The organism is Vibrio sp. THAF190c, assembly GCF_009363355.1.
GTDB lineage: Bacteria > Pseudomonadota > Gammaproteobacteria > Enterobacterales > Vibrionaceae > Vibrio > Vibrio fortis_A.
Window position 1 is genome coordinate 1,614,305 of the sequence record NZ_CP045339.1, and the last position, 57,671, is coordinate 1,671,975.

At 43.5% G+C, this 57,671-nt stretch carries 52 protein-coding genes (2 of these 52 running past the window's edge); 30 read left to right on the plus strand and 22 right to left on the minus strand.

The window, feature by feature from the left end:
• The 4 genes in view from FIV04_RS22170 to modC are tightly spaced (at most 32 nt apart) and all read left to right on the plus strand, a layout consistent with a single transcriptional unit that may run on beyond the window.
• A protein-coding gene (locus FIV04_RS22170; RefSeq protein ID WP_152470572.1) for a cobyric acid synthase crosses the window boundary here: on the plus strand, positions 1-5 show its final stretch. It extends 1,471 nt beyond the left edge of the window; 5 of the gene's 1,476 nt are visible here — the last part of the coding sequence; its start codon lies off the left edge, out of view; its stop codon occupies positions 3-5.
• Positions 6-37: 32 nt separating this feature from the next.
• The gene (modA, locus tag FIV04_RS22175; protein WP_152470573.1) at positions 38-793 is read left to right on the plus strand and encodes a molybdate ABC transporter substrate-binding protein; all 756 of its coding nucleotides are present in this window, start codon (positions 38-40) and stop codon (positions 791-793) included.
• Positions 793-1,491, plus strand: a complete 699-nt coding sequence (gene modB / locus FIV04_RS22180) for a molybdate ABC transporter permease subunit (protein ID WP_152470574.1) — start codon at positions 793-795, stop codon at positions 1,489-1,491. The genes modA and modB overlap by 1 nt, the downstream gene beginning before the upstream one ends.
• Positions 1,488-2,594 carry a molybdenum ABC transporter ATP-binding protein ModC gene (gene modC / locus FIV04_RS22185; protein WP_152470575.1) on the plus strand — a complete coding sequence of 369 codons (1,107 nt, stop codon included), beginning with the start codon at positions 1,488-1,490 and terminating at the stop codon, positions 2,592-2,594. The genes modB and modC overlap by 4 nt, the downstream gene beginning before the upstream one ends.
• Before the next feature lie 183 nt (positions 2,595-2,777).
• Here modC and FIV04_RS22190 read toward each other — a convergent pair whose 3' ends face one another.
• A complete protein-coding gene (locus tag FIV04_RS22190; RefSeq protein ID WP_150869563.1) occupies positions 2,778-3,215 on the minus strand; it encodes a DUF3069 domain-containing protein in 438 nt (145 codons plus the stop codon).
• Positions 3,216-3,346: 131 nt separating this feature from the next.
• On the opposite strand from FIV04_RS22190, the gene FIV04_RS22195 reads away from it, so the two are divergent.
• Both FIV04_RS22195 and FIV04_RS22200 read left to right on the plus strand, forming a co-directional pair.
• A complete protein-coding gene (locus FIV04_RS22195) occupies positions 3,347-4,318 on the plus strand; it encodes a diguanylate cyclase (protein WP_253895475.1) in 972 nt (323 codons plus the stop codon).
• A gap of 160 nt (positions 4,319-4,478) precedes the next feature.
• The gene (locus FIV04_RS22200) at positions 4,479-5,450 is read left to right on the plus strand and encodes a Solitary outer membrane autotransporter beta-barrel domain (protein WP_253895477.1); all 972 of its coding nucleotides are present in this window, start codon (positions 4,479-4,481) and stop codon (positions 5,448-5,450) included.
• 11 nt (positions 5,451-5,461) lie between these two features.
• Here the strand turns inward: FIV04_RS22200 and FIV04_RS22205 are convergent, their stop codons facing one another.
• Positions 5,462-6,706 carry a GGDEF domain-containing protein gene (locus tag FIV04_RS22205; protein WP_152470577.1) on the minus strand — a complete coding sequence of 415 codons (1,245 nt, stop codon included), beginning with the start codon at positions 6,704-6,706 and terminating at the stop codon, positions 5,462-5,464.
• A 232-nt stretch (positions 6,707-6,938) separates the two neighbouring features.
• Between FIV04_RS22205 and FIV04_RS22210 the strand changes: the two genes are divergently transcribed.
• From FIV04_RS22210 to FIV04_RS22250, 9 genes are all read left to right on the plus strand, one after another.
• Entirely contained in the window at positions 6,939-7,301 is a 363-nt protein-coding gene (locus FIV04_RS22210; protein ID WP_152470578.1) for a late competence development ComFB family protein, read from the plus strand.
• Positions 7,302-7,351: 50 nt separating this feature from the next.
• A complete protein-coding gene (locus FIV04_RS22215; protein WP_152470579.1) occupies positions 7,352-7,633 on the plus strand; it encodes an HlyU family transcriptional regulator in 282 nt (93 codons plus the stop codon).
• Between the two features lie 301 nt (positions 7,634-7,934).
• Positions 7,935-9,482, plus strand: a complete 1,548-nt coding sequence (gene pntA, locus FIV04_RS22220; protein ID WP_152470580.1) for a Re/Si-specific NAD(P)(+) transhydrogenase subunit alpha — start codon at positions 7,935-7,937, stop codon at positions 9,480-9,482.
• A gap of 12 nt (positions 9,483-9,494) precedes the next feature.
• Positions 9,495-10,874, plus strand: coding sequence for a Re/Si-specific NAD(P)(+) transhydrogenase subunit beta (gene pntB, locus FIV04_RS22225; protein ID WP_152470581.1), 1,380 nt, complete (start codon positions 9,495-9,497; stop codon positions 10,872-10,874).
• A gap of 182 nt (positions 10,875-11,056) precedes the next feature.
• On the plus strand, positions 11,057-12,505 hold the full coding sequence (gene vxrA, locus FIV04_RS22230; protein WP_253895558.1) for a sensor histidine kinase VxrA: 1,449 nt from the start codon (positions 11,057-11,059) through the stop codon (positions 12,503-12,505).
• Positions 12,480-13,139 carry a response regulator transcription factor VxrB gene (gene vxrB, locus FIV04_RS22235; protein WP_032552526.1) on the plus strand — a complete coding sequence of 220 codons (660 nt, stop codon included), beginning with the start codon at positions 12,480-12,482 and terminating at the stop codon, positions 13,137-13,139. The genes vxrA and vxrB overlap by 26 nt, the downstream gene beginning before the upstream one ends.
• 2 nt (positions 13,140-13,141) lie before the next feature.
• The gene (locus FIV04_RS22240) at positions 13,142-14,029 is read left to right on the plus strand and encodes a DUF2861 family protein (protein WP_152470583.1); all 888 of its coding nucleotides are present in this window, start codon (positions 13,142-13,144) and stop codon (positions 14,027-14,029) included.
• Between the two features lie 51 nt (positions 14,030-14,080).
• Positions 14,081-15,229 (plus strand): conjugal transfer protein TraF, encoded by a 1,149-nt coding sequence (locus FIV04_RS22245; protein WP_152470584.1) that lies wholly within the window; start codon positions 14,081-14,083, stop codon positions 15,227-15,229.
• A gap of 42 nt (positions 15,230-15,271) precedes the next feature.
• Positions 15,272-15,421, plus strand: coding sequence for a YoaH family protein (locus FIV04_RS22250; protein ID WP_152470585.1), 150 nt, complete (start codon positions 15,272-15,274; stop codon positions 15,419-15,421).
• 434 nt (positions 15,422-15,855) lie between these two features.
• Here the strand turns inward: FIV04_RS22250 and FIV04_RS22255 are convergent, their stop codons facing one another.
• The 4 genes from FIV04_RS22255 to FIV04_RS22270 form a co-directional block, all read right to left on the minus strand.
• Positions 15,856-17,121 carry a GGDEF domain-containing protein gene (locus tag FIV04_RS22255; protein ID WP_152470586.1) on the minus strand — a complete coding sequence of 422 codons (1,266 nt, stop codon included), beginning with the start codon at positions 17,119-17,121 and terminating at the stop codon, positions 15,856-15,858.
• A gap of 549 nt (positions 17,122-17,670) precedes the next feature.
• Positions 17,671-17,868, minus strand: coding sequence for a helix-turn-helix domain-containing protein (locus FIV04_RS22260; RefSeq protein WP_152470587.1), 198 nt, complete (start codon positions 17,866-17,868; stop codon positions 17,671-17,673).
• 290 nt (positions 17,869-18,158) lie between these two features.
• On the minus strand, positions 18,159-18,470 hold the full coding sequence (yciH, locus tag FIV04_RS22265) for a stress response translation initiation inhibitor YciH (RefSeq protein ID WP_032552543.1): 312 nt from the start codon (positions 18,468-18,470) through the stop codon (positions 18,159-18,161).
• A gap of 6 nt (positions 18,471-18,476) precedes the next feature.
• Complete coding sequence (locus FIV04_RS22270; protein ID WP_152470588.1) at positions 18,477-18,851, minus strand: DUF3319 domain-containing protein; 375 nt, start codon at positions 18,849-18,851, stop codon at positions 18,477-18,479.
• A 100-nt stretch (positions 18,852-18,951) separates the two neighbouring features.
• Here FIV04_RS22270 and FIV04_RS22275 point away from each other — a divergent pair, with 100 nt between their 5' ends.
• The gene (locus FIV04_RS22275) at positions 18,952-19,923 is read left to right on the plus strand and encodes a tyrosine-type recombinase/integrase (protein ID WP_152470589.1); all 972 of its coding nucleotides are present in this window, start codon (positions 18,952-18,954) and stop codon (positions 19,921-19,923) included.
• A 23-nt stretch (positions 19,924-19,946) separates the two neighbouring features.
• Here FIV04_RS22275 and FIV04_RS22280 read toward each other — a convergent pair whose 3' ends face one another.
• Complete coding sequence (locus FIV04_RS22280) at positions 19,947-20,942, minus strand: D-alanine--D-alanine ligase (protein ID WP_152470590.1); 996 nt, start codon at positions 20,940-20,942, stop codon at positions 19,947-19,949.
• Positions 20,943-21,116: 174 nt separating this feature from the next.
• Positions 21,117-21,686, minus strand: a complete 570-nt coding sequence (locus FIV04_RS22285) for an SPOR domain-containing protein (protein ID WP_150896404.1) — start codon at positions 21,684-21,686, stop codon at positions 21,117-21,119.
• Positions 21,687-21,902: 216 nt separating this feature from the next.
• Between FIV04_RS22285 and FIV04_RS22290 the strand changes: the two genes are divergently transcribed.
• Positions 21,903-24,587 carry a bifunctional acetate--CoA ligase family protein/GNAT family N-acetyltransferase gene (locus FIV04_RS22290; RefSeq protein ID WP_152470591.1) on the plus strand — a complete coding sequence of 895 codons (2,685 nt, stop codon included), beginning with the start codon at positions 21,903-21,905 and terminating at the stop codon, positions 24,585-24,587.
• Positions 24,588-24,625: 38 nt separating this feature from the next.
• On the opposite strand, the gene FIV04_RS22295 is transcribed toward FIV04_RS22290, so the two are convergent.
• Positions 24,626-25,513 (minus strand): LysR family transcriptional regulator, encoded by an 888-nt coding sequence (locus FIV04_RS22295; RefSeq protein WP_032552549.1) that lies wholly within the window; start codon positions 25,511-25,513, stop codon positions 24,626-24,628.
• Positions 25,514-25,750: 237 nt separating this feature from the next.
• Here FIV04_RS22295 and FIV04_RS22300 point away from each other — a divergent pair, with 237 nt between their 5' ends.
• Positions 25,751-27,883, plus strand: a complete 2,133-nt coding sequence (locus FIV04_RS22300; RefSeq protein WP_152470592.1) for a TonB-dependent hemoglobin/transferrin/lactoferrin family receptor — start codon at positions 25,751-25,753, stop codon at positions 27,881-27,883.
• Between the two features lie 336 nt (positions 27,884-28,219).
• Here the strand turns inward: FIV04_RS22300 and galE are convergent, their stop codons facing one another.
• Complete coding sequence (galE, locus tag FIV04_RS22305; protein ID WP_152470593.1) at positions 28,220-29,233, minus strand: UDP-glucose 4-epimerase GalE; 1,014 nt, start codon at positions 29,231-29,233, stop codon at positions 28,220-28,222.
• 287 nt (positions 29,234-29,520) lie between these two features.
• On the opposite strand from galE, the gene FIV04_RS22310 reads away from it, so the two are divergent.
• From FIV04_RS22310 to FIV04_RS22320, 3 genes are read left to right on the plus strand one after another with little or no spacing between them, the layout of a single operon-like run.
• Positions 29,521-30,264 (plus strand): 5-oxoprolinase subunit PxpA, encoded by a 744-nt coding sequence (locus FIV04_RS22310; RefSeq protein WP_152470594.1) that lies wholly within the window; start codon positions 29,521-29,523, stop codon positions 30,262-30,264.
• Positions 30,265-30,308: 44 nt separating this feature from the next.
• A complete protein-coding gene (locus FIV04_RS22315) occupies positions 30,309-31,082 on the plus strand; it encodes an allophanate hydrolase subunit 1 (protein ID WP_152470595.1) in 774 nt (257 codons plus the stop codon).
• Entirely contained in the window at positions 31,075-32,013 is a 939-nt protein-coding gene (locus tag FIV04_RS22320) for a biotin-dependent carboxyltransferase family protein (RefSeq protein ID WP_152470596.1), read from the plus strand. The genes FIV04_RS22315 and FIV04_RS22320 overlap by 8 nt, the downstream gene beginning before the upstream one ends.
• 115 nt (positions 32,014-32,128) lie before the next feature.
• On the opposite strand, the gene FIV04_RS22325 is transcribed toward FIV04_RS22320, so the two are convergent.
• The 3 genes from FIV04_RS22325 to FIV04_RS22335 all read right to left on the minus strand — a co-directional run bounded on the left by FIV04_RS22325 (position 32,129) and on the right by FIV04_RS22335 (position 37,324).
• Entirely contained in the window at positions 32,129-33,589 is a 1,461-nt protein-coding gene (locus FIV04_RS22325; protein WP_152470597.1) for an FAD-dependent oxidoreductase, read from the minus strand.
• A 623-nt stretch (positions 33,590-34,212) separates the two neighbouring features.
• Complete coding sequence (locus FIV04_RS22330; protein ID WP_152470598.1) at positions 34,213-36,648, minus strand: ABC transporter permease; 2,436 nt, start codon at positions 36,646-36,648, stop codon at positions 34,213-34,215.
• Position 36,649: 1 nt separating this feature from the next.
• Positions 36,650-37,324, minus strand: coding sequence for an ABC transporter ATP-binding protein (locus tag FIV04_RS22335; protein WP_152470599.1), 675 nt, complete (start codon positions 37,322-37,324; stop codon positions 36,650-36,652).
• Between FIV04_RS22335 and FIV04_RS22340 the strand changes: the two genes are divergently transcribed.
• From FIV04_RS22340 to FIV04_RS22355, 4 genes are all read left to right on the plus strand, one after another.
• On the plus strand, positions 37,323-37,928 hold the full coding sequence (locus FIV04_RS22340; RefSeq protein ID WP_152470600.1) for an arylesterase: 606 nt from the start codon (positions 37,323-37,325) through the stop codon (positions 37,926-37,928). The two genes, FIV04_RS22335 and FIV04_RS22340, sit on opposite strands and share 2 nt — an antisense overlap.
• A gap of 81 nt (positions 37,929-38,009) precedes the next feature.
• The gene (fabV, locus tag FIV04_RS22345; protein ID WP_152470601.1) at positions 38,010-39,209 is read left to right on the plus strand and encodes an enoyl-ACP reductase FabV; all 1,200 of its coding nucleotides are present in this window, start codon (positions 38,010-38,012) and stop codon (positions 39,207-39,209) included.
• Between the two features lie 188 nt (positions 39,210-39,397).
• Positions 39,398-41,305, plus strand: coding sequence for a GGDEF and EAL domain-containing protein (locus tag FIV04_RS22350; RefSeq protein ID WP_152470602.1), 1,908 nt, complete (start codon positions 39,398-39,400; stop codon positions 41,303-41,305).
• A 163-nt stretch (positions 41,306-41,468) separates the two neighbouring features.
• Complete coding sequence (locus FIV04_RS22355; RefSeq protein ID WP_152470603.1) at positions 41,469-43,124, plus strand: ABC-ATPase domain-containing protein; 1,656 nt, start codon at positions 41,469-41,471, stop codon at positions 43,122-43,124.
• A gap of 93 nt (positions 43,125-43,217) precedes the next feature.
• Here the strand turns inward: FIV04_RS22355 and FIV04_RS22360 are convergent, their stop codons facing one another.
• A complete protein-coding gene (locus tag FIV04_RS22360) occupies positions 43,218-43,838 on the minus strand; it encodes a DNA-J related domain-containing protein (protein ID WP_032552563.1) in 621 nt (206 codons plus the stop codon).
• 222 nt (positions 43,839-44,060) lie between these two features.
• Positions 44,061-44,900 carry an isopenicillin N synthase family oxygenase gene (locus FIV04_RS22365; protein ID WP_032552564.1) on the minus strand — a complete coding sequence of 280 codons (840 nt, stop codon included), beginning with the start codon at positions 44,898-44,900 and terminating at the stop codon, positions 44,061-44,063.
• Between the two features lie 202 nt (positions 44,901-45,102).
• Between FIV04_RS22365 and FIV04_RS22370 the strand changes: the two genes are divergently transcribed.
• A complete protein-coding gene (locus tag FIV04_RS22370) occupies positions 45,103-45,735 on the plus strand; it encodes a DUF2238 domain-containing protein (protein WP_152470604.1) in 633 nt (210 codons plus the stop codon).
• Between the two features lie 77 nt (positions 45,736-45,812).
• Here the strand turns inward: FIV04_RS22370 and FIV04_RS22375 are convergent, their stop codons facing one another.
• The 5 genes from FIV04_RS22375 to FIV04_RS22395 form a co-directional block, all read right to left on the minus strand.
• A complete protein-coding gene (locus FIV04_RS22375) occupies positions 45,813-46,064 on the minus strand; it encodes a hypothetical protein (protein ID WP_152470605.1) in 252 nt (83 codons plus the stop codon).
• A gap of 12 nt (positions 46,065-46,076) precedes the next feature.
• A complete protein-coding gene (locus FIV04_RS22380) occupies positions 46,077-46,970 on the minus strand; it encodes a DMT family transporter (protein ID WP_152470606.1) in 894 nt (297 codons plus the stop codon).
• A 9-nt stretch (positions 46,971-46,979) separates the two neighbouring features.
• Positions 46,980-48,671: an SgrR family transcriptional regulator gene (locus FIV04_RS22385; RefSeq protein ID WP_152470607.1), complete on the minus strand. Its 1,692-nt coding sequence runs from the start codon at positions 48,669-48,671 to the stop codon at positions 46,980-46,982.
• Between the two features lie 177 nt (positions 48,672-48,848).
• Positions 48,849-49,082, minus strand: a complete 234-nt coding sequence (locus tag FIV04_RS22390) for a DUF3389 domain-containing protein (RefSeq protein WP_150896422.1) — start codon at positions 49,080-49,082, stop codon at positions 48,849-48,851.
• Positions 49,083-49,106: 24 nt separating this feature from the next.
• Positions 49,107-49,532 carry a hotdog fold thioesterase gene (locus tag FIV04_RS22395; RefSeq protein ID WP_032552569.1) on the minus strand — a complete coding sequence of 142 codons (426 nt, stop codon included), beginning with the start codon at positions 49,530-49,532 and terminating at the stop codon, positions 49,107-49,109.
• Between the two features lie 120 nt (positions 49,533-49,652).
• On the opposite strand from FIV04_RS22395, the gene FIV04_RS22400 reads away from it, so the two are divergent.
• On the plus strand, positions 49,653-50,441 hold the full coding sequence (locus FIV04_RS22400; protein ID WP_152470608.1) for a M48 family metallopeptidase: 789 nt from the start codon (positions 49,653-49,655) through the stop codon (positions 50,439-50,441).
• Between the two features lie 86 nt (positions 50,442-50,527).
• On the opposite strand, the gene FIV04_RS22405 is transcribed toward FIV04_RS22400, so the two are convergent.
• Positions 50,528-51,610, minus strand: a complete 1,083-nt coding sequence (locus FIV04_RS22405) for a site-2 protease family protein (protein WP_152470609.1) — start codon at positions 51,608-51,610, stop codon at positions 50,528-50,530.
• Positions 51,611-51,954: 344 nt separating this feature from the next.
• Here FIV04_RS22405 and FIV04_RS22410 point away from each other — a divergent pair, with 344 nt between their 5' ends.
• From FIV04_RS22410 to FIV04_RS22420, 3 genes are all read left to right on the plus strand, one after another.
• Complete coding sequence (locus tag FIV04_RS22410) at positions 51,955-53,223, plus strand: porin (protein ID WP_152470610.1); 1,269 nt, start codon at positions 51,955-51,957, stop codon at positions 53,221-53,223.
• Between the two features lie 12 nt (positions 53,224-53,235).
• The gene (locus FIV04_RS22415) at positions 53,236-55,674 is read left to right on the plus strand and encodes a VolA/Pla-1 family phospholipase (RefSeq protein ID WP_152470611.1); all 2,439 of its coding nucleotides are present in this window, start codon (positions 53,236-53,238) and stop codon (positions 55,672-55,674) included.
• Between the two features lie 224 nt (positions 55,675-55,898).
• The gene (locus FIV04_RS22420) at positions 55,899-56,456 is read left to right on the plus strand and encodes a PhnA domain-containing protein (protein ID WP_032552574.1); all 558 of its coding nucleotides are present in this window, start codon (positions 55,899-55,901) and stop codon (positions 56,454-56,456) included.
• Between the two features lie 57 nt (positions 56,457-56,513).
• Here the strand turns inward: FIV04_RS22420 and FIV04_RS22425 are convergent, their stop codons facing one another.
• Positions 56,514-57,671: the 3' portion of a DEAD/DEAH box helicase gene (locus tag FIV04_RS22425; RefSeq protein ID WP_152470612.1), read on the minus strand. It continues 126 nt past the right edge of the window; only the last 1,158 of its 1,284 coding nucleotides appear in the window; its start codon lies off the right edge, out of view — the gene reads right to left on this strand; the stop codon is at positions 56,514-56,516.

The following is a 57,671-nucleotide window of genomic DNA, read 5'->3' on the forward strand; positions in this document are numbered from 1 at the left end:
GATAGAATTAATCAATAATCACGTGAAAGAGAGTGTGATGCAAAAACGATTGCTGACGGCAGCATTAGCTATTTTAGCTTTTCAAGTATCTGCGCAAGACTCCATTAAAGTCTACGCAGCGTCTTCAATGACCAACGTCGTCAATGAACTGATCTCTGAATTCGAAAAGAACAACGATATTGATGTTACACCTGTGTATGCGAGTACATCATCACTAGTTCGCCAGATAGAGCGAGGTGCACCTGCAGACATGTTCATCGCGGCGAATGAAAAATGGATGACACACTTAGTCGATAGGGGGTATGTTTCAGGTGACAATGTCACTAACTGGGCTGGCAATGAACTGGTTTTGATCTCATCGGAATCAGACAAAACCGACTATTCTCAGTTTAGACTTGACGATGCAACCACATGGCAGGCTACGCTACAGGGTGAACGACTAGCTGTTGGCAACACTATGTCGGTACCCGCTGGTATCTATGCGAAAGAGTCTCTAGAGGCATTGAAGGTATGGCAGAGCGTTCGTACTCGCCTTGCTCCGAGCAATAATGTACGCATGGCATTGGCATTGGTTGAAAGACAAGAAGCGATACTTGGTATCGTATATAAAACCGATGCTATGCTTTCTAAGGATGTTTCAATAGTCGATACGTTTCCTGCGTCATCACACACTCCAATACGTTACCCTGTAGCGAAATTGAACGGTAGTGAATCGACGCAAGCCTTTTATACCTTTATGCAGGGCGGATTTTCTAAGTCAGTCCTCGAGCGCTACGGTTTTAATACGCATTAATGTTTTATTTATCGGATTACGAATATCAAGCTCTGTTGTTAAGCCTTAAGGTCGCGGGCTTTGCTATTTTGTGGTTGGTACCTATTGGTATCGGCATTGCTTGGCTATTGGCGAAAAAACAGTTCATCGGTAAAGGCTTGGTGGAGAGCCTTGTGCATCTTCCTTTGGTTTTGCCTCCAGTTGTCATCGGTTATCTACTACTGGTCATGATGGGTAGGCAGGGCCTTATTGGCTCGTGGCTTAATGATGTGTTTGGGGTGGTGTTTAGTTTCAGTTGGAAGGGAGCATCGCTTGCGTGCATCGTTGTGGCACTGCCGTTGATGGTGCGTTCTATCCGCTTAAGCTTAGAAACTGTAGACAGTAAATTGGAAGAAGCGGCTGCGACATTGGGTGCACCTCCAATTAAGGTTTTCTTTACGATAACCCTGCCATTAATGGTTCCGGGTATTATCACTGGCACTATGTTGTCGTTCGCTCGTAGTTTAGGAGAGTTTGGAGCGACAATCAGCTTTGTATCAAACATTCCAGGTGAAACTCAGACGATTCCTTTAGCTATGTACACGTTTATTGAGACTCCGGGTGCAGAGATGGAGGCTGCGCGCCTATGTGCTATCTCTATAGCAATTGCGCTTGGTTCTCTTATGCTATCTGAGTGGCTCAATCGAAAAACAGTAAATAAGTTAGGGGGGAATCAATGAGCGAATTGATACTCAAATATCAGCAGAAGCTCGGTGAAACTGAGTTTGATGTTGATCTGACCTTACCTAGCCAAGGCATTACCGCGATATTTGGTCGTTCTGGTGCGGGAAAAACCTCTTTGATTAACGCCATTAGCGGGCTTAAGAACCCTGACCGCGGTCAGATTAAGGTTTCCGGCAAAACCTTATTCGATAGCGCGAGAGGGATCGATTTGCCAGTTCACAAGCGCCAAGTGGGCTACGTTTTTCAAGAGTCTCGTCTTTTTCCGCACATGAAAGTGTCGAGTAATTTGAAATATGGCGTTAAGACGCCTGACCAGAAACATTTTGATCAAGTCGTCGGTCTTTTATCTCTAGAAGCTTTACTTGATCGATATCCGGCAAAGTTATCGGGTGGTGAGAAGCAGCGAGTCGCGATAGGGCGAGCTCTGTTGTCTAAACCAAGTATTCTATTAATGGATGAACCATTAGCCTCGTTAGATTTACCGCGAAAACGGGAAGTGATGCCGTTTTTAGAAAACCTTTCGGAAAGCGTAAAAATCCCTATTGTTTATGTTACTCACAGCCTTAACGAGATTCTTAGGCTATCTAACTACCTAGTAATCTTAGACCAAGGCAAGGTGCTATCTGCGGGGCAAACAGAACAAGTATGGGCGTCCAGAGCGATGAGGCCATGGCAATCATTTTCCGAGCAAAGTTCTCTGTTTGAGGCGAAAATTGTTGATCACAACGACGACTATGCGCTGTCTAAGCTTGCGCTAGGTGATACTACGTCGCTTTGGGTTCAGCAGGTTGATAACCCAATTGACGCCTCAGTAAGGCTGCAGATTCGCGCTAACGATGTTTCACTGTCGCTTCAGCAGCCACAGAGCACGTCGATACGTAATATCTTGCCAGCAATTATTCGTAGAGTAGAGACACAACAACACGGACACAACAAACAGAGTGTTGCGGTCGAGCTTGAATTGGAATCGGGTTGCTATTTGTGGGCAACCATCACTTTGTGGGCATTGGATGAGTTGAGTTTAACGATAGGGCAACGCGTGTTTGCACAGATTAAAGGTGTGAGTGTCGCTCAGCGTGACATTGCAGTGACTCACTAGCTAGTGTTTATCGAAAATGTAAGTGTTGTTTGTAAATGGATGGAATAGTCACGTAGTAACCTGTGATACTAGTACCATATATAAAAATTCAATTTGCGATGAATAGCAAAAAGCCGCTCAATAGGAGCGGCTTTTTATTTTCTTATAAAGAACAGAAGGTTACTTATCGATAACCTGAATTCACTACTTAGTGAAAACTTCTTTAAAGTCACGCTTCAAGATAGCATCGCGACGAGCTTTCTTGATCTGTTTAACCATGTCTTTCACACAGTTGTGAAGAACTTGGTCAAGAAGTTGAGCGCGGTACTCTTCTTTCTCTTCGTCAGTCATGCCTTCTGGCAGTTTAAGAGTTGGGAACTCTTCCATAACGTTAATACCAGCAAATGACTGGCTTACAGAGATTAGAGCGTGGAACTGTTCGAAGTTGTCTAGAACGTTCTGTGCGCTTGCTGGAAGGCTATCCCATGCTTCGCGTACTGCTTCTTCAGACACCTCGTGAATAGAAGTAACCATGTTGTGCATCTCTTTTGGCACTTCATCAAATTCGATAACTTGACGTAGCTCTGGAGAGATAGTGGTTAAATCGATTTCTTGTTGCTCGTTGTTTGTAGCGTCTGACATAGTATTTCTCTTCAAAAAGAAACAATGCTAAAAAGATCTGTAAAAAAGTCAATATAATATAGAGACGACCGCATGAATTAGCGCCAGTTTTAGGCTATTTTCATAGTTCAACACAATATAAAGGTGACGTAATGGCAGAAATGGGATCATCAATGCGTATATTGCTTGTCGATGACGTTCAATTAGATCGAATGCAGCTTGCTATTCGTCTTAAACAGATAGGTCATGAAGTTGAAGCGGTAGGCAGTGGCAAAGAGGCTTTAGGCATTTACTCTCAGTTTGATCCTGAACTCGTCCTTTTAGATATCAGTATGCCGGATATGGATGGTTTCGAAGTGGCGAGAGAGATCCGTCGTCAATTTCTTGATTGGATCCCAATTATCTTCTTGAGTGGTCATGATGAACCAGAAATGATTGCAAAGGCTATTGATGCTGGTGGTGATGACTATCTGATTAAGCCTGTAAATAAAGTGGTCCTAAATTCTAAACTGATTGCGATGCAGCGTATTGCCGCGATGAGACGAGAGTTAAAACAGAGTACCGCCAAGTTAGAAGAGCTAAATTTGCTCCTGAAACAACAGGCAAATGAAGATGGCTTAACCAAGCTTTACAACCGCCGTTACATGGATACTAAGCTTGAAGAGAGCATAGCATGGCATGGCCGTAGAAAAGCACATATGACCATCATCCTTCTCGATGTCGACTTCTTCAAACCGTACAACGACAATTATGGCCATATACAAGGCGATAACTGTCTGCAAGCTTTAGCCAGCACCCTCAAAAAGTTGTTTGTTCGTGCCGGTGAGTATGTAGGGCGTTATGGTGGTGAAGAGTTCATCTTGATACTCGGTGATACAGATAGAAACTTTGCAGAGCAACAAGCTCAGCGGATTCAAGAAGCGTTAGAGAAGATAAACCTCAAACATGAACATTCAACCGTGTCAGATAGGGTTACAGTGTCACAGGGTGTATTGACGTTTGTCCCGACAGGTGATGAGTCTATAGAGGGTAGTTATCAAGCGGTTGATAATGCGCTTTATCTAGCTAAAGAAGGTGGCCGAAATACTTATGTATTGCGCGACATCGCTGAGATTAATCGTTAGTAGCAGTAATCTATATGTGTACTTAAAACTATACCCGTACTGAAAATTATGTTTTCGATAAAGAAAAACAGTGGAGGGCAATGATAGTCTAGTGGTAAAGTCGGCCGCCGTTTTTATTGGCTATTGCCGTTTTATTCATTGTTGATAGAGGATTTTCTTTTTGGATCTTCGGTACTTACCTGTAGTGTTTTTCATTCCATCGCTGGCTTGTGCAACGAGCTTAAACGATGTTGTGCGGAAAGATCTTGAACAGAACTTTGCAACAAACGTTGTCCTCAGTGATTCCGACGTATTCACATTCGGCTTTCATAACTTCGACCCTAATAAAGTCTTTAAAATCGACAACGAAAACATTGGTACGACGGAATCAATCAGCCGACGCAAAGATATTGCCGCGCTGAGTTTACCTTACACAATTGAATTACCATCATATATTGAAGACAACCGACAAGAACTAACATTGCGCTTGTCGGCTCTTAGTATCGACCAAGATGTTGATTTATCCTCGGGGACAACCCCAGATGCTTTAAGCGAATATGTCGTCTCAGGTTATGTAGAATTTGCCAACGTAAATCAGTTAGACGAGCATTGGAGCGTCAACACTGCCATTGGTAATCACATTTCCTACTATCGTAACGACTATACCTACAGAAGCGGAATCCTAGAGCCTTATCGCAGTGTCTTGGATGGCTTCATCGTCAATACCGATGCTTGGGCCTATATTGTTGAACCGAATATTAAACTCACCTATCAAGATCTACATGATTGGGGACGGCTCAAGATAAGCTCGAGTTGGCACTACTTCTACGGTTATGGTTGGGGCGAAGCTAATGAAGGGGATGTAGGAAACCCAGAGGGGTGGTATCTCGCCAATGAAGTTAAAGTTTTCTACGATTTGATCTCATGGCGTGACAATGTCACATCAATGTACTCTAGCGTTCGCAGAATCGATGTTGGCGGTGACACCTCAGCGCCACTAGGCACACACTCATATTATGAGGCTAGCCTAGGGTGGTTGTTAGACCCCGATTTACTTAATGACTGGGTCGACAATGTAGGCATCGGGCTTACCATAAATTACGGCAGCTCTCTTAAAGGGGGGAGCTTAGTGATCTTTTTCAATCAAGACTAATTGCCGTTTGTCTATTCTTTGCTAATAGACAAGCGGTTACGACCTGCTTTCTTTGCTTTGTACAAGGCATTATCCGCAAGCTTCATCACTTCTTCTGGCTTTTTGGTCGTTTTGCTATCAGCTAGGCCGATGCTGACGGTCACGTTAACGATTTTGGACTTAGCTGGGCCACGACCACGGTTTTTGCTTCCCGTCTCATCGCAATTTGGACGAGCTTGGTTGTCGCGAATTGTAATGTCGTACGCTTCTATGTCTTTAATCAACTCATTTAGATGGGTGACGACGTGTTTTGCCTGTTTACGCTTGTAGATAATCGTAAACTCTTCGCCACCATAACGATAAATACGCGGGCGACCAGAAGTAAGCTTCATGCGGCTTGCAACTAGCTTGAGCACCTCGTCTCCAATGTCGTGACCGTAAGTATCGTTAAAAGATTTGAAGTGATCGATATCGAGCATAGCCAGAGAAAACTTTCGTCCTAAATGCTTCATGTCACTCTCTAGCGCGTGACGTCCAGGGATATTAGTCAATTGGTCGTTAAAAGCTAAAGCATGGCTAGCTGACATCATGTAGATGATGATGAGTATGCCAGACAAGGAGAAAAGCGTGCTTGAGATATACTGAACATCAAAAAATACAAAGGTAGCACTCGCCATAATAATCGAACTGTAGACCACAACATCAATAGGGCGGTTGTACATTAGGACTAAGATCGCTGTAAGGCCTGATAAGCAAAAGCTATACATCACCAGTACGAAAGGAATCTTTGAGAGGGCTGGGAATGTAAACAATATTCCCTCGCTCCACGAGTCAAATCCGCCATCGTAAAAATGACTAATGATTAACTGCGACCAAGCAATAAACAAAGCGATTGCTGCGAGATAAAAAGTGGTCGTACGTACAGATAGCGCCGTATTAGGAAAGGCGTAAACTAATAAGCAAGACACGGGTAGTAGTGTCGCTAATAAAGAGAGCTCTAGTAAGGTCGTTCCGGTATTGATGGGAGTCTGAAGGCGAGTCTGAATCACAATGTATGCGATAAGCATAGTCACTGAGACCATTGCCATTCGCCCTTGCTTAAACGTAAAGCATAAGATGCCCGCTACCGACAAAAGAATGTAAGGGAGATTGTTAGCAAAGCCGCGATTAGATTCCGCAATTAAGATGATGTTGTTCATACCGACGAGCAGTATGCAGAGTATAAGTAAGGGGAAGCTAAAACGAAACAAACTCGACGTTACAAACGAAGATGACATTTATGTGGAGTGCCTGACTAAACTGATGATTCTATAACTAAAGTAATAAGGTAGGATACGGCTTAAATTTCAATTGCCAAGCTTTTTACCCAAATTTCGACAAAAACATAGTGGTGAGTTATGAATAATGCAACAAGGTTGATATCTTTGTTGTTGATATTACTGGTATAACAGACTAAAAGTTAACTAGGATTAATCTAGTCACCAATCGTCAATCATGGAGAGAGAAGATATGCAGATCAGTGTTGACGTGCACAACTATATGGAAACACTTGTTGGCCAGGTGCTGACGACAGAAGAGTATGTTTCAAGTTATTCTCAGGAGCAGTTGGCCGATCTTGCGTGCTTAGCTCTAGGTCAGTTAAAGCCGATTTACATCCGCTACGATATTGATTTTTTGGCAGCGTTACCCGAAGAAAAGTTAGTTCTATACAAAAGAAATAGTGAGATCGCGGTCAAAAATGCTGAAGCGATGATTCTAGATGACCGTAGGAAAAATCGCTCACAAGAGATCCCGATTATCTTCTCACATCACAATTTTGACGATGATGTTGAACTCGATTGGTATGAAAAGCCACTGTTGAAGAACAACTAGTCGTGGTACGTTAGATGAGTCCTTGGTTGTTCAATTAGGAGTATAAAAACGTGGGATTTTTTTCAAAGCTATTTGGAAGTAAAGAGAAAACCGAACAAGCCGTTGTTGTGGAACCTGTAGAATATAAGGGTTTCAATATCTATCAAGAAGCGTTGCCCGAATCCGGACAATACAGAGTCGCTGGGCGTATCGAGAAAGAAATTGATGGTGAAGTAAAATCTCACCGTTTCATTCGTTCTGATGTTGTTTCAAACAAAGACGACGCCAACGAACTGATGCTGAAAAAATCTCAAATGTTTATCGATCAAATGGGCGATAACATTTTTAGCTAGCCAATTAGTGTTAGACTTGATGTTGGTCATAATTTTAAGAGCTTTCAGTGTATATGCTGAAGGCTCTTTTTAGTTTTTAAGGAAAAAGAGCAGCTAGATAGTTGTTATTTAAGGGATTAATTTTAAGTGGTTTGACCTCTTAACCTGATTTGGTTGTCTTTTAGCCCCTCAAAATGGATGAAATTGCATCCAATCCGTTATATGTAATAACTTTTTCTGTTCTTTGAATAAAACGCTTGAAGTATTAGTTGTCGTTAGATACAAACGAATAAGTCATTGTGCCAATAGTCAAGGAATAGCTATGCAAATTGGTGTACCAAAAGAAACCCTCGCAGGTGAAACGCGAGTCGCTGCTTCTCCAAAATCGGTAGAACAGCTTTTAAAGTTAGGATTTGAAGTTTGTGTTGAAACACAAGCAGGCGCTTTAGCAAGTTTTGATGACTCAGCTTATGAAGAAGCTGGCGCTAAAGTTGTCTCTGCTGATCAAGCTTGGGAATCCGATATTATCCTCAAAGTCAATGCTCCTATTGTTGACGAAAATCTTGATGAAATCGCGCTTATCAAAGAAGGTGCGAGCCTGATCAGTTTTATCTGGCCAGCTCAAAACCCAGAATTGATGGAGCAGCTGTCTAGCAAGAATATCAATGTAATGGCAATGGACTCGGTGCCGCGTATTTCACGTGCCCAAGCATTGGATGCATTGAGTTCGATGGCGAATATTGCGGGTTATCGTGCTGTTGTTGAAGCTGCTCATGAGTTTGGTCGCTTCTTTACAGGTCAAATTACCGCAGCAGGTAAAGTTCCACCGGCCAAAGTACTGGTTGCGGGTGCTGGCGTTGCGGGTCTTGCCGCCATTGGTGCTGCTGGTAGTCTAGGCGCAATCGTTCGTTCATTTGATGTCCGCCCAGAAGTAAAAGAACAAGTCGAGTCGATGGGCGCTGAATTCTTAGAAGTGGATTTCCAAGAAGACACCGGCGCTGGTGACGGCTACGCGAAAGAGATGTCTGATGAATTCAATAAGAAAGCAGAAGAACTCTATGCCGCGCAAGCGAAAGACGTTGATATCATTATTACAACCGCATTGATTCCAGGTCGTCCTGCACCGAAGCTAATCACTAAAGAGATGATCGATAGTATGAAGCCGGGTAGTGTGATTGTTGACCTTGCTGCGGCTAATGGTGGTAACTGTGAATACACGGTTGCAGACCAAGTAATCACAACAGCAAATGGCGTTAAGGTTGTTGGTTACACCGATATGGTAGGTCGCCTTCCAACTCAGTCTTCACAGCTATATGCAACTAACCTTGTTAACCTACTAAAACTCCTTTGCAAAGAGAAAGACGGTAACATCAATATTGATTTTGATGATGTTGTTCTTCGTGGTGTGACTGTGGTTAAAGAAGGTGAAGTGACTTGGCCTGCGCCACCGATTCAAGTTTCGGCCCAACCTCAACAGGCAAAACCGCAAGCTGCACCTGCTGAACCTAAAGTTGAAGAGCCAAAATCCCCAGCGAAGAAAATTGCAGGCATGGCGATCGCTGTTGGTGCCTTTGCATGGATTGCTTCTGTTGCTCCGGCAGCGTTCTTATCGCACTTCACGGTATTTGTACTGGCTTGTATTGTCGGTTACTACGTAGTTTGGAATGTTAGCCACTCACTACATACACCATTAATGTCGGTGACGAATGCTATTTCAGGCATCATTGTTGTTGGTGCGTTACTTCAAATCGGTCAAGGCAGTGGGGTTGTTACCTTCTTGTCGTTTATCGCCGTGTTAATTGCAAGCATTAACATATTTGGTGGCTTTACCGTTACCAAACGTATGCTTGAAATGTTCCGTAAAGACTAAGGAGTATAACGGATGTCTGAAGGATTAGTACAAGCAGCATACATCATCGCTGCTGTATTCTTTATCATGAGTCTTGCTGGGCTTTCTAAGCAAGAATCGGCTCGTGCCGGTAACTACTACGGTATTACTGGTATGGCAATCGCTCTGTTTGCAACGATCTTTGGCCCTTACTCTGAAGGTCTGGTATGGATCATTATTGCAATGGTGATCGGTGGTGGTATCGGTATCCACTACGCGAAAAAAGTAGAAATGACTGAGATGCCAGAACTGGTTGCAATCCTACACAGTTTCGTAGGTATGGCGGCAGTATTGGTTGGCTACAACAGCTATATTGATGCACCAGAAGCAGCAACACACGCAGAGCACGTTATCCATCTTGTGGAAGTTTTCCTTGGTGTGTTCATTGGTGCAGTAACGTTTACTGGTTCTATTGTCGCATTTGGTAAGCTGCGTGGCATTATTTCATCGTCAGCATTGAACATCCCTCATAAGCACAAATGGAATCTCGCTGCGATCGTTGTTTCGACTTTGCTTATGATCATGTTCGTTAAAGCTGACGGCAGCATGTTTGCTCTGATTGTGATGACGTTGATCGCATTCGCATTCGGTTACCATTTGGTTGCTTCTATCGGTGGTGCAGATATGCCGGTAGTGGTTTCTATGCTTAACTCTTACTCAGGCTGGGCTGCCGCCGCAGCTGGTTTCATGCTAGCAAACGACCTGTTGATCGTAACAGGTGCTCTAGTAGGTTCATCAGGTGCAATTCTGTCTTACATCATGTGTAAGGCGATGAACCGCTCATTCGTTAGTGTTATCGCTGGTGGCTTTGGTCAAGAGGTTACTGTATCTGGTGATGCTGAAGAGCAGGGCGAACACAGAGAAGCGTCGGCTGAAGAAGTCGCTGAAATGTTGAAAGGTTCTAAGTCTGTCATCATCACTCCTGGATACGGCATGGCCGTAGCGCAAGCTCAGTACCCTGTGCATGAAATCACTGAAAAGCTTCGTGCCCAAGGTGTTGAAGTGAGATTTGGTATCCACCCTGTAGCGGGTAGGTTACCGGGTCACATGAACGTATTGCTTGCAGAGGCTAAAGTACCGTATGACATCGTTCTAGAAATGGACGAAATCAACGACGACTTTACAGAGACAGATACCGTTCTAGTTATTGGTGCAAATGACACAGTTAACCCTGCAGCGTTAGAAGATCCAAATAGCCCGATCGCAGGCATGCCTGTATTAGAGGTTTGGAATTCGCAAAATGTTATTGTGTTCAAGCGTTCTATGAATACCGGTTACGCAGGTGTACAGAACCCACTGTTCTTTAAAGACAACACTCAAATGTTGTTTGGTGATGCAAAAGAGAGCTGTCTAAGCATTCTAGAGCACTTATAAGAAACCGTTAAATGACAAGGGACTCGATTGAGTCCCTTTTTTTGGTTAGTGCTTTTACATTCATATAAATTATTGCCACATAATTGATGACAGTTATCGGATTGCTAAGGTAAAAATTTATCTTTGATAGCGAATGGTATATATTTGATTTATCTGTATGAATTAGCGCTTGGCTTGTGACGATTAAACAAACATTATCATTTATTACATTAAGCTTTTTCGTTTCAGCAACTGTTTTCGCTGATTCGTTGCCTGAGCGTATCGATCATTTTACTAAGTTGTTTGATCATGAAACGGCGGTCGAATCCTACGACATTCGTGTACTGCAAGCCGACTACCCAACCAGCCTAATCATGCCATCAGCTATGCTACCGCAGACGGCAAAGTATCCGCTGAAGGATATTCAAAGGCTATATCAATTATCGAAAACGTGTAGTGGAAAACTACCGCTTAGCCCTTTAATTACCGAGCCTTTAGTGTTTACACGAGCCATGTGTAAAGGGACAGTGTTATCGGATCGCTGGTTCAGTCGTAGTGGTTTGATTCACCCTGGTGGCGGTTCATACGCAGCACGTTACGTAGAACAGTACCCAGAAAAGTTTGAATCGCTAAAGCGCTTTATGCACATTCAAGAGCGCCCAAATGAAGATCATGATGAGCTTCTGACTCGCCTAAAACACATGAACAGCGAAGCGATTACCGCATTACTGGCTGGTGCGAGCATGTTTGTAGAGCTCGATGAACTATGGCTTAAACGCGGTGATCGATACTATTTGTATCAAGAACCAATCTGGACTGAGAACGCACAGTTAGCCGGACTTTCATATCGCCTGTCAGATGAAGACAATAGCTGTTTCGTTCAGCGAGGCAATATTTGTTGGGAGATCGAAGATCACTCAGAGCTGCTTCAAATTGCGATGATTGTTCTAGTGGTTGCGAATATCTTGTTGGTGATTGGCTGGTCTATCTATCGTTGGAACGTACGCAAACAAGAGATGAAGAGTCGTATGTTAGTACTGCAGATCCTAACGCACGAACTTAGAACGCCTATCGCGAGCCTGTCATTGACGGTAGAAGGTTTTAGGAGAGAGTTTGAACACCTTCCTGAAACGGTTTATGACGAATTCAGACGCCTTTGCGAAGATACACGCCGATTAAGGCAACTTGCCGAAGCAAGTAAAGACTACTTACAGTCAGATAATCAACCTCTCGCTACAGAGTGGGTACCAAGCGTACAAGAGTGGTTGGAATTTAAAATTGAAGAGGAGTTTGGTCCTGATATCAAACTTGTCATTAACCAAGACATCGCTGCGAAAGTAAACGTTTATTGGTTAGGAACTTGTATCGATAACTTGATCAGAAATGCGGTTAAGTACGGAGTTCCACCAGTTACGCTTGATCTCACGACTTCTGACAAGAAGCTGACATTCAAAGTGATAGATAATGGAGACTTGACCCGCAAAGACTGGGGGCAGTTACGCAAACCGTTTGTAAGTAAGAGCGGTCTTGGTTTAGGCCTAACGATAGTTGAATCTATGGTTGGGAAAATGGGTGGACATATGACTCTCATCGGGCCCCCGACAACATTTATTTTGGAGATACCTTGTGAAACAGACATTGCTTCTCGTTGAAGATGATAAAAACTTAGCTGATGGTCTTCTAGTTAGCCTAGAGCAAGCTGGATATGAATGTTTGCATGCAGAACTCATCTCTGAAGTTGAAGGCTACTGGGAACAGGCTGATCTGGTAATCCTCGACCGTCAACTTCCAGATGGCGATTCAGTGGATTCTCTACCTGGTTGGAAAAAGAAGAAAGATATTCCAGTTATTCTGTTAACGGCACTTGTTACAGTAAAAGACAAAGTTGCAGGTTTAGATTCTGGTGCTAATGACTACCTAACAAAACCGTTTGCAGAGGCTGAACTATTTGCACGTATTCGCGCGCAACTTCGTTTACCAGATGCAGAAGAGCAGGATAGCTCTAAAGTTGTTGCTCAAGACTTAGTTATCGATAAAGCAACACGTGAAGTCTTCTTTAAAGATCAAGAAGTAACATTAACTCGTACGGAGTTTGATTTGCTTCTATTCTTAGCGAGCAATCTGGGGCGCGTTTTCACGCGTGATGAACTACTTGATCACGTGTGGGGCTATAATCACTTCCCAACGACTCGAACTGTTGATACGCACGTACTTCAGCTTCGTCAAAAACTGCCTGGTTTAGAAATTGAAACACTACGTGGCGTTGGCTACAAAATGAAAGCGTAATAATGAAACGAAAAGCACTTCCACTATTACTGATGGCCATGACCAGTTTCCCTAGCTCGGCAACCGAGTGGTTTACTGGTAGTAATGCATTAACACAGGTCCATAAGCATATATTGAATGATAACTTGACGTTGATGTTCGATTCATTGGTGGAAGTGTGGCAAAGCAATACTTCTAAGGTGCGAGAACAGCACCTTAATGAACTATTCAATCAGGCGCTGAACAAAGATTGTGGTAAGACGTTAACCAAGAATACTTTGCCTGATTGGATAAGTTCAGTCGTAATAAAGCGACACATGATTCAAAGCCCTGGCAGAGATACGTTTCGCTTAGTCATCGACTTAGAGTCTACTGAAAACATTCAAAACATATCCCTAGACCAGTGGGTTGATAAAACTCTGTCATCTGATAGCCAGATGACTAAAAGCGCTAAAAAAGTTGAGAATAGCGATGCTTATTTGTACAACAAGCGCTATAACTTGTCGTCACCTGTTCAGTCCGGCTTGTATCGTCTAAGCGTCAAAGTTGAAGATGGAGCAACTTGGAGTACTTGGGTTATTTTTGGTGAAGTACAGCTCAAACAACAAGTACGCTGGGCATCTAAAGACTCCTGGCGCATTGATAAGAAAGAGCTTTTAAATCCGTATTGTCCGTTGCCGCGCTTGGAAGTTGGGCTTTATGATTACGTCAATGAACGCTATGAGCGTGTTTGGGGTAAGAGCTATGAGTCAGATTATCCAATGCAACTAAAGGGTGAAGACATTCCAAGTGATCGCTACGTTCTGGCCGTTTCAATGGCACACGCGCGTTGGCAAGGTGATATAACCATCGAACAGACACAAACGATAAGTAAAACGTATGATATTTCTAGCGAGGAGGAGTTAAAGTAAATTACAATCATGCCGATAACAATGTAAAGGACTTAACAAAGAACTATCAGCATGAACAAAACGACAAAACTACTCGCAACGTCAATAGCCTTAGCTAGCCTTCCTGCGACTGCAGCAAACTATGCCATCGAAGCGCGCGGAGACGCTATGGGTGGCGTTGGTGTTGTATCAGCTAACTTCTTAACAGCCCCATTTTATAATCCAGCTTTAGTTGCTATTTATCGTCGTAACGATGACTTAGGTATGATCACGCCAAGTTTTGGTGGTAACTACAACGACCCTGATGATATGAAATCAAATATCGATGCGGTCCTAGACGCAACTACCAGTGCTGAAATCACAAATGCATTAAACAAGCTCGATGGCAACCAAGCAAGCGTAGACCTAGGCGGTGTTGTTGCTTTCGCGATTCCAAACCAGTTTGTAGCTGCGAACGCTTTTGCAAAAGCCTACACAGAAAGTTTTGCCTCACCTGATGTTTACAATAATGTAGGTGCTAGCGACCAACAGAAACTCGAATTATCTGCCGTTGAAGCCGTGTCTATAGGTGTAACTGAGGTCGGGTTGTCTTTGGCAAAGTATCAAACTTTTTTGGGACAACACCTATCATTTGGTGTTACTCCAAAGTTACAAAGAATCTATACATATAATTATGTTACTGACATCAATAACTATGACCTTTCTGATGTGCGTGAAAATGGTGAAGGTGAAACGGCATTTAACATTGATGCGGGAGCACTTTGGTTCTTTGGTCCGTTTAGGGTAGGTTTCTCAGCAACAAATTTAATTTCACGTGATATCGTAACGAAAGATACTACTAGAACATTAACGAGTGGTGGTCAAAGCAATGATGTTGGTGGTCAATACTCTTATAAGCTTGAACCTGTTTACACCGTCGGCGCAGGCATAGTAGCTGACTACTTCACATTAAGCGTTGATTACGATATCAATGAAGCTGAAAAGTTCACAAGTTTTGATGACAATGAGCAGATGATTCGTGTTGGTACCGAGGTGGACATTTTACGTCAACTGAAGCTGAGAGGAGGGTACTATAAGAACCTAGCTTATTCTGGTTCAGAAGGTACTGTTACAGCTGGTATCGGACTATCTCCTCTAAATCTATTCCAGCTTGATATTAGTGCTAACTATACTAACGAAAATGCAATGGGCGCTTCTATCAATTTCCTTGCTAGTTACTAATTGTGCCTATATAGTTCAGCTCCAAAGTAAAAGGAGCTGAACATGCTAAACGACTTACCAACACTGACTCACGAAGAACAACAAGCTGCTGTTGAGAGAATTCAAGAACTCATGACCAAAGGTGTTAGTACAGCAGAAGCTATCAAGATAGTGGCTCAACAAATTCGAGAAGAAACAGAAACTAAAGAGTAGGGCATTAAGCCCTTCTTTTTTACTCATTAGCGCACTATAACTAAAATTTTCTTTTCTATATCTACGACCTCTCAACCTCCAAGTTAACGACAAAACCTTCTCTCCATAAAAGAAATAATCATAAAATCAGCGCCTTAGTGTGGTATAAAATTCCGCGGAAAACCCAACACAACCAGGCGTGTAATAAAATTTCATCTCACATTACATCAGGTTGCCCATATGTATTCCCGCTCCAAACCTTGGTGTCAATTTATATGGCGCTGATTGATTCTGGGTGCTTGGTATTTGTTAAGTGACTGTTTTAATTGATATTAAAAGGATTTCGGTGTGACAATTATTCTGACTTTGAATCAAGTGATAGATTGGTGTTACGTGAACTTAGAAAGTAATAGTTGTGGGATTTAAGTTATATAGCGCTTTGATGGACTGAACGGTTAAAGGTAGACAACTCTATTGCGACCTTGGTTCTTTGCTTGGTAGAGAGCTGTATCAGCACGCTTGATCGCGGTACGCATCGATTCCTTTCGCTCCAATTGAGTTAAGCCAATAGACGCAGTGATCTCTAATGATTGCGGCCAAAGATTACGAGCCATGGCATCCATAAACTCCGATATCTTATCGTTACACTGTGACGTAGTTTGCTCTAAGCATACTAGTAAGAACTCTTCGCCACCCCAGCGATACATTAAATAGTTTTCATTGAAGACTTGTTCAGATAGGTCGGAGAAATCCCGTAAGACACTGTCGCCAATGTCATGGCCATGTGTATCATTGACCAATTTGAAATGGTCTAAATCGAATAGCGCGACATGAATAGCCTTACCTTGTTGTATAAGCCTTTCGAAGTCATAGAAGCTGTCCAAGGCTTGAGTACGATTTCTTGCTCCCGTAAGCGGGTCGGTTGTTGCTTTAACTCGAAGCTCAGCGATCTCGCGCTTGAGGCGGATCGCTTTGGCATCAGAAACCTTACGACAACGATGTATTTGATACATAGAACCCGCTACGTAATAAATTGCGAATGCTACCCATATGCCGATCAAAACTCTGATGAGCGTTAAGTGTGAAATAACTTTTCCGTGAAAAACTATGCTATGGACAGTTAACTGATGAAGTCCCTCTAGAGTACTCGAACCTAATCCAAGTTCTACCGATACGGTATTGGTGATATCCACTCCACTGTTGGCAATTGGATGTTTGTAGAAGTCAACCCACCATAAAGGTACGTTGAAATACTTTAAATCAATATTTTCTTTGTCATTAAGCGAAAAGTCGAATCGGTTAAATTTATTGGATATCGGGTCTTCAATAACACTGTACGCATCATTGTGATTTCTCGCGTAAAACCTAAAGCGGGGATTCTCTTGGCCTTCGTAATCCATATTGATGGTGACAGAGTCGTATTTGGAAAGATCTACGCCTTGTCCGTCTTCTGATATAACAAACTCAACCTCACAGAAAGGCGAACGATAATCTCTTTTAAAGTTGCAGTGTAACGTTATTGAATCATTTTCTTGCGTAACATAACCGCGTGTACCGCCACCATAGTCTTGATCGGTATTCACTTTGAACTCGAAACGTTCAGGCGTAATGGTAAAGCTTTTATCCATACCTATGTGGAATGAGATTAGAGAAAATGCAGTGATTGCGAGACATGTTACCGCTAGGAACACATTAAGCTGTCTAAATGTTCTTTCGTTCATTAATCAAATCCGTGGGAATTGTTCTATCAAGTAATTGATATTGAAACGATTTCGAGAAGTGAACGATTCTAAAAGGCTAGGGAGTTCACTGATACTGTACACACGTAACTCTGACACACATTTGACATAGATAAACAACAACTATTTGGATTGGGCGCATTTGGTTACAACGTAACTTAATGCTGGTCGGTTTTGTAAGTTCACAATACTCATGTGAACAGGGATTGGTAATCAGGTTCTTCGATAAAGACTAAAAGGCAAAACATTTATCGCTGCGGCCTTCGAACCAATCATGGTGGGAACCATCGATTTGGATGAGTTCACCACGACAATCACGGCGATAGCGAGGCTGATAGATTCTAAGCTTTCGCCTAGAGTATGGAGTCCAGAGCCCGTCAGCGATTATGATTATCCATTGTCGGAGAGTTTCTTTAGAAAACACAAATTATGGTTCTCAGATAGTTTTTCTAGCGCAAACGTGGGTGAAAAATCGAAGTATTGTTCACGTACAATCTTTAATACTTCAGCTCGAAAGTTATCATCATAGCGTCAGTTGCTTGGGCGACCGCGGACTGCATGTGCCAAGCTTTTATCGCCATAAGTTGCTAACTGGTTCAACAGCCGTCTGACATGTCGAGTCGAAACATTTAAAATGTCTGCAGCGTCGACTTGTCGTAAGCGTTTTTCTTGTACATCCGTTAAAACTTTGAATCGATTTATCTCGTGAACACTCACAGCAATTAACATCAGTTTAGGTCCTCAAAGCCAAGCAACACTTTAAGCTTAGGAGGACATTTTAAAGTTGCTCAAACCGGACATTACTATATTGCTCTCACATAATCAGTGCGTATTATCTATCTTATGTTAAATAAGATTTGCAATAACTAAGGCAGAGCTTATTTAATATACCCTGCCTTATTTTGTACACACGCTCTGTGCTTGATATTGAAGTAATTTAACCGAAACGCTTATTTACCATAAAATAGCTAATATCTAATGATAATAATCTTCGATTCTTAACTTTAATATTAGACAGCTTAGCCACCGGCCAATTTAACTTTAAGACCTTTCTTTTCAAGGTGCGCTTTGATTTTATCACGAGCGTCACCCTGAATTTCAATGTTGCCGTCTTTTACAGAGCCGCCACAACCGCAAACTTTTTTAAGTTCCGCAGCCATTAATTTAAGTGGCGCGTCATCTAGGTCTAAACCTGTTACAACGGAAACGCCTTTGCCTTTACGACCTTTAGTTTCACGTTGAATTCGAACAATACCGTCACCCTTAGGGCGCTCGACTTTTTCTTCCTCAGGTTTAATACGACCCGTTTCTGTGGAATACACTAAGCTCATAGTCTTTTACTTCTTTTGTTGTTGCTGTGCTTTTTGCTTTGCTACCAAGTAAGCTTCGATATGGCGCTGTATTGCCGTTTTCGATCCCTTAATAAGACGACCGTTAAACATGCAGTACCAAGCGTTAGGTTCGCCTGTATCGTTCTTGATTTGATAGCCATTAAAGTTTTCCGCTTGGCCACCTGAACCTGCTCGAGGTTTGTTTAATGAAGTGAACTCTTTTGGATCAATGATAGATGCAGTGTCAATCCACCAATCGATGCTCTTCTTCAAAGCGGTCAAGTTACCTTGAATTGCGTGGTTTTTTAATTTTGCACGCCAAATAGTATTCGTCGCATCTGTTGATTGCAGATGAACTCCTCGATAAATCGAATTAGCCATATCTATGAATCATCTTTCTGTTTTCACTACACTAATCATAAGTGTACTATTAATGATATCAAGCATAATATGACAAAAACACCTGACCAGGTACGGTAATTTGAGAAAAAAAGTTCCGGTTTTGACCGACCCTTCACAAGTTAATTTCTTTGTTAAGAAACTCAATAACGAGGCTACTCTAGATGTTATAGATGAGTTGACTGACAATCAATATTCTCGAAATTCTATGCTAGGAATTCTATCGGACTGGAACCGCTATTTAGCATTTTGCCTTAAACATCATATTAATACATTGCCTGCTTCCGTCACAGCGATTCGTCGATTCCTCGAAACGGAAGCTCACGAGCGTAAGTTTTCTTCATTAAAACGTTACACTGCAACGCTATCCCTTCTGCACACTATTTTGGGGTTCCCTAACCCAATAAAACACAAGCAGGTAAGATTTACTTTAGTTCAATTGCAGATATCGAAATCAGGTGATGCGAAACAAACTAATGCGATGACTTATCATCATTTAAACCAGCTCAACAACAACTTAGCCAAACCCAATGCACCTCTTAAAGATATCCGCGATGTTTCGATTTATAACGTCATGTTTGAATGTGCTTTAAAACGCTCAGAGCTCAAGAACTTAAAAGCCAGCCATATTTCAGCCAGAGATAATGTTAATTGCGTCCATGTGGCAGACTCAACCTACCAACTCTCAGAAGTAGCTTCTGGCCACCTACAGCGTTGGATTGAAATGAGTGAGCCTTTAGATGAGCAACCTTTGTTTCGTTCCATAGATCGACACGGTCATATTCACAACCAACCGCTAGATGATTCTTCGATCTATAGAATCGTAAGGCGCGCAAGTGATCTGCTTGGACTAACCGGAAGTTTGAGCTTTTCTGGTAACTCTATCCGCGTGGGTGCAACACAAGAATTGGCGAAACAAGGAATGACGATCAGAGATATACAAGATTTTGGGCGCTGGATGAGCCCCGTTATGCCGGCGCAATACTTAGGTCAGTTGGCTAAATCCGAAGAAGGGAAAATTGTCTTTAAAGAAATTATTCCGTGGCAGCCATAATACTGCCACGGAGAGTTAGTGCTCTATTTCAGGCTCGTGCGCACACAGTTTTCAAGGAATGAACTAAATGTGTGACCATTATGCTCAACCATTTTCGGGAACATTGAAATAGGAGTCATTCCAGGGAAGGTATTCACCTCATTTAGGTATATCTCATTATCTTCTGTTAGGAAGAAATCGATTCGAGACAAGTGACGAAGCTTCATCTGAGTAAATACTTTTCGAGCATCGTTATCAATCTGCTTCAACTGCTCTTCAGTTAAATTTGTCGCTTCAACTTCCGTCGTTGAGTGACTATCGGCACCATATTTCTCTTCATATGTGTAAAACGCACCGTTAGGAGCAATGACTTCACCTGGCTTACTAATGTGCAGCTCACCATCGACCTCATAAGCTGCAACTTCTAGTTCACGAGGTACAACCGCTTTCTCAACTAATACTTGATCTGAGAAGGTAAATGCTTTGTTCACGGCTTCTTCAAGTTGCTCACTTTCAGTCACTTGGTAACAACCCACCGAAGAGCCTTGTCTTGCCGCTTTAACAAATACTTTGCCCCACTTTTCGAATGCTTCTTTCGCAGCTGTGTGGCTTTGTTCGTTATTATCTGAAAGAAAAAGATATGGCGTGTTAGGAATACCTAAAGCGTCGTACCATAACTTAGACGTGATTTTATTGAAGCTATTATTGCTTGCTTCTGAACCACAGCCTAAATACGGTATCTTCGCCATCTCAAACAGAGATTGGATATCACCAGTTTCACCAGGGAAGCCGTGAATACAAGGTGCAATAAAATCGATCTTCATTTGATCTTTATCGCCACAAAGCATTTGGTTATTGATATCTAGGTAGACCAACTCACCCGAATCAAGACACCACCCTTCACTTTTGATTTCGACACGTACAACATTGAAATCTTCAATGCTATTGAGTTGTTCGAAAAGATAGCCAGCTGATACTAACGATACTTCATGCTCTGATGAGCCGCCGCCGCATAGTAGAAGAATATTTGTGGTGTTCATTGTTTAATTCGGTCCTTGAGAACTCGGTTTACTTTCGTTCAATGATAAACAAATAGAGAGCGAGTTTCAGTATTTTGAAGGTGAAAGTGTTGATATCAAGCTTAAGCGTCTAACTATTGCACGAATACAACGATAAAAGAAAAAGAAGGAGCCACTGGCTCCCTCTTTAAATGATTAGTTCAGCTTATTCAGAGTTGGATATGCTGAGTTCTTGATCTCATCGATGCTTTTAACAAATGGCTTCAAGTTTTGGAAAGTCTTTGGAAGCGTTGCGATAGCTTGCTTAGCTTCAGCTTTAGTCGCGTAGTCACCGTAAAGTACCGTGAACCATTTGGTACCATTAACAACTTTGTAGTTTTCCCAAACTGGTTGGGACGTTGTTGGCAATTGATTTACAAAAGAGTCCACTTTGCTTTGGCTGCCTACAGCAACAACTTGAACGGTGTAACCAAAACGTTGGTTCATTTGCTGCTTCTTGGAAGGACCTTTTACTGTAGCCACTGGTTTTACAGTTGTTGTCTGAGTAACTTCTTGTTTAACAGGTTCAGTTTTAACAACGTTAACAGTTACGTTTTCTTCGCTAACGCCTGAGCCCATTTGGTCTGATTTTGATACGACCGGAGCTTCAACTTGCGCAGTTTTGTACTCTTCTTGATAACTTTCTGAAGTTACATCCGTAATGTAGTTCTCAGATACACACGCAGCCAACAGAAGTGGCAGAGTCGCAATTGCAATTTTTTTCATGGAAAGCTCAACGTCCTTAATAAATAACTACTATAAATCATGCCGATAGCTCGGTATAGAATCAAGTTAACTTTAATATTATACACAATTTACGGGTGACCTATTTCACAAACTTAATCGCATATCGCATACATGATCTAATTTCGGTGAAATTCCCATCAACCTGGTTAGGAAAAGTACGCTAGGATGATGGTGTGTTTATCTGAAGGAAGTATTATGAACCCACTCGACTCGTTACTTAAACCTCGTTCAATTGCTGTCATTGGAGCATCAAAACGAGAGTCTAGAGCCGGCTACATCGTAATGAACAACCTACTCCATGGAGACTTTAAAGGCGCAGTAATGCCAGTCACTCCAAAATACGATTCGGTCGCTGGTGTTCTTTCCTATAAAAATGTATCACAACTCCCGATCACACCAGATTTAGCCATTCTCTGTACGCACGCGTCACGCAATATTCAGCTTTTTAAAGACATCGCAGACAAAGGAATTCGTTCGGTGATTGTTCTTTCGTCTGATATGCACCAAATCACAACCGACGGCGTCACGATTGAGTCCGAGTGTTTGAACATTGCCAAAGAGAATAACATCCGAGTTTTGGGTCCGAACAGCTTGGGAATCATACTTCCTTGGATAAACCTCAATGCATCATTTTCTCCAGTTTCAGCTCTCCCTGGAAAAATAGCCTTCGTTTCACAATCTGCAGCTGTGTGTACCACAATTTTAGACTGGGCGAATGACAAGGAAATCGGCTTTTCCGCCTTTATTTCTATTGGCAACGGAAGCGAAATCGACTTTTCCGAGCTACTCGATTACCTCAGTACCGATTCTCATACAGAAGCTATCCTTCTCTATATAGATACCATTAAAGATGCGCGCCGCTTTATTTCAGCCGCGCGAGCAGCTTCACGTAACCGTAGAATATTGGTGTTAAAAGGCGGTAGAACTGAACGTGGCCGCGCAGCAGCAATGGCTCATACGGGTGGTACCGATACTCTCGACATTATTTACGATTCAGCGATTCGACGTAGCGGTATGTTGCGTGTAAAGAATATGCACGAGTTGTTCGCCGCAGTAGAAACTTTGACGCACTCAGTACCACTCAGAGGTGAACGCCTTGCCATCGTGACCAACGGCGGAGGTCCTGCAATAATGGCAGTTGATACCCTGTTCGAACGTGGCGGTAAACTTGCCGAACTGTCAGAAAGTACGTATCAAAAACTTAATCAGCGATTGCCTGACAGTTGGTCTCACAGCAATCCGATTGACATAGTAGGTGATGCTGGCGAACAACGTTACATCGACACTATCAACACACTCCTCGATGGTGATGAAACTGATGCTATTCTGATTATGCATAGCCCTTCTGCCATTGCGCATTCAGCGCGGACTGCTGAAAAGGTCATTGAAGCTATCAAACGACACCCAAGACATAAGCACTTCAATATATTGACAAATTGGTCTGGTGAACTCACAGCCAAGCCTGCAAGAAAACTCTTTACCGACGCCGGAATCCCAACCTATCGCACTCCCGAGAGCTCAATTGTCGCTTTCATGCACTTGGTCGAATACAGACGTAACCAAAGACAGTTAATGGAAACCCCAACAACTGCAGAAAAAGTTCACATTGATGATCTGGCGGACGCGAAAAATTGGATAAACGCCCAATTACTGGATAAAAAAACAGTGGTTCTTGATACCCACCAAAATAGCCAATATTTTAAACACTTCAACTTGGATGTACTGCCGACGTGGATTGCATCTGACCCGAGTGAAGCGGTACATATTGCAGAAACAATTGGCTATCCAGTTGCTGTTAAACTTCGCTCACCAGACATCCCGCACAAGTCGGACGTTCAAGGTGTAATGCTGAACCTTAGGAATAGCAATGAAGTAGCTAACGCCGCGCAAGCTATTCTCGATCGAACGCAGCTCTCCTACCCAACCGCAAACGTCCACGGATTACTGATCCAAGGTATGGCAAAGCTTGCGGGGGGACAAGAACTGAGGATTAAAGTCACAACTGACGAAACATTCGGGCCAATCATTCTATTAGGGCAAGGTGGTTCTGAGTGGGATGAATCGTTAGACGCGGCAGCAGCTTTTCCACCACTCAACATGACGCTTGCTCGCTATTTGATTATCCGCGCTATCAAGAGCGAAAAGATTCGTTTGCAGAAACTCCCTAATCCTATCGATATTGAAGGCTTGTCAGAACTCTTAGTTCGAATATCACAAATGGTTGTCGATTGCCCAGAAATAAAGGAACTGGATATACATCCAGTATTGGCTAATGGGGATAAATTTACCATTCTAGACGCAGATATCACGCTAGAGCGTTATGAGGGTGACGCGCAGGAAAGGTTAGCGATTCGCCCTTACCCTGTAGAACTTGAAGAAACTATTACGTTAAAAGATGGTTCGACGGCTCTTCTCAGACCAATCCTACCGGAAGATGAGCCAATACACGCTGACTTTATAAGTAGAGTATCAAAGGAAGACCTCTATAAACGTTTCTTCAGTGATGTGGGAGAGTTTAATCATGAAGCTCTGGCTAACCTCACTCAAATCGATTTTGATAGAGAGATTGCTTTTGTCGTTCTCAAAGAAGAACAAGGTCAACCATCAATCATCGGCGTTTCTCGAGCATTAATCAATCCAGAAAACACCGACGCCGAGTTTGCGATACTGATACGGTCAGACTTAAAAGGTGTAGGCTTAGGCAAAGTGTTGATGAAGAAGATTATCGATTATTGCCAGTCGAAACAGACCAAGCAGATCTCTGGAATGACGATGCCAACTAACCGCGGCATGCTGATGCTTGCGCAGAAGATGGGATTCAAACTAGACATCAGCTTTGAAGATGGGACGGCTGATATGGTGTTACCCCTTCAGCCATAGTAGATATTGAGAGTCGCATAACGTGACTCTCAACGTCATCACTTAAGAGGCCAAGTCTTTTTCAAATGTTGAATGCACCAAGACTTGGCATCCCCCATCTTGTTACGGCGCCATGCGATGACAATATCAATGCTTTGCTTCTCCGTGCCAGCAATTTGTTTAATTGCACCACTCTCAATCAGAGGTTGAGCAACAACTGTCGGTAATGTCCCTATCCCTAAGCCCGAGGTAACCGCTTCTACCTTTGCAGCGAAATTGGTTACTGTCATTCGTGGTTGGCGCTCAAGGATATTTACGCTTATGGCAGGTTTGTCACGAGCGGTATCAGCGATCGCTATTACCCTGTAACTTTCTCTAGCCTTCTGATCGAACTCACCAGCACGCTTATGTACGTAGTGATCGGTCGACGCTACCCACATCATCTCGAGTTTACCAATGACTTCACTCTTCATGTCATTAGGTACTGCTTCCATCTTAGGGCAAATCAACAAATCAGCTCGATCATCTATTAAAGACTCCCAACACCCCGCCAGAATTTCCTCTTGCAGTTTCACACGGGTCTTACTGATCTTGCCGAGTTCATCAATGAGGGGGAAAAAGTTTGATACTGGTAGAATACCGTCAAACGCAATAGTCAGGTCGAGCTCCCAACCATTCGCTAAGATGCTAGCTTCATTAACCAACCTTTCTGTCGCACCTAAGATGATTCTACCTTGCTCTAAAATCAGCTGACCCGCTTCCGTAAAGTTAGCTCGGTGGCCAGAACGGTCAAAGATCATGATATCTAAATCTTGTTCAAGCTTTTGAATTTGATAGCTTAAAGACGAAGGTGCCCTATCAAGCTCGTTAGCGGCAGCAGCAAAACTACCACGACGGCTGATTGCATCTAAAATGTGTAATGCCTCTAAAGTGATTGGACTCTGCAAATTACACCTCTTCACACTGAGTGATTTACATCACAAAATTTAAAATCAAACTGAACTATTGATAAATTCAATAACACATCTAATTACATGTTTTAAAAGGAATTTTATATCTTCGTATTTACTGTGTAAATACTTTAATTGACACAAATAACAATGATAACAATAGTAATTCTCATTTAGATCCAATAGGATGGCATACGCCCAAGCAACCTATTATGGATTTAAGGTTTCAAATAAATGTATAAAAAGTCACTATTGTCAGCTTCCATTATTTTAGCTGTATCCCCCGCTCTTCATGCTGAAGAATACTCACTTTTTGATGAAGTCGTTGTTTCTTCTACTCGTACAAATCAACAACTAGAAGATGTAGCCGCATCTGTTGCTGTCATTAACGACAAAGACATCGAATCAAAGATGATGAACAGCGTCGAAGATCTATTCCGTTATACTCCAGGAGTTACCGTAACAACAAACTCTCGTCAGGGTATTCAAGGAATCAACATTCGTGGCATGGAAGGTAACCGTGTCAAAGTTATCGTTGATGGCGTCTCACAAACTAACCAGTTTACTCCAAGCGGCACACAACAATATAACTTCATCAACTCTTCGCGCGTTGATGTAGATGTAGATATGCTAAAATCTGTCGAAGTTGTAAAAGGCGCTGCATCGTCACTTTACGGCTCTGACGCTATCGGTGGTATTGCCGCATTTGAAACCAAAGATCCAAGTGATTTCTTAAAAGGCCGTGATTTTGGTGGCCACGCTAAGTTTAATTTCTCTTCGGCAGACAACACTTTCAGTGAATCAGTCGCTCTTGCAAACAAAATCGGTGATTTAGAAACTTTAGTAGCTTATACAAGACGTGACGGAGAGGAAGTAGATAACTTTGGTTCTCCTGACGGACAAGCGACTCAAAACAACAACCTACTCGTTAAGCTCCAATATCAATTAAATGATAATCATCGTTTAGAGTTTTCTGGGAACTTCATTGAAAACTCTGGTGATACAGATTTACAAAGTGCGAGCTATAGCAACTACTACGGTGAAGATTCAACAAGCCAACAACAGGTTGGCATCAAGCACATCTGGAATGCTAACCTAGCTTTTGCTGAAGAAATTACTTGGCAATTGGATTGGCTAGCTAAAGAAGAAAATGGTGTAACTCATCGTACATCGAATGGTGGTAGTCCTTACATACCGCCAGCAGGTAACGTTCAGAAAAAAGACTACATCTATTCTGATGAAGGCTATCAATTCGATGTGCAACTCGACAAGTTCTTCACTACAGGTAATGTAGAACATTACTTCATCTATGGTGCAGCGTATTCAGATAAAGATATCAAAAACGTCAATAAAGAGTACAACTCGATCATCGCAGATAAAACCATCTTCTATATTCCGGCAGCGTCTGAGAAAAAATTCGGATTCTTTGCACAGGACGAGATGACAATTGGTAATTGGCTAGTTACTCCTGGTGTGAGATTTGACGGCTTTGAAACCAACCCTGGTGACACTAGTCAGAACCCAAGCGGCAACCCAGCAAGTGATTATGCTAAATACTCAGACTCAGCGGTCACTGGGCGTTTAGGTACGACGTACACGCTAAATGATGAAAACAAAATTTTCGCGCAAATCAGCCAAGGTTTCCGTGCTCCTGATTTCCAAGAGCTTTATTATTCGTTTGGCAACCCTGCTCATGGTTATATAAATATCCCGAACCCAGATTTAGAAGCTGAAGAGAGTATTTCGTACGAACTAGGTTGGCGTCATAACACTGACTCGTCTTCGTCTGAGATTGCAGTTTTCTACAGTGACTACAAAAACTTTATTGACCTCCAGCCAATTAGCGGGACAGGTAAACCTACCGATCCAACAATCAATCAAAGCATCAACATCGATGAAGCTGAGATCAAAGGTATTGAGGCGTCGAATACCCTTTCTTGGAATAGTTTCATGCCAGTACAAGGGGTTAGTAGCCGTCTAGCTGCAGCATACACTGAAGGTAAAGATGGTAAAGGTAACCCTCTTAACACCATTAACCCTTGGAATGCAGTTGTTAGCTTACACTATGACTCTCCAAGTGCACTATGGGGTACGTCGATTGATCTAAACTACACAGCTAAGAAAAAGTCATCAGACATCGACAGCTCTGGTTTAACGTCACCAATCCGTGAGAATGCAGCATCTACAGTTGTCGACTTAACGGCTTACTACATTCCGATGAAAGACTTGACGCTTCGTGCTGGTATTTTCAACGTTACAGACGAGGAATACTACGAGTGGAATGATGTTCGCGGTTTCTCGCAAGAAGACAAAGATTACACACAACCAGGTCGTAACTGGTCTGTCACTGCAAAATACGAATTCTAATAGGTTTTACCAAGCCTAAAGTACAAAAAAGCCAGCATATCTGCTGGCTTTTCTATATTTCACTTAAAATTGTAATAAAAAGGGAAAGTGAAATTACTTTTCTGCCATTTCTTTCTTAACCATAACAGCTGCAGCGATGATGAAAGTAACGATTAGGCCTAATTCCATGATTAACTCCAAACAAAATTAACATTAAAGATATATTTTGCGCGTATAGTAACACAATGAATGCGTAAAGATACTTTTTAACCACAAATTTACTTTTATTCCGATTCAGATCAAAAAAGGCGCCCTAAGGCGCCTTTTTGGTAAATAAATCGACCTGATTTTATTAAATTAACCAGGAAAACCATTAGGATTATTAGACTGCCAACGCCACGTGTCTGCAGTCATTTCGGATAGCGTACGTGACGCTTTCCACTCCAGTTCTTGTTCAGCTTTAGCAGGGTCAGCCCAGCACTCAGCAATATCACCTGGGCGACGTTCAACAAGTTTATAAGGAACTTCTTTACCACTTGCTTCTTCAAACGCCTTTACCATTTCTAGAACACTAGAACCGTTACCCGTTCCTAAGTTATAGATGTGAAGACCATCCTTTTTACCCACTTTTTCTAATGCAGCGATGTGACCATCAGAAAGATCCATCACGTGGATGTAATCACGCACGCCAGTGCCATCTTTTGTTGGGTAATCACTACCAAAAACAGATAGGAATTCACGACGGCCCACAGCAACCTGAGAAACAAATGGCATTAGATTATTTGGAATCCCTTGCGGGTCTTCACCTAATTCACCGCTTGGGTGTGAACCCACAGGGTTAAAGTAACGCAATAAAGTAATGCTCCAATCAGGGTTGGCTTTTTGGAAGTCTGTTAAACACTCTTCAACCATTAACTTACTGCGGCCATAAGGGTTAGTGGCACTTGTTGGGAAATCTTCGGTAATAGGCACACTGGCAGGGTCGCCGTATACTGTCGCTGAAGAACTGAATACCAGTGTTTTTACATTCGCTTCTCGCATCGCATCTACAAGCACCAGCGTTCCGTTTACATTGTTATCGTAGTATTCAAGTGGCTTCTCTACTGATTCGCCAACAGCTTTAAGGCCCGCAAAGTGAATAACGGCTTCAATGTTATTCTGCTTAAGTGTGTCGATTAACAGAGCTTTGTCGCGAATGTCGCCTTCAACAAAAACTGGTTTAACACCAGAAACTTTTTCGATACGTTCAAGAACGCTTGGCTTACTATTATATAAATTATCAAAGATGAATGGCGTCATCCCTGCTTTGATCATCTGAATACTTGTATGGCTGCCGATGTAGCCCATACCGCCGGTTACTAAAACGTTCATTTTAAGCCCTGTTTTTATATGTATGTGATATTGGCCTTATGTTACAACAAGTTATCCATAAGATGTAGGTAAAACTAAAGCCAATGCTTGTATGGTTAAGTTTAGAGCATAGAAAGCAACTCCCTTGCTAATATTTGCTCTTTCCATCAAGAGCATTTAAGGAATTAGAGATTATTTCTAAATTAATGTAGACACGTTACGTTAATAGAAATTTGAATATGATCACTGTTTAAATCAGCGATTTAGTGGAACGTCTAAGAGCACTAAAAATTTAGGATAGTCTGTCTGTGACAACAAAAGTACTACTGAACTGCGATATGGGCGAAAGCTATGGCAGTTGGACAATGGGTGACGATGAAGCCGTCATGGAATGGGTAGATATGGCGAATGTAGCATGTGGCTTTCACGCTTCAGATCCACACGTCATGTCGAAAACCATTAAACTTGCGAACCATTACAATACTAAGGTGGGCGCGCATCCCGGTTATCAGGATTTGGTAGGTTTTGGCCGTCGCTCTATTCCTCACTCGATGAAAGAAATCACTGAATTAGTCTGTTATCAAGTCGGGGCGTTAAAAGCCCTTTGCCAACATCATGGAAGCCAACTGCATTACGTAAAACCCCACGGCGCTCTGTACAACGACATGATGGCGAATACGCAAATCTTCAATGCGGTTTCAGAGGCCGTTTCAGGTTTTGGAATCCCACTTATGATTCTCTCTACCGCCAACAATCAGAAGTTCCTAGATATTGCAGATAATTACGACCTTCCACTTTTACTTGAAGCCTTTGCGGATCGTGCCTATCTCAATAATGGACAGCTAGCCCCGCGCTCTTTGTCTGGTTCAGTGTACACGCACCAAGATGATATTTATAACCAAGTCATGCAGTTAGTAAACTATGGCTGTGTGACCACTATCGAAGGCGAACGGCTTGAAATTGAAGCTGACACAATTTGCGTCCATGGTGATAACCCTCAATCCATCGCTTTGATTAAACGAATCAGCCAAGACATCAATGCAATTAGATAGCACCAATAAATCTCTTTACCCTTCTTCAGTGAATACGGAAGCTTATGAAGAAACCAACATTTAATGTAGCGATCGAGCCCATTGCTGAGTGCAGTGTAATGATCACGCTTGATCTTGATGGCGAAACGCGATCACTAACAAAATCGCAACAAAATCGCATAGACCCAATAGCGATAGACGCTCCCATCTTCATCGCATCTATCGCTCAGCGTATAAGGCAAACATTTACGCCCTACTTAATGAACGTCACCCCTGCCTATAACACAATTCTTGTGGACTATCTCCCATACAGGCTTCAAGAGTCGGAGTTTATTAGTCGACTAGAGCAGCTGATTTCAGACATTGATATATCTAGTCTTTCAAGCGACCAATCAAAAGCAATATTGACCATACCCACGTACTACAGCAAAGAAACCGCGCTCGATCTCTCTCGTTTTGAGCAACAAGGAATATCACTAGAGGAACTTGTTGAACTTCATACCAATACCATCTATCAAGTAAGTGCCGTCGGCTTTATGCCCGGGTTTGCTTTTCTTTCCGACGTCGCACCAGAACTTTCTATGCCAAGACACGAAACGCCGCGTCTCTCAGTTCCGAAAGGCAGTGTTGGAATCGCCGATAGAAAGACGGCAGTCTACCCAGATCAATCCCCTGGTGGTTGGAATATTATTGGTCGCTCTCCTTTACAGCTGTTCAATAGCAAAGTTTCCGTAGAACATTTGAATGATGCATCCTTTTTTAACGTAGGCGACCAAGTGAAGTTTGAAGCGATTAGTAGACAGGATTTTATTGATCTTGGAGGATGCTTGAATGACTAAAGGTTCCATAACAATATTAAAACCTGGGCCACTCTCGCTAATTCAAGACTTTGGACGGTATGGTCTTTCACATCTCGGGCTTACACAGGGTGGACCCGTTGATGATTACGCATACAGTTGGGCAAACCATCTACTCCAGAACCCTATTAACTGCCCCGCACTCGAAATTACCTTAGGACAATGTGCAGTTGAAGTGAATCAAGACTGTGTATTGGCTATCACGGGTGGAGACCTACAGGCTAAGCTCGACGGCGTTCCAATAGCGAATTGGTCGACCTTTATAGCTCGTAAAGGACAAATCCTTTCGTTTGGGTTACCAACAAATGGGCTTAGAGCCTACCTAGCTGTAAGAGGTGGTTTTAAAGTACCAGTGAGCCTAACCAGTGCTTCGACCGTAGTACGCGAGAAAGTTGGAGGAATGACTCAAGACGGGCAAGCTTGCCAAGCAAATCAACAGATTCATTTTGAAAAACACCCTATTCCAGCGGATTTTAAACCTCTGAGCGTGACGTTTCGTTATACACCAGATTACAACCTCCCCCTCAAACTACGAGTTATTGAAGGGTACCAATCAAACCTGTTCTCAGAGAATGCTAAGTCAACGTTCTACAACACATCTTTCACGGTCAGCCAAAACTCCAATCGCATGGGCTACCGATTAAGTGGTGAGCCGGTTGAGTCACCGGCTACGAATATGTTGTCTGAAGGCATTGCATTGGGTGCAATTCAAATACCAAAAGATGGGCAACCTATTATTCTTCTCAACGATAGGCAGACGATTGGTGGATATCCAAAGCTAGGTTGCGTTGCACGTATCGATTTACCAAGGTTGGCTCAAGCCAAGCCGGGGCAACAGGTCACGTTTTTTGAGGGTGACCGTTTGGGGCTACAAGATGTTTGGTGCCAATGGGCTAGGTTCTTTGGATATTAAGTCACCACACTATATAAAGCCCAGTGTTAGTTCAATTCACTATAAAACAAAGGGGGACGCTCAAGTAAGCCTCCCCCTTTCTATTTCTATGACTTATCGACAAACGTCAGCGAGCCTAAATTAATCGATTCTCACCAGTAACAATCGCTAGGGCTGCAGGATAGCCTCGCTCTTGAGTAAGAGTAACTGCTTTTGCCTCAACGTCGTCAATATTAAGTGACATTGTCACTGGATGTGCGCCTTCAATGGTTGTTTGCTGCTCTTCGCCGTCAAACCAACGGCTATTGATCTTCTGAGCCGCTTCCAGAGTTGAAGATGCTTTTACAACCTCTAGTCTTGCGTATTTCTCACCGCAGAAAGAGACATCAGAAGCTCGCAAACTTGGGTCGGTACCAGGGATCTGCTGAGCACCAAACAGAGGCTTTCCACCAACCGTCGCCGATTTGAAGCTAGGGATAAATTGAGCCATGTGTGATATCGCAGCTTGTGTTCGTTGCTCTAACTGTTCTTCCGTCCACCCCGATACGATCTTCTTCAATAACTTCTGGGGAAGTTGAGGTTGAGAAGATACTGCAGAGGAAGAAACCAATCCACCTTCAAATAGCGTTATACCTTCTGTCATGCCGTGTAACTGAAATACACCATCAGCATAAGGCGTTAATTGCGCCATGCCTTGAGGTGTTCCTCGTGGCCCGTGGAATATCACTTCAGGCCACTCTTCACTGTATTCGCGACAGTCAGCCCAATCCGTTACATACGCAGCCTTAAATTCGACGAGGCGTTCTTGTTTAGAGCCAACATAATCGTCGACAACACCGGTTTCAAATCCACTCGCATTAATCAGATACTGAGCAGTAAACTTTTGCTTATTCCCCTGTTGATCTGAATAGCACAGCTCCCAATCATCTTTTATCTGAGTGACCGATATTAATCGGCTGTCGGTGAGAATATTACAGTTGCTCTGCTTTTCTAAGGACAACTGAGCCATTGCTGATAAGCGGAACACGCTCAATCCATACTCCTGAACCACAGCTACTGGGTACTTCAGCGTGTCTAAATCAGTATGCTTTGCGAATGGAATACACCACTCATCTAATGTACTTGGATTTTTCGGTTGTTTTTTAGTTGATAAAGCGACTAACTCTTCTTTGTTATACAGCTTGTAGTACTCGTCAGGGCTGCCGAGAACTTGATTGCTGGCATCCTCCTCAACTAAAGCTTGATACGCAGACTTAATGACTTTCAAGCGTGGTAACAACTCTTCAGGCTGACCACCATCACTATGAGGTACCGCTATAACCGTTGGGCGGATATTGAGCGTGTGAGGAAATAGACGAACAGTATCGATAGATTGAGCGAGAAGTTGAAGACATTGCTCTTGAGAAATATCACGATACAAATTTCCACCAGCGTGCAGATGACAAATCGGAGGCCCATTCACCAAGCTTGGCCCTTTCTCCAACAAGGTAACCTCATATCCAAGCTCGCTGAAATGAATTGCACTGGTTGCACCTGCAATACCACCGCCTACTATAGCTATAGACGGTTGTTTTTTATCCATTTTGTTCTGATTCATTGGACTCTAAAGCCTAAAATTAACTACTTTGTATTCTACGTAGGATTGACGGTGAATTAAATCACATTTTTATCAAGGTCTTAGTTTGTCATCATCAGAAGTCAAACTAAAAAAACAAAATTTATTGCTTGACTCAATATGTGTGAATGAAAAAAAGAGCAAGATAAAACACGCCAAAACTGGCCTAAGTACGGCAGCACAAAGGCTCGAAGATAACTCATGTGACATCTTAATTAACTTATCCCTAAAGTTATCCACCGATTTTGTGGATAACTGTTGATAAGATGCAATTCTGTTGCGCAAACCCTTTGTTTACAGGGACTAAAGAGAAATAACTGCAAAGATGAATTTATTGTTACAGCCTATGAACAGGTATAAACAACCCTCTGTTCGGGTAATTTATCCCCTCTTTACTTTGCCCTGTGGGTAACCTTACTAATGACCGCTCCAAAAACAACAAAAGTGCGCACAACCGAAAACGTTTGAACGCACTCATTTGATGTTGGCTTACCCATAACGTTAGCTTCAATACCAACGATCACTTTGAAACCAATTATTTATACGTATTGAATGCCATAGTCCCTTTGAACAGAACGAGAATTCGACCCAAAAGCACTGTAGAGCTAGTTAAAGTCCTTCTTCATGGGTGCAAGAAGTCGCTTAATCAGACTATTGACCACCGCAGCTAATGTAACAAAGGTAATCACTGGTAACGCAATCCATAGAACAGGATGAAGCGTCACGGGCAATTCAAAGCCAAAAGTCATTAAACTCGCCACGCTTAGCTCAGCACCCAGTGCAGCAATACTGCCAGCGACAAGTGCCATGATGCCGTATTCACACCAAATCGTGTTTAGAATGCGACTTTTGCTAGCACCTAACGTTCGATACAAGCGGATCTCTTGTTGACGCTGAGATAAGCTCAAACGCAGTAACGTGAAGATCAGAAGCAATCCTGCTACAACGCCAAGGCCCGCTAATACAGTGATCGACCATACGATCTGCTTGAGCAACTCTTGGATCTTACTTCCCATCTTACGAATATCCATCAAGCTAACTGTTGGATGGTTACGAGAGAGCTGACTCAACATTTCATCGTGTTGTTCTTGCAATCTAAAGCTTACTAACCAAGTCGATGGGATTGAACTCAGGACATCCGGTGTAAAGATAAAGTAGAAATTTGGCTTCATTTCACGCCACTCTACTTCACGGATAGTATTTACCTTGGCATCAAAACGCTGACTGTTAATCGTAAATGAAAGCTCGTCACCAATTTTAAGAGCGAGTTGATCAGCCACCTCCGATTCAACAGAAACACCATTCTCCGAAGTCCATTGCCCAGCAACCACTTCGTTGTATTCAGGGAGAGATTCGCCCCAAGTAAAGTTGATTTCGCGGCTTAGCGCATCAGTGTCTCCCGCGTTTTCACTGTACTCACCCGCTTCAACGCCATTAATCGTCGTTAGACGACCACGGATTATCGGAAAAGCTTGTGTACGCTCTACGTTGTTTGCATCAATCGCTTCGAGATAAGCCTCTTTCTCATAATCTGCGATATTAAGCGCAAACGCGTTTGGAGCGTTCTCAGGGAGCGTCTGCTGCCAATCAGAAAGCAAATCACTGCGCACGAGCCAGATGATAGAGAGCAGCATCAAAGATAACGAGAGAGCGCCAAACTGAATACCCGTTGCAACAGGCGTGCGATTGATGCGGCTGATCGCTAAGCGCATGGCGGTCGAAACGCGAAGTTTACCAATCAATCTCAATACCAGGATACTCACCAGCGCAAGCACTGCAAATAGCGCAACGATACCGCCAAGGACAATCCACACCAGCAAGTTATTACCATACATCAGCAGCATTGGTACGACTGGCACTAACAACAGTAGGTAACGCTTACTGCTATTCTGCCCCTGGTGACTAGATTGAATGACACTAATAGCAGATGTATTGACTAGCCCTAGTAGAGGGATACCCAAAGCCGGAACACCAATGAGTACACTGGTAAGTACAGACAGCAATATTGGTTGATAGCCGTAGCTTGGTAGTGGATTTGGAAGCAAGTCTCCTAGTGGTATACGCAGCAAAAACTCGAGTCCGATACCAATCGCAATACCAAAGACAACACCAATAACCATCAACATCAGAACTTGAATCGATAGCCAATGGATAACCCACTGTTTACTTGCCCCTAAGCTCTTAAGCATAGCAATCGTCTTTTGTCGGCTTGCAACGTAGTGCTGACAAGTGAGAACCAATGTGGTTGCCGCCATGATAACAACAATCGCAACAGTCAAAGATAGGTATTGAGTCGTTTTGTCGAACATTTCATTGGTGCGACTCGCGCTGTCTTGATTACGCCAGCGGTCACTTGGTGTGAGTTCGACAGAATCTTGAATCGCTTGAAGATCACTCTCCTCACCATTTAAGAACAAACGGAAACTGACACGACTGCCTGGTTGAATCGCACCCGTTGCGTCGATATCGCTACTGTGGATTAGCACAGCAGGCATTTGTTGGAATGGGTTAAAGCTCAACCCCGGCTCTTGAGTAATACGCCCTGTAATCGTCAGGTCGGCATCTCCAATCGTGACATTGTCACCGATATTAACTTCTAGTTGAGAGAAAATTCGTTCATCAAGCCACAATTCACCTGGCTTAACGTTGGTTTGCTGTGCATCTGCGCTCTCCAGAAACATCTCACCGCGCAATGGGTAGTTACTCTCGACCGCTTTTACTGTAACCAACTGCATACCATTGTCACTAAAAGCCATAGTAGAGAAGCGAGTCAGTTCGCTTTTGTCGAGATTCTTATCCGCGACCAATTCAAGAAGTGGTTCAGGAAGTGGGTTTGCAGAAATAAAGACACTATCAGCGGTCAGCGCATCTTTCCCCTGTTTAACGATAACCTGCTCCATTCGCTCGGCTAACGCAGACAGAGCGAAGACACAGGCGATGATTAAAGTGAGTGCAATGGAAACAGGCCACAATTGACCATGGCGTATCTCTTCAATACTCCAACTGAAGAGTCGTTTGTTCAATCCTTTCGAATGGCTCACTCTACACCTCCGTGATTTGACCAAGGTGCATTTTCAGGGTGCGCTGGCAGCGTTGTGCAAGTTTAGGGTCGTGAGTCACCAGAACTAAGGTTGTACCGTGAGAAGCGTTAAGCTCAAACAGTAGCTCCACAATCTTTGCTGCAGTCTGTTGGTCTAGGTTGCCTGTTGGTTCATCAGCAAACAAAATTTTAGGTTTAATCATAAATGCACGTGCAAGTGCCACGCGTTGCTGCTCACCGCCAGAAAGCTGCGATGGCAGATGGTCGACACGGTCTTTAAGCCCAACAGACTCTAAAAGCTCAGTCGCACGTTCAATATCTTCTTCTTCGCCTTTTAGTAAGCATGGCAAAGTGACGTTCTGCAGAGCAGACAAGCTCGGAATCAATAGAAAACTTTGGAAAACAAATCCAACCGATTCACTGCGAATTTGAGCTCGCTGTTCATCGTCGAGTTGAGAAAGAGGTTTGTTGAGAAGATGGATTTCACCAGAACTTGGAACATCGAGCCCCGCAAGCAGTGTCATTAAAGTCGATTTACCCGCGCCAGACGTACCAACAATAGCGACGGTTTCTCCTTCAACAATATCGATGTCAACCTTCTCTAAGATTGTCAATTGTTCTTGATTAGTAGACACTGTCTTCGAAACAGATTCAGCTTTTATTATGGATGTATGCATGACTCGACTAATTTCCTTTTTGATTTTTATACTTTTTTCCACAACAACACTTGCGCAAAACCAGACAATCTTAGTACTTGGTGACAGTTTAAGTGCTGGCTACAACATGGATATCAAACAGAGCTGGCCAACCTTACTCCCTGACGCTCTATCTGAATACGATAAAGAAGTCACTGTTATTAACGGCAGTATTTCTGGTGATACCACAGGTAATGGCTTGTCTCGTTTACCGCAATTATTGACTGAACACACTCCAGACACAGTGCTCATCGAACTAGGTGCCAACGACGGTCTTCGCGGCTTTCCACCTAAAGTGATCGAACAAAACCTTGTAAAGATCATCGAACAGATCCGAGCGTCCGGTGCAGAGCCAGTCATGATGCAGATACGTATCCCACCTAATTACGGCAAACGTTACAACGAACAGTTTGAGTACGTATTTACCTCGTTATCTGATCAGCAAAAAGTGCCTCTACTACCGTTCTTCCTAGAGCATATCATTCTGAAGCCTGAATGGATGATGAACGACGGACTGCACCCTAAGCCTGAAGCGCAACCTTGGATTGCGGACTTTGTCGCCGAGAAATTATACCAGTATCTTTAGCTTTTAATGGTCTAGCTCAATCTTTTTTACATAGCTTTACGTTAACGTGAGTTCATAACAGCGTTAAGTGTAAGGTTATTTATGATAATAAAACCCGTTATAAAGGGTGTCGTTGCCAAAAATGCGCACCCCCTAGGCTGCCAACAAGCGGTCAAACAACAAATTGAATTCGTAAAAAGTGCCCCGCAGATAAAAAATGGACCTAAGCGTGTATTGATTATTGGGGCATCATCAGGCTTCGGCCTTGCCGCCAGAATAGCCCTCACCTTTGGCGGAGCGCAGGCCGACACGATCGGTGTATCTTTTGAACGTGGTCCTAATGAGAAATCCCTAGGCAGCGCCGGCTGGTACAACAATATCTATTTCAAGCAGGAAGCCAAACGTGAAGGTCGCAAAGCGATAAACATCGTTGGTGATGCTTTCTCCAAAGAAACTCGCTCACAAGTCGTTGAAGCCATTGAAACGTACTTCGAAGGCGAAGTTGATCTAATCATCTACAGCCTTGCTGCTGGTGTACGCCCTAAAGCCAATACTGACGAGTTCTGGCGCTCTGCTATTAAGCCAATCGGCCAAAGCGTCACAGGAAACACCATTTCTCTTGAAGACGACAGCTGGAACACCACCACACTGGAAGCCGCGACGGAAGAAGAAGCCGAAAGCACGCTCAAAGTCATGGGTGGTGAAGATTGGAGCCAATGGGTCGATGAACTGATTAACTCCGAATCCATTGCAGAAGGATGTAAAACCATCGCCTTCTCTTATGTGGGTCCTGAAGTAACACATCCTATTTACCTTGATGGCACTTTAGGTCGTGCGAAGATCGACCTTCATCAAGCGAGCCATGCGCTTAACCTCGAAATGGCGAACTTTAGCGGGGGCGCATACGCGACTGTTTGTAAAGCACTAGTCACCAAAGCAAGTGTCTTCATCCCGGGTTTAAGTCCTTATCTACTGGCGCTTTATCAGGTAATGAAAGAGAAAGGCACGCATGAGACGTGTATCCAGCAAATGCAACGCCTATTCAGCACTAAGCTCTACGGACAAGATAAGGTTCCACTCGATGGTGAGCGTTTGATTCGAATGGATGACTGGGAGTTAGAGCCAGAAACTCAATCTCATGTTTCAGAGCTTCTTCAAGCAATGAACGAAACCAACTTTGCCCAAATTGGTGATTATGCTGGTTTCAAACAGGAGTTCATGCAACTCAACGGTTTTGAGTACTCAGGAATTGATTACACTCAGCCTTTGAAAACAGAAGATTTTATAAATCTCAAGCCATAATGTCTTTGTTTCTCAGGTATGAGACTTAGATTCAGTTTTGAAAGCCTCTAGCAAATTGCTGAGGCTTTTTTATGTAACCTACCTATACTCAAATTAACAGTTTCATTACATCTCTAGGTGCATATAACATCGACAGGGAGACGAGATCACAGGAAGTGGTTCGTCTGGTGACAATGACATGGAGTCTTATGAAAAAGATCAAAACGCTCGATTTAGACATTCCCAGTGACATGAAAGTCGGATGGCAAAACATCGTAGACTTACTGGCGAACATAACGCACGTACCCGCAGCACTAATCATGCGAGTACACCCCTCCTCAATTGAAGTTTTTTCAACCAGTAAGTCCAATGGCAATCCATACAAAGTTGGAGACTCTGAAGAGTTAGGGCACGGTCTTTACTGCGAGACGGTAATGAAGTCGAACAGTCGATTGGTTGTTCCCGATGCGACTAAAGACCCTGCATGGAAAAATAATCCTGATGTCGAACTGGGGATGATCTCATATTGTGGTATCCCTCTGCTTTGGCCCAACGGTGAGGTATTCGGCACTATCTGTATTCTCGATAGCAAAGAGAACCACTACACACCAACTTACATCCAACTACTTGAGAGCTTTAAACTATCTATTGAGTCGCAGCTCCAGACGCTCTATCAAAATGCCAAACTTTCTAAGTTGAATAAAGAGCTAAAATCTAGAGTCCATACGCGTACCCAAGACCTGGCGAGCCTTAACTACTCACTTAACCTTGAGATCGACAAACGCAAAGCCGCTGAGCAGAAGATCAATTACCAAAAGAATCACGACCTAGGCACGGGCTTTCTTAACCGCAATGCATTCGAATCTCGATTAAACCTGCGCATGTCCAATGAGCTCAAGTTAAACAACCAGGCTTTTGCTGTTGTACATATAGGGTTTACCAACGGCAGACGAATTCAAGCTCGTTATGGCTATCAAGCTTTCGATGATGTGTTAGTCGAGTATCGACGCAAGCTATCGACGATTGAAGGTATCGAAGTTCTGACAGGAAGGCCCACCTCGGTGGACTTAGCCCTCGCATACACGACAGAAGGGTTACATTCGCATCTAGACACACTTTGCGAACAACTGGTTCAAGTTGGGCACTCCGAGTTTTCAATAGGCAGAGACAAAATTCATCTACACGCGTTTATCGGCTTATCTATAACTGAGTGTGAAGACAACGCAGAAACAGCCCTCAAAAAAGCCTCTGCCGCCATGTTGGCCTGTAAAGACTCAGGACAGAAGTACTGCTTTTATTCGCAAGCGTACAACGACGATCAAATCCACCTTAATAAGATTGAAGGTTATCTGCTTCAAGCGGTGCGCAATGACGACCTTATGCTCTACTTCCAACCGAAAGTGTCACCAATGACACATAAGTGGGTTGGAGCTGAAGCACTTCTTCGCTGGCGTCACCCTGTTCTTGGTGATATTTCCAATGAAACCCTTATTCATATGGCAGAGCAAAACGGGTTGATCTTTGAAGTCGGAAACTTTGTGCTTCGCTCGGCCATAGAAAAAGCCAAAGAGTGGTCTGAGTATGTTGACGACTTTAAGATGGCAATAAATGTTTCGGCGGTACAATTAAAGAACGTTCAGTTCTATGAACAAATCGTCCACCTGCTTGAAACCTATCACCTACCTGCTCGATTCCTTGAGCTAGAAGTGACTGAGAGTGGTTTAATTGCCGATGAGGTTATTGCCAAGAATACATTAGAATCATTGCATGACCTAGGTGTGACATTGTCACTTGATGACTTTGGTACTGGCTACGCATCCTTTGGATATCTCAAGAAGTTTCCATTTGATGCTATTAAAGTAGATAAAAGCTTCATCGACCAAATGCATAACTCTGAAGACGATACTGAAATCGTTCGCTCTATTGTTCAAATTGCCAAAAAGCTCGACCTCCAAGTAGCGATTGAAGGTATAGAGAACGAAGAACAAGAACAGTTCATCATTCAAGAAGGGTGCGATATTGGGCAAGGATACCTCTACGGTAAGCCGATGACATGCCAAGAGTTCGAACATAGCTTAGCTGACCAAAACTACCCAAACAGCAGTCGATACGCCTAATTGGATCATTTACTCACCAATCCAAGCTCACATGGGAAGATTAGTGACGTAAATTATCGATACTTTGCAATTTACTCCGACTTTCCCTTTACTCTATAGGTGGTGATTTTTATAATCGCCGCCTTTCTATTTGTATCTTTCTCCAATTAAGGCATTTCTCGTTATGGATCAGTTGACTGCAAAGCTCAAAAAGCTCGAAAAACAAAACTACCGTGCATATCAACAAATCAAGGGTCAATACGACTTTGCTGACTTTGAACTTCACATCGATCACATTCAAGGTGACCCGTATGCGTCCCCTTCTCGCTTTCGCGCTACGCGCGCTTGGTCGCTGACGGGTTTAGAGTGGCTGAAAGGCAAATCACACGTATATCAAATCGCGGCACGTGACTTTATTGCGCGTAGCTTTGCGGAATTTGCTAAGCAAGAATCAAGCATTTCGATCGCGTTGACTGGTCAAACGGTTCTTGATAGCACAGCGGTACTATTCACTGAGTACGGTATAGAAATCCGTTTCCGCATTAACCTGCCAGCTGATGGTCGTAGTATTCTAGCTAAGAAAGCAAACAACATTATTACGTTCTACCTACCTAAGTTTATTCGTCGTGCAACACTAGAACGGGAACTAGACTTTGACGCGCTGATTGAACACTGCCAAACCATCGAAGATCAAGAAGCACTTCGCTCGCAACTTGATGAACATAACCTAGCAGCTTTCGTTTCCAACGGTAGTGTTTTGCCACGTATTGCCGGTAACTGTGACCTCCCAATGAAAGATGCTGTCGCGTTTGAGGCTCCTGAATCTCTCTCTGTGACACTAAAGACACCTAATCGTGGTGAAGTAAAAGGCCTAGGTATTCCTAAAGGTATTACTCTGATTGTGGGTGGTGGCTTCCACGGTAAATCAACACTGCTTAATGCCGTTGAGCGCTCTATCTACAACCACATTCCAGGCGATGGTCGTGAAGGTATTGTTACCGCGCTAGATACAATGAAGATTCGTGCAGAAGATGGTCGTTGTGTTCATAGCTTGAACCTATCGAACTACATCAATCACCTACCAATGCAGAAAGACACTTCAGACTTTACGACTCAAGATGCTTCTGGTTCAACATCTCAAGCAGCATGGCTGCAAGAGTCTATTGAAGCAGGCGTACAAACGCTACTGATCGATGAAGATACCTCTGCAACCAACTTTATGATCCGCGATGAGCGTATGCAGGCGCTAGTTGCGAAAGGTGACGAGCCAATTACGCCACTTGTTGATCGTATTGGTCAGCTGCGTGATGAAATGAACGTTTCTACCATTGTTGTTATGGGTGGTTCTGGTGATTATCTGGACGTTGCAGACACGGTTATCCAAATGCACGACTACCAAGCAGTAGATGTGACTGAAAAAGCGAAAGAAGTGATTGCGCAGCACCCTACTCAACGTCACAACGAGTGTGAAACAGCACTTGAAATGTTCGTACCACGCTCACTAAACCGTGCCTCTCTAATGAACATTCTGTCTGATGGTAAATTCCGAGTGAACGCAAAAGGCAAAGATTCACTGCGCTTTGGCAAAGAGTTCACCGATTTATCAGCACTTGAACAACTAGAGTCTGCATCAGAAGTTAACGCGATTGGTTGGGCATGGTTCCAGTTTGCTCAACTACCAGGTTGGTCAAACAACCCAGCGAAAGAGTTTAACGCTATGCTGGATAAAGACTGGCACGCGAACATGCCTAACTACGGTGATCTAGCGAAGCCAAGAACTCTCGATATCATGGCTGCTTTGAACCGTATGCGTAAGTCTCAGTTCAAGCCATCTAATTAATTCGCTAACTGGCTGACCGATTCAGTGATTTTTAATCACTAAGCTCAGTAAAAAATAGTGCGTTCAACGCACTATTTTTTTATCTATAACATATTAATGTCTTAAGACATTCCACGCTTCACACAAGACTCGAAACTGATCACTATTCCCATCTTCTCTATCAGGGTGCCAACGCAATGCGAGTTTTCTCCAGCGCTTGCGAATTTCAGCTGGTGATGCATCCATTGGCAATTCAAACAATGAGAGCGCTTTGCCTCTGTCCATGTCACCAATATCTTCTCCACCGACGAACTTACGATAGCGAGTCCAAAACTCATTCAATAGTCTTTTCACCTCACCCTCATCGGCTTCGTAATTTTCCCAATGCACGTAATAATCTCGCAAAGGATCTTCTGGATCGATTGCATGTCCATTGGCGTAATAGCGGCCATGCATCAGTTCAATATCCATCGCCTGTACCTGTAACCAGCTCTCAGGAAACAAAGTCTCTTGTAACTGATACAAAGCGTTCATGATTAAAAAATTCTTCTTAAACAGATCCTTTTCTGGTTTCGGGTCCAAGATAGGAACTAAACCGAGATCGTTTAGATGCGTCGCAAGCGTATGAACCTTCCAGCCCCGAGGTTGCTTCTTCAGTACTTCCATGATCGGCCAAAGCAATGGATTTTCCATGTGAGTCTGAAAAGGTGCACTCACGTCTTGTTGTTCTAACATAGTATGGAGCCAGTTTTATAATGCAGATTGGTTCATATATATATTGAAAGCCATCATTGCTGATTTGTCGAGGCTTGAACCAAAAGTTTCAACGGTTGAGCCCAATAATACTCAATCAATAACTCTTTGAAATTGAAATGCTAGTCAAAAAGTTAGCCGTTATTAAAATACAAAAAAGCCAGCGAACTGCTGGCTTTAAACTTGTTATGGAATCAGGTTTGCTTAGATAACACCTAGCTCGCGTAGACGTTCCATTAGGTATTCATTCGCTGTGTACTTTTCAGACAACACCACTTCTGGCTTAGGGTGTAGGAAAAGAGGCAATGAAATGCGAGACTTCTCTTGGCGCTCACCTGTTGGGTTAATTACACGGTGCGTAGTCGATGGGAAGTAACCACCTGAAGCTTCTTGAAGCATGTCACCGATGTTAATGATCAGGTTACCGAAATCACAAGGCACATCTAGCCATTGGTCGTCTTTAGTTTTCACTTGTAGACCAGGCTCGTTCGCAGCAGGAAGAACCGTTAGTAGGTTGATGTCTTCATGAGCAGCAGCGCGGATTGCACCTGGCTCTTCATCACCCTGCATTGGTGGGTAATGTAAAACACGAAGCAGAGTTTGCTCACTACCGTTAATCATTTCAGATAGTGCTACAGAGAACTTCTCTTGTACTTCTTTTGGAGCGTGAGCTTCAACCCAACCCAATAGCTCTTGAGCAAATGCGTTTGCGCGCGCATAGTAATCTAAGATCTGCTCTTTTAGCTGCTCAGGGATTTGACCCCAAGGGTAAACGTGAAAATACTCTTTAATGTCTTTAACGCTGTGTCCTTTAGCGACTTCTGAAACAGAAGGTGGAAAGTATCCGTCTTGTGTATCAACATTAAACTGAAAATCATTCTTCTCTTCTGTCATGAAGAATTGGTACCAATTTTCATAGATAGATTCTACGAGTTCTTTAGGGATCGGATGGTTCTTTAGAACACCGAAGCCGGTTTCACGTAGTGAGCGAACAAATTGCTCTGCTGCATCGTCAGCAAGATAATCGACAGTTTCCAGTTTCATGGCTTTCTTTCTAGTTATGTATGTAGTGAACGGGGATTTTAGGGGGCGCTTTGTCGTAAATCAAACTTTTGTGAAACTCTAGCAATCGTTTGTCTAGATACTGGGCGTTAACCCGCTTTTTCAACATATTTTGTAAAGTGAAAATCAATTGTACAGTGTTCAATATTATGACAACATACTCAATTATTGACGAGGACCACTTATGACCACCACGACTGAACCTTTGCCCACTGCTCTGAGCCGTAATCGCTCTCTCTTAATACTGTCTTCAGCCTATCTAGCCGTTTTTCTATTTTCTGCAATCGAACCCTCATCAAGAGCAGTTTGGATAGCAGAGATTATTCCAGCCATTGGCATTTTGGCGGGCATCTGGTGGTTTTCACGCAAATTAACCTTCTCAAACACTGCATATGTTTTGATGTTTATCTGGTTAGCTCTTCACACGATCGGCGCCAAATATACCTTCGCAGTAGTACCTTTTGATTGGTTTAATCAGCTGATTGGCTCTGAGCGTAATAACTTCGACCGTGTTGCTCACTTCTCTATCGGGCTATACGCCTACCCACTGGCTGAATACCTGATTCGCAAGAAGCTATCGTCACCGATTATCGCAGTTTGGTTCTCTCTATTTGCGATCATGAGTGTGGCAGCCGGTTATGAAATCATTGAGTGGTGGTACGCGGAATTGGCTGGTGGCGATGAAGGCATCGCATTTTTAGGCTCGCAAGGTGACATTTGGGACGCTCAAAAAGACATGCTGTGTGACACATCAGGCGCTATCGTTGCGCTGATAATCATGAAGCTACAAGGCCGAATAAGTAAGCCAAAAGCATAGATGTCATCAAGCAGGCTTTGATAATTCAAACTAAAACAAAGGAGCACTTCATAGTGCTCCTTTGTGTTTTCTATCTCTTACTTCATAGTGACCTTTCCGCCTATCATCTTAAACGCAGGTGTTCCTCTCACTAAGGTATCTCTGGCGAATTCAATCTGACAGCCGGGACAATGGCATGACGTTGTTGTGTAGTCTTCAACGATTCTCTCTTTAAAGCATTTTACCAACGCTCCTTTTCCACCTTTTCGGTACTTGAAGAGCTGCGTCTTACACTTAGCACAGAATATCTGAACCGTTTTGCTTGGTTGTTTCTTGTTAGGTTTAGCCATAAATGATTGGGATTAACTGTTTTTGGGAGCAAAGATTACCGCTGCGATACCGACAAAGATAATGCCGGATGCAATAACAAACTGTAGCGTGATGGGTTCGGATAAGAATACAACACCACCGAGAGTCGCAATGATGGGCACACTTAACTGCGCCACAGATGCCGTCAATGTACTGAGTTTTTTGACCACTTGATACCAGAGCGTGTAGCCCATTGCAGATGCAAAAACACCAGACAATAGAGCATAAGTGACACCAGAGCTATCCATAAACATCGAGTCAGGCATCAGTTTATTGAATGAAACCACGATAAGCAGCACAAGAGATGCCAGCCCAGCATAGCTAAAATTGATCATGGTAGCGTGCAATGGATCATTCACTTTACGCCCTGCTAACGTATAACACCCCCAACTTATGCCTGCCAACATCATGAGCAGCGCAGCTTTGAAATCCAAAGCGTGTTGTTGGTTATCAGGCCAAAGAAGTATAACTAAACCACTAATTGCAATCGCACAACCAAACCACTCTAGTAACGACATGCCTCTTGCTTGAATCAAGTGCGCCACCACCATAGTCAGTTGAACCATCGCAAACAAGATTAAGGCGCCTAAACCAGCTCCGAGCGCGACATACGCATAAGAAAAACCAAACATATAGACGAGCAAAGCGCCAATTGAAATTGGACTGCCCTTCCATGTCGTTGGTTGAATACTTTCTCCACCAGCCGGCTTCTGTTTTGAGCGATTCACAACCCAGTAAATTAGTATTAACGTGATTGCACCGGAGACAATACGAATCAAGGAGAAGCTCAAAGGGTCGATACTATTGTCCGCAAGTGCCCATCGACACAGTACGGAGTTAGCAGCAAAAGCAATGAGTGTAACGAGCGTTAGAAAAACAGTAGACATAGTGTGCCTTTAACTAAGGTCCGGCTTATTCCAAACCTGACTAAAATCGAACCAACCTAACGCATTACACTTGGCATTTTGCAGGGTTCCGCACTGATCTTTGTTCACACCTAACCAGCAGTGAAACATGGGGATCAATTGATTGCTGTGAACCAGTTTCTTGCCAAGCTGACGAGCTGGGAATGTTTCGTAATCACCAGCACGCCACTGCTCCACCATAGTGCACCACTGATCAAATTCATCTAACGGGCTCGACTCTTCAATAAAGCTATAATCCATCAACCAACCAACCAGTGCGTCATCGCGATTATTGGCGATTCCCATCGGATTAATCCAAATATCGACATCATCTGCGTGTGGCGGATCCATGTCGTAACCAAACAGCTCAACTCCGACACCATATTGTTTTAGCACGGCTTCAATAGCGTGTGCCAAGGTTGGAAACATTGGATGTTGGCGCTGAAAGGCAATCTTAATTACTGGCTTTGTTGAAGATTGCGGACAAACAGGAGGAGCGAGTTTTACATCGTACCAACCCGGCTTGAGCCCATATGCGTGTAGCACGCCAAGATCAATGACTGTCTCTTTGGGAATATGGGTAAACAGGTCAGCAGCATTTAACGCGTTAGAAAGAAACTCTGCCCAGAGTGGATTTTTGGCAATGCCCTTCTGACGGTTAAGCAATAGATAGGTACAACCCGGATCCAACTCAACCTCATCACTATCACCACGATCAGCCATCACAGGCTTTGATAGGCTCGGATAAACCATAGAGGAATAAGCTTCATCGACTACCCAGACTTCCACTCTATCGATCAGTGGTCGGAAACCAAAATATCCATCAAAGGCATGAAGGATCAATTGTTGATCATCGTTCTTTTCAACGCGATAAGGTCCGGTACCAATCGGACGAATATCATAGTCATCACCGCGCAAGCTTACAGGTAGAGTGACTTTTGCAATCGACTCGGTCAGAGCTAGAGGAAAATACTTATCTGGACGAGTCAGGTAGACATCAACCACACAGTTAGCGGGAGATTCCACGCGCTTGATATGCGAGAACATGTTTAAGCTCTCTAAGGAATCGAGTGTCTCAACAATATGGCTGGTTTGAAGCAACTCTCCATTATGAAAACGAACACCCGGACGGATGAAGAAACGCCAATGGTCGTCTTGAACCTTCTGCCACGAATGAGCAAGGTCCGGTTGAAGCTGGTCGTTATCATCCAGCCTTGTTAAACCGCTGAACACCTGACGCGCAATGTGTTGCTCTGAACGACGCATAGATTTCGCAGGGTTAAGCATTGATAGAGGGCGGTAATACGGTAGACGAATAACCTGCTCGCCTTCTTGATATTGCACACCTAAATAGTTCTGTATCACTTGGGTGAGCTTAGCCGCATCTCTATCTAGCACATTCAGTGCTTGTCCGATTTTCCCGTCTTCAAGATAACGACGTGCAAGGGTTTCACTCACATCGTTTCTGTTCTGTTTGAAGATCAGCTTAGACTGTTTTCCCCTACCCGCAGCGGGTTGCCACTCAATCCAGTTCTCTTCTTCGAGCTTGTTCAGAACCATCCGCGCATTTCGACGCGTACAACAAAGTACGTCGGTAATGTCATCTAATTGGACTTCTGAGTCTTTACCATCAAAGTACTCAAACAAGGTTTCAAACTGGACTCGTAATCTTGGGCTGCTCATAAAGAGGAAATATCAACTAATTAGAATTGGTTTCAGTTTCCTTATTTTAGTCACTGAAATCAACAGATACCTAATGAATTTACAAGGTATTGTCTTAAACGTTATGTATCAAAAAGGAGCTCCATTGAGAGCCCCTTAGTGTCTTATCAGTGAGTTATCAAGAAATATTGAAGATACTTAATGAATATCGCAGCCAATTTCATTTGCGATATCTCTTAACTGCTGTTCGTCATCTAGCTTAATCGACCATTTGCACTCTGACCCGTTGGCAGAGACGACGTTTGCCCCTTTTCCGATCAATTGAATCGCATCAACTTGCGCTTGCAATGTAACGCGGTGCTCTCCGTCTAATCGAACAACCAGCTCATGAGGTGTGGCAATGATCTTTCCACCACTGAATGTAATAACCATAAATACTCTAATTAACTTAAGTGACTAACGTTTGTGTTTTTTCACTGCAATGGTTAAGCGACTAGAGCAGACCAAGCGCTCACGCTCATCGGTAATATTAATCTGCCAAACCTGGGTCGAAGCGCCTAAGTGAATCGGCTCTGCCTTACCAATCACATGACCTTCGCGCATTGAACGCACGTGGTTGGCATTGATATCTAATCCAACACAAAAGTACCCATCTGATACACAGAAATTCGCAGCTAAAGAACCCAAAGTTTCCGCTAAAACAACCGATGCGCCCCCATGAAGCATACCAAGCGGCTGATGAGTAAAATGACAAACGGGCATGGTCGCAACCAAAGAGTTGTCGTTCACCTCTGTGTATACGATATTGAGGTGTTCGATTAAGGTATTCTTAGATGTCGCATTGATGATGTCGAGGTCTATGGGCTTTTTCCAGATAGACATATCATGTTCCTATTCATTGTTATAATTATGGGTAAGTCGTGATTGTTATCGCTCAGCTATTAGCTATCACGCAAGTTGATGTTAACATGCATAAAAACGGCAATACACAGAGGATAATGTATGACGTCATGGATGAAGCTCGCTTCACTTCTTACTCTTGCTGGTATCACAGCATGTAGCTCTTCTCCTACAGGGCGAAACCAGATCTTGCTGTTCTCAGACCAAGATATGTCGCAGCTCGGTGCTCAATCATTTGAGCAGATGAAGCAACAGCAAAAAATCAGTCAAGATGCCAAAACAAACGCTTACGTTCAGTGCGTGACCAACAGCATCACCAAACACATTCCTAAACAAGGCTTTGACGAGTGGGAAGTCGTTGTTTTCGAAAGTGACCAAGTTAACGCGTTCGCTCTTCCCGGCGGAAAAATCGGCGTATACACAGGTCTATTAAAGGTTGCTGTTAACCAAGATCAACTCGCAACAGTGATTGGCCATGAGATCGCACACGTCATCGCCGACCATAGTAATGAACGTCTTTCTCAAACACAACTTGCCAATACTGGGTTGTCGATAACCAGTGCCGCCCTTGGTGCTTCCGAATACGCTCAATATCAAGGGATGACTATGGCAGCGCTCGGTTTAGGAGTTCAATACGGTGTGATTCTTCCTTACGGACGTACCCAAGAGTCAGAAGCTGACATTGTGGGCTTGAGATACATGGCAGATGCAGGCTTCGACCCGAACCAAAGTGTCAATTTGTGGCAGAACATGGCCAAGGCGTCGGGCGGAAACCAACCTCCAGAGTTGCTCTCTACTCACCCTTCACACAGCACTCGTATTCAAGATCTCCGTGCAACAATCACCACTTTGCCTCAATCTAATGCACAGAGACCAAATTGTAAGGTCTAAGCACATAGTCAGAAACAAAGCGAAAGCCCTAGGATCTACAACCTAGGGCTTTTCTATTGGAGTACTAAGGCAAGCCGTTCACTCGATTAGGTACCTAGAATTTGTAACGGTAAACTCAGTAGTTGATCGCCTGTTGATGCAAAATACCAAATAACACCGATTAGCCCGCTTACCAAGCCAACATACCAAACTGCTGAAATGATCTGACCATAGCGATCAAGTGGTAAAAGATGACTATGGTGGCGTCCTCTCCATTCAATCAGAATTTCTATACTCCCCATAATCAACAAGAAACCAAACAAGGTTAAATTGAGCTGATAACTCAATATCACACCACCAACCGCTGCAGAAGCACACAAAATAATGCCCAATAGACTGTTCATCGAAAAGCTGATGCTTTTAAGCACGTGGCCGCCATCGAGAGGCAAGATTGGTAGCAGGTTGAATAAGTTGAGTAGAGCATTGAACACGGCGAGACCCGCGAAGAACATCTCTCCTGTCACCCAATATAACACCGTAAAAATCAGGGATAGAATCAGACCAAAGAACGGCCCCATAATGGAGATAACCACATCTTGCCAACGCGTGTTGATCTTCTCATCAGACAACGCGAGACCACCTAAAAATGGGATCAGGTAGATTCCTTTTGTTTTCATGCCAAAGTATTTCATCGCACGAATATGGCCGTATTCATGAAACATAAGGCACGCTATTAATGCCAAGGCAAATTGAATTGAGAAAAGCCAAGAGTACGCCGCTAAACTTGCGGAAGCCAAAACCACTTTGATCAACTTGGCGCTCTTTAGGGCTTTCATACCTAGAGAAACTAAACCAATCAGACTAAAACGCTTTTCTGCCTTAGGTGCAATTTCTGGTACTTGCTGTTCAATGTCTTTGGTATTGCGAGCGCCTTGGCTAACCACCTCATCATTCACCGTAGCGCGATATTCCATATCAAACGGTTGCCATTGGACTTTAACATCCAACTGGCAAGTCAGAACTTGCTCACCGGCTTGAAGCTGAAATTGATGCGTACGTGAATCTTCCGCTTCTGATGTTGCATCAAGTTGAGAGACCAAGGTGTTATTCCAAAACAACTGTTGCCAACCGGCCATCGAGCCTTCTAGACGAAGCGTTTTCCCTAGGAAATCTACTGCGAGTAACTGCAATTTGTTATCCAAAATTAATGATTAAACAAGTGGTGCGTATTATGCCCAGTTCAGCGATTCCGGTAAACAGATTCAGATATGTTAAAAAATATACAATTTCTTTCTTATCGTTCAGTTAATGCTCAAAAATGCTCTGGTCACACCTCTTACCTTGGATAATGCATTGATAGTATTTATATAATCAATGTTAGAGTCCCGCATCTAATAAATATAACTTCACAAAATATTTGTTCTTCCTTTGACTTTTCGTAAAACATAACCTTAACATATGCTTAACATTTAGCATGGTCGCTCATGTTTGTTTTCACGTATAAGAAAGAAATAAATGCCCTAGGAGGGTTTAAATGAAAACAGTACAACGCTCTCTCGTTTCACTGTCAGTGCTGGTCGCTTGTAACTCTTTAGCTGCCGGATTCCAAGTTGCAGAACACTCAGCATCAGGTTTGGGACGTTCATTTTCAGGCGAAGGTGCCGTGGCAGATAACGCCAGCGTATTAGCACGTAACCCTGCCGCCATGACCCTTTTTGATAAAGCACAATTTTCAGGCGCAGTGTCTATCGTTGACCCGGAAGTTAATGTTACGCAAAACGACGTACCCGGTTCAGGTGGGCAAAGCCAATCGTCGGATGACGTTGCACCACTGCAAATCGTACCGGCGGCTTACTACATCAGCCCGATAAATGACAAATGGGCTTGGGGTATCGGCATGTTCACTAACTACGGTGTTGCAACCGATTATCCAGATGATATTTATGCCGGTGATCTTGCAGGTGATACAGCGCTAGTGTCTGTCAACCTCAACCCTAACCTTGCTTATCGTGTAAACGAGCAAATAAGCGTTGGTGGCGGCGTCAATGTCGTCTATGCACATGCGGAATTAAACCGACATGAAGGTGCTATTTCTAACATCACAGGTAACCCTGCATCTCAAAAATTAATTCAGATGACAGGTGAAACATTCGCTTTCGGTTGGAATATCGGCGGCCTATATGAACTTAACGAGAACAACCGCTTCTCGATAGCTTACCGCTCTGAAGTAGACCTTGACTTTGATGATGGTGAGTTCACCGATTATACAGGTGGTATCGTACAAGGCAGCGCGACCAAAACAACAGGTCGACTTCAAATCACCCTACCTTCGATCATCGAAGTTTCAGCGTTCCATCAGTTGAATGACCAATGGGCAGTCCACTATGGTTGGCAACAGACACACTGGAGCAGCTTTAAAGAACTTAAAGCAACAAGCCCTGATTGTAATGACGGTGTTGCTGGGCAATGTTTCCAAAAGTCAGAAAAATACGACGACAACAATCGCTACTCTTTAGGTGCGACTTACACACTTAACCAACAGTGGACACTTCGTGCAGGTTTTGCCTACGACGAGCAAGCTGGTGAAGCAACTCTAAGTATCCCTGATAGTGATCGTTATTGGTATAGCGCAGGCCTGACTTACGCTATCAATCCAGACCTAACTCTTGATGCAGGCTTTGCGATTGTTCAGAGTAAAGAAGGTGACTTCACCGAAACTAACAAATTAGGCCAAGACCTTTCATTCAGCGCGGAAGGTACAGCTTACCTATCTGCCGTTCAACTAAACTACACCTTCAACTAATGGAATGATGCTATGAAAAAGTTATTTAAAGTTTCAGTCTTGGCGTCAGCCATTATTCTTGCTGGCTGTGGCGACGATACATCCAGCTCAGGTGCTTCAACGACACCGCAATACGAACAACACATTCAAGACTCGTTAGCTCAAGCGACGAACATTAAGTTCCATCTGTCAGGGGCAAACACCTCGGTTCCCCTACCTAGCTTTGCTTTAATGGATAGTACTGATGGCACTTTAGGATTACCGACAAGTGGCAACGATGCGCTAACCAATCCACTAGCAGCAATGAACACTATGGATGGTTGGTCAACGTCAATGCCAATCATTATGAACTTTGAAGGCGCAGGCTTAGCCGACGGCGCTGCTGCAGCAGGTGTCTACCTACTTAAACTTAGCGGTTCATTAACTTCTGCAACAGCACCTACTGTCACACAAGTACTGACACTAGGCACTGATTTCAATGTGTTATCTAGCGCCGCGTCGGACACGTTTACGATCGTGTTTAATGACTCTCTAGATGCATCAAGTGAATACGTGTTGGCTCTGTCTAACGAATTGACAGACGTTAATGGCGATCCAGTTGGCATGTCAGCAAGCTATGCTGCGCTAAAATCAATGACCACCACCTACACAGAAGGTAGCTTGGCTCAAGCGCAACAAGTCACGCGCGGTGTAGAACAAATTTTTGCCGGCGCCAATGCCGCAGGTGCGATTACACTTGATACGCAAGACATCATCTATTCAACTTGGTTTACTACCCAATCTGTCGGTGACACGCTATTCGCTACTAAAGGCGCCACGGCAACGGGCCTAGGCGGTACCGGGCTCAATGATGTATGGAAAGGAAGTGCTAAAGCTGATGGCGTAGACCTATCGACGGCATATGGAATGCAGTTTGTTTCGACGAAAGAATTTACCGCTGCACTAGACGAAGATTCGGATTTTGACAAGTACATTGGCGGTGACGACGCTACAGCGATTGCTAGAGCGAAAGGCGCGATCAACACAATGTACACTGCTTCAGGAGCCAGTGTAGACGTCAGTGAAGGCTTTGTGCAACTGCCGCATTATCTAGAAAAAGGTGCAGCGAACTGGAACTCTCAGCCATTCGAATCAGCGATGCCGAGCCTAGCTAAAGTCTCTGGTGCCTTGGGTAATAGTGCAGAACAAGCCAATATGGTTGCACAACTTATGGCGGCTGGCATTGATCCTACTCTACTCGCTACGAGCCAAACTGAACAACTTAAACTTATAGGCTTAGATTTAACGCTAGTAGACGGCACTCCACTTGATAGTGAAAGAGTCATCACTAAGTACTCGCCAGTACCACAAGTTAAATCTTTAGAGACTGTTGAGTTTCTGCTGTTCACACCAAATGGCTCAGATCCAACAAATGTCGTGATTTATCAACACGGTATTACGTCAGCTAAAGAAAATGCTTATGCTTTTGCTTATAACTTGGCGCAAGCGGGTTTAGCAGTATTGGCTATCGATTTACCGATTCATGGTACTCGTAGCTTAGACGATTTACGTTCCGCGAACAAAAACGTACTTGCATATTTGAACCTAACCAACTTACCGGTAGCACGCGATAATGTACGTCAAAGTGCTCTCGACGTAATGGGCTTACGTGCATCTCTTGCTGTGTCATCACAAGCTAATTTGTTAGGTGCATCACCGCTAAAAGGCTTCGACCTAGCCACAGGATCTCAAGTTAAGTTCTTGGGGCATTCGTTAGGTGGTATTGTGGGCACTACTGCAGTCGCCTCATCTAATCGTACACTAGGTAGCGCAACAGCTGACGCATTGTACAACTTTAGTGCTGCGGCGATTGAAAACTCTGGCGGACAGATTTCCAACCTTCTTCTTGGTTCTACTGAGTTTGGTCCACAAATCAAGCACAATGTAGCATTAGGCTCATCATCAGAATATGTGGCATTTGCTACGGCAGCTTGTGGAAGTTTGACAGATAAGCAGTGTTACGAAACTTTCGAACAAGGCGCGACAGCTGTTCAAAAAGCACAGATGGAAGCGGCGTTTCAACAGTTTGCGTATGCTGCACAAACTCTGTTAGACACGATCGACCCGTTTACTAATGCCGATCATTTGCTAAATGCAGGTTCACCTGTACTTCCTGTTTACATGGGCCAAGCACAAGACGATGACACTGTGCCGAACTCAGTAGCTACAGCTCCATTTGCCGGAACAACACCACTAGCAACAAAACTTGGTTTAAAAGTAGTTGACGCGAGTAGTGTAACACCAGATGGCGTTAAAGATTTTGTGAAGTTCAATAACACAGCGGCGCACAGCACCTTTGTTATCCCACAAGATGACACGCAACTACCACCTTTGGATGCAGCTCATCATGCGGCGATGCAAACTCAAGCAGTGGATTTCCTACTTGATAACAAATTAGATGCTGTTTCAAATGCAGCTTCAGTTTTAGAGTAACATTAAGTCTAACCTTAACCCATAATGCCAGCCTAACCGCTGGCATTTTTATTGGGAACTCTCCTACTTCGTCTTTCAGAAAATCGTTTGCATATAGAATTTATGCACTTCGATTGATCTCAGCTAAAATTAATCAAGACAGAATACCGTACGAGGCCTTTCATTCTATTAAATAAAGTGGATAATAGCCCCGTAAATTAACACCTAATAAATGTGAGTCCATTATGTCTTCTGAAGCAACTATGCTAGAACGCTGCCAATCTAAATGTGAACTATGTGGTTCTGATTCTTCTCTTACTGCATACGCAGTACCACCACACAGCCACGTTACGGTAGACCACGGCATCATGGTATGTGACAAGTGTCTTGGTGAGATTGACGATCCTAAAGACATCAACCACTGGCGTTGTCTAACAGACAGCATGTGGAGCCAAGAGCCACCTGTACAAGTAACAGCATGGCGCCAACTAACGCGTCTAAACACAGAAAGCTGGGCGCAAGACGCACTAGACATGATGTACATGGAAGAAGAGACTTCTGTTTGGGCTCAAATCGGCATGTCTGCTGATGATAAGCCTCTTGATTGCAACGGCGTTGAACTGAAAAAAGGTGACGACGTAACGGTAATCAAGGACCTGCCAGTTAAAGGTACTAACCAAGTAATCAAGCAAGGTACAGTTATCCGCGGTATCAGCGTTGGTGACGACCCTAAACTGGTTTCTGGTAAAACAAACGGTGGCCAGTCTATGTACGTGATCGCTGAGTTCTGCCGTAAGAAGTAATCGCTTCAATCAAAAACTCAAAAAGGCGCTCATCGAGCGCCTTTTTAGTATCAAAACCTAGCTATTTTTCAGCCACACATCTTTGTTTTGTGCTGCTTTTTTCTTCTTTTTCTTCTTACCCGTTCCCGCTGGTGGCGCGACTGGTTTAAGTGCTGCGATCAGTTCTGCAACAGCTTCTTCATCCACTTCAAAGCCTTCTACTTGCTCTCGCTCAAGACGAATCTTGTTCTTCTTCTCAATGATCTTGAAGTGGTGGTAGTCTTCATGGTCGATCAAAGACAGCGCCAAACCAACCTCTCCTGCACGACCACTTCGGCCGATACGGTGCATATAGTCTGATGGGCTACGCGGTAGATCGAAGTTAATCACAACTGGTAGCTTTTCAATGTCTAGACCACGAGCCGCAATATCAGTCGCAATAAGTACGTCGATTTCACCCAGCTTAAAGTCTTCTAGAATGCGTGTACGGGAGCCCTGACCTTTATCACCGTGAAAGACTTCCGCGATAATACCGCGCTTGTACAGTTTATCCGCTAGGTGCTCACAGCCATTTTTTGAGTTGACAAAAATTAGAGCTTGTCGCCATTGGTTCTCTTTGATCAAATGCGCAAGTAAAGCGGTCTTACGTCCCTTCTCGACTTCAAATACACGCTGAACAAGCGTGCTTGCATTCGCGCTTTGTAGTTGAACCTCAAGCGGTTCGTTAAGTAGTTCTTCAGTCAGCGCTTGTACTTGTTCTGGGAACGTCGCAGAGAAAAGCAAAGTCTGTTTTTTAGTAGGTAACAGCTTACGAATAGCATCTAGCTCTTCGGTAAAGCCAAGACTCAGCATTCGGTCAGCTTCATCGAGGATCAGCGTTTTTACACGATCCAATTTAACTGCGTTGCTAGAGACCAAATCAAGTAGTCGACCCGGTGTCGCAACAAGAATATCAGCACCACCACGTAGGGCTTGCATCTGGCGATTTACTGATACACCACCAAATACACAAACCGTTTTAATCGCACCATTAAAATGCACAGCGTATGACTTTACGCTGTCTGATACTTGCTTTGCCAATTCTCGGGTTGGAACCAAGATAAGTCCTGAAACATGGTTTCCTTTTCCACGGCTTACCGGGCTTTCATGATAAACCTGTTGTAAAAGCGGCAGAGCAAAGGCTGCAGTTTTACCAGAACCCGTATTTGCACCTGCAATAAGATCATGGCCTTGTAA

What these genes read in the sequence shown, in the direction of transcription:
- modA (WP_152470573.1), top strand. Translation starts at nt 38, where the DNA reads ATGCAAAAACGATTGCTGACGGCAGCATTAGCTATTTTAGCTTTTCAA.
- modB (WP_152470574.1), top strand. Translation starts at nt 793, where the DNA reads ATGTTTTATTTATCGGATTACGAATATCAAGCTCTGTTGTTAAGCCTT.
- modC (WP_152470575.1), top strand. Translation starts at nt 1,488, where the DNA reads ATGAGCGAATTGATACTCAAATATCAGCAGAAGCTCGGTGAAACTGAG.
- FIV04_RS22190 (WP_150869563.1), bottom strand. Translation starts at nt 3,215, where the DNA reads ATGTCAGACGCTACAAACAACGAGCAACAAGAAATCGATTTAACCACT.
- FIV04_RS22195 (WP_253895475.1), top strand. Translation starts at nt 3,347, where the DNA reads ATGGCAGAAATGGGATCATCAATGCGTATATTGCTTGTCGATGACGTT.
- FIV04_RS22205 (WP_152470577.1), bottom strand. Translation starts at nt 6,706, where the DNA reads ATGTCATCTTCGTTTGTAACGTCGAGTTTGTTTCGTTTTAGCTTCCCC.
- FIV04_RS22210 (WP_152470578.1), top strand. Translation starts at nt 6,939, where the DNA reads ATGCAGATCAGTGTTGACGTGCACAACTATATGGAAACACTTGTTGGC.
- pntA (WP_152470580.1), top strand. Translation starts at nt 7,935, where the DNA reads ATGCAAATTGGTGTACCAAAAGAAACCCTCGCAGGTGAAACGCGAGTC.
- pntB (WP_152470581.1), top strand. Translation starts at nt 9,495, where the DNA reads ATGTCTGAAGGATTAGTACAAGCAGCATACATCATCGCTGCTGTATTC.
- FIV04_RS22240 (WP_152470583.1), top strand. Translation starts at nt 13,142, where the DNA reads ATGAAACGAAAAGCACTTCCACTATTACTGATGGCCATGACCAGTTTC.
- FIV04_RS22245 (WP_152470584.1), top strand. Translation starts at nt 14,081, where the DNA reads ATGAACAAAACGACAAAACTACTCGCAACGTCAATAGCCTTAGCTAGC.
- FIV04_RS22250 (WP_152470585.1), top strand. Translation starts at nt 15,272, where the DNA reads ATGCTAAACGACTTACCAACACTGACTCACGAAGAACAACAAGCTGCT.
- FIV04_RS22255 (WP_152470586.1), bottom strand. Translation starts at nt 17,121, where the DNA reads ATGAACGAAAGAACATTTAGACAGCTTAATGTGTTCCTAGCGGTAACA.
- FIV04_RS22260 (WP_152470587.1), bottom strand. Translation starts at nt 17,868, where the DNA reads ATGTTAATTGCTGTGAGTGTTCACGAGATAAATCGATTCAAAGTTTTA.
- yciH (WP_032552543.1), bottom strand. Translation starts at nt 18,470, where the DNA reads ATGAGCTTAGTGTATTCCACAGAAACGGGTCGTATTAAACCTGAGGAA.
- FIV04_RS22270 (WP_152470588.1), bottom strand. Translation starts at nt 18,851, where the DNA reads ATGGCTAATTCGATTTATCGAGGAGTTCATCTGCAATCAACAGATGCG.
- FIV04_RS22280 (WP_152470590.1), bottom strand. Translation starts at nt 20,942, where the DNA reads ATGAACACCACAAATATTCTTCTACTATGCGGCGGCGGCTCATCAGAG.
- FIV04_RS22285 (WP_150896404.1), bottom strand. Translation starts at nt 21,686, where the DNA reads ATGAAAAAAATTGCAATTGCGACTCTGCCACTTCTGTTGGCTGCGTGT.
- FIV04_RS22290 (WP_152470591.1), top strand. Translation starts at nt 21,903, where the DNA reads ATGAACCCACTCGACTCGTTACTTAAACCTCGTTCAATTGCTGTCATT.
- FIV04_RS22300 (WP_152470592.1), top strand. Translation starts at nt 25,751, where the DNA reads ATGTATAAAAAGTCACTATTGTCAGCTTCCATTATTTTAGCTGTATCC.
- galE (WP_152470593.1), bottom strand. Translation starts at nt 29,233, where the DNA reads ATGAACGTTTTAGTAACCGGCGGTATGGGCTACATCGGCAGCCATACA.
- FIV04_RS22315 (WP_152470595.1), top strand. Translation starts at nt 30,309, where the DNA reads ATGAAGAAACCAACATTTAATGTAGCGATCGAGCCCATTGCTGAGTGC.
- FIV04_RS22320 (WP_152470596.1), top strand. Translation starts at nt 31,075, where the DNA reads ATGACTAAAGGTTCCATAACAATATTAAAACCTGGGCCACTCTCGCTA.
- FIV04_RS22325 (WP_152470597.1), bottom strand. Translation starts at nt 33,589, where the DNA reads ATGAATCAGAACAAAATGGATAAAAAACAACCGTCTATAGCTATAGTA.
- FIV04_RS22340 (WP_152470600.1), top strand. Translation starts at nt 37,323, where the DNA reads ATGACTCGACTAATTTCCTTTTTGATTTTTATACTTTTTTCCACAACA.
- FIV04_RS22335 (WP_152470599.1), bottom strand. Translation starts at nt 37,324, where the DNA reads ATGCATACATCCATAATAAAAGCTGAATCTGTTTCGAAGACAGTGTCT.
- fabV (WP_152470601.1), top strand. Translation starts at nt 38,010, where the DNA reads ATGATAATAAAACCCGTTATAAAGGGTGTCGTTGCCAAAAATGCGCAC.
- FIV04_RS22350 (WP_152470602.1), top strand. Translation starts at nt 39,398, where the DNA reads ATGAAAAAGATCAAAACGCTCGATTTAGACATTCCCAGTGACATGAAA.
- FIV04_RS22355 (WP_152470603.1), top strand. Translation starts at nt 41,469, where the DNA reads ATGGATCAGTTGACTGCAAAGCTCAAAAAGCTCGAAAAACAAAACTAC.
- FIV04_RS22360 (WP_032552563.1), bottom strand. Translation starts at nt 43,838, where the DNA reads ATGTTAGAACAACAAGACGTGAGTGCACCTTTTCAGACTCACATGGAA.
- FIV04_RS22365 (WP_032552564.1), bottom strand. Translation starts at nt 44,900, where the DNA reads ATGAAACTGGAAACTGTCGATTATCTTGCTGACGATGCAGCAGAGCAA.
- FIV04_RS22370 (WP_152470604.1), top strand. Translation starts at nt 45,103, where the DNA reads ATGACCACCACGACTGAACCTTTGCCCACTGCTCTGAGCCGTAATCGC.
- FIV04_RS22375 (WP_152470605.1), bottom strand. Translation starts at nt 46,064, where the DNA reads ATGGCTAAACCTAACAAGAAACAACCAAGCAAAACGGTTCAGATATTC.
- FIV04_RS22380 (WP_152470606.1), bottom strand. Translation starts at nt 46,970, where the DNA reads ATGTCTACTGTTTTTCTAACGCTCGTTACACTCATTGCTTTTGCTGCT.
- FIV04_RS22385 (WP_152470607.1), bottom strand. Translation starts at nt 48,671, where the DNA reads ATGAGCAGCCCAAGATTACGAGTCCAGTTTGAAACCTTGTTTGAGTAC.
- FIV04_RS22390 (WP_150896422.1), bottom strand. Translation starts at nt 49,082, where the DNA reads ATGGTTATTACATTCAGTGGTGGAAAGATCATTGCCACACCTCATGAG.
- FIV04_RS22395 (WP_032552569.1), bottom strand. Translation starts at nt 49,532, where the DNA reads ATGTCTATCTGGAAAAAGCCCATAGACCTCGACATCATCAATGCGACA.
- FIV04_RS22400 (WP_152470608.1), top strand. Translation starts at nt 49,653, where the DNA reads ATGACGTCATGGATGAAGCTCGCTTCACTTCTTACTCTTGCTGGTATC.
- FIV04_RS22410 (WP_152470610.1), top strand. Translation starts at nt 51,955, where the DNA reads ATGAAAACAGTACAACGCTCTCTCGTTTCACTGTCAGTGCTGGTCGCT.
- FIV04_RS22415 (WP_152470611.1), top strand. Translation starts at nt 53,236, where the DNA reads ATGAAAAAGTTATTTAAAGTTTCAGTCTTGGCGTCAGCCATTATTCTT.
- FIV04_RS22420 (WP_032552574.1), top strand. Translation starts at nt 55,899, where the DNA reads ATGTCTTCTGAAGCAACTATGCTAGAACGCTGCCAATCTAAATGTGAA.